67 protein-coding genes (2 of these 67 only partly in view) are annotated in these 53,764 nt (G+C 58.4%); 25 read left to right on the top strand and 42 right to left on the bottom strand.

Features of this window, described 5'->3' with window-relative positions; genetic code table 11:
* From nfrB to JLC71_RS06615, 3 genes are all read right to left on the bottom strand, one after another.
* Positions 1 to 1,291: the 5' portion of a cyclic di-3',5'-guanylate-activated glycosyltransferase NfrB gene (nfrB, locus tag JLC71_RS06605; RefSeq protein ID WP_200917956.1), read on the bottom strand. 944 nt of this gene lie to the left of the window's left edge; only the first 1,291 of its 2,235 coding nucleotides appear in the window; the start codon lies at positions 1,289 to 1,291; the stop codon falls past the left edge of the window.
* Positions 1,292 to 1,303: 12 nt separating this feature from the next.
* Positions 1,304 to 2,422, bottom strand: a complete 1,119-nt coding sequence (gene wecB / locus JLC71_RS06610) for a non-hydrolyzing UDP-N-acetylglucosamine 2-epimerase (RefSeq protein ID WP_200917957.1) — start codon at positions 2,420 to 2,422, stop codon at positions 1,304 to 1,306.
* Between the two features lie 396 nt (positions 2,423 to 2,818).
* Positions 2,819 to 3,451 carry an Ivy family c-type lysozyme inhibitor gene (locus JLC71_RS06615; RefSeq protein ID WP_200917958.1) on the bottom strand — a complete coding sequence of 211 codons (633 nt, stop codon included), beginning with the start codon at positions 3,449 to 3,451 and terminating at the stop codon, positions 2,819 to 2,821.
* A gap of 339 nt (positions 3,452 to 3,790) precedes the next feature.
* On the opposite strand from JLC71_RS06615, the gene JLC71_RS06620 reads away from it, so the two are divergent.
* The 3 genes from JLC71_RS06620 to JLC71_RS06630 all read left to right on the top strand — a co-directional run bounded on the left by JLC71_RS06620 (position 3,791) and on the right by JLC71_RS06630 (position 4,883).
* Positions 3,791 to 4,000, top strand: a complete 210-nt coding sequence (locus tag JLC71_RS06620) for a DUF1059 domain-containing protein (RefSeq protein WP_200917959.1) — start codon at positions 3,791 to 3,793, stop codon at positions 3,998 to 4,000.
* Positions 4,001 to 4,202: 202 nt separating this feature from the next.
* On the top strand, positions 4,203 to 4,595 hold the full coding sequence (locus JLC71_RS06625) for a hypothetical protein (protein WP_200917960.1): 393 nt from the start codon (positions 4,203 to 4,205) through the stop codon (positions 4,593 to 4,595).
* 57 nt (positions 4,596 to 4,652) lie between these two features.
* On the top strand, positions 4,653 to 4,883 hold the full coding sequence (locus tag JLC71_RS06630) for a DUF2789 domain-containing protein (protein ID WP_200917961.1): 231 nt from the start codon (positions 4,653 to 4,655) through the stop codon (positions 4,881 to 4,883).
* A gap of 10 nt (positions 4,884 to 4,893) precedes the next feature.
* Here the strand turns inward: JLC71_RS06630 and ypfJ are convergent, their stop codons facing one another.
* The 5 genes from ypfJ to infA all read right to left on the bottom strand — a co-directional run bounded on the left by ypfJ (position 4,894) and on the right by infA (position 8,469).
* Positions 4,894 to 5,751 (bottom strand): KPN_02809 family neutral zinc metallopeptidase, encoded by an 858-nt coding sequence (gene ypfJ, locus JLC71_RS06635; RefSeq protein ID WP_200917962.1) that lies wholly within the window; start codon positions 5,749 to 5,751, stop codon positions 4,894 to 4,896.
* 76 nt (positions 5,752 to 5,827) lie between these two features.
* Positions 5,828 to 7,156 (bottom strand): MATE family efflux transporter, encoded by a 1,329-nt coding sequence (locus tag JLC71_RS06640; protein WP_200917963.1) that lies wholly within the window; start codon positions 7,154 to 7,156, stop codon positions 5,828 to 5,830.
* Between the two features lie 76 nt (positions 7,157 to 7,232).
* The gene (locus tag JLC71_RS06645; protein ID WP_200917964.1) at positions 7,233 to 7,655 is read right to left on the bottom strand and encodes a hypothetical protein; all 423 of its coding nucleotides are present in this window, start codon (positions 7,653 to 7,655) and stop codon (positions 7,233 to 7,235) included.
* Positions 7,656 to 7,792: 137 nt separating this feature from the next.
* Positions 7,793 to 8,182, bottom strand: a complete 390-nt coding sequence (locus tag JLC71_RS06650) for an NUDIX hydrolase (RefSeq protein ID WP_236251012.1) — start codon at positions 8,180 to 8,182, stop codon at positions 7,793 to 7,795.
* 29 nt (positions 8,183 to 8,211) lie between these two features.
* Positions 8,212 to 8,469, bottom strand: coding sequence for a translation initiation factor IF-1 (infA, locus tag JLC71_RS06655; protein ID WP_200917965.1), 258 nt, complete (start codon positions 8,467 to 8,469; stop codon positions 8,212 to 8,214).
* A gap of 487 nt (positions 8,470 to 8,956) precedes the next feature.
* On the opposite strand from infA, the gene JLC71_RS06660 reads away from it, so the two are divergent.
* Together JLC71_RS06660 and JLC71_RS06665 are read left to right on the top strand one after the other, a co-directional pair.
* Complete coding sequence (locus JLC71_RS06660) at positions 8,957 to 9,160, top strand: cold-shock protein (protein ID WP_200917966.1); 204 nt, start codon at positions 8,957 to 8,959, stop codon at positions 9,158 to 9,160.
* A gap of 145 nt (positions 9,161 to 9,305) precedes the next feature.
* On the top strand, positions 9,306 to 9,515 hold the full coding sequence (locus tag JLC71_RS06665; RefSeq protein WP_200917967.1) for a dodecin: 210 nt from the start codon (positions 9,306 to 9,308) through the stop codon (positions 9,513 to 9,515).
* A gap of 47 nt (positions 9,516 to 9,562) precedes the next feature.
* Here JLC71_RS06665 and arfB read toward each other — a convergent pair whose 3' ends face one another.
* Entirely contained in the window at positions 9,563 to 9,964 is a 402-nt protein-coding gene (gene arfB, locus JLC71_RS06670; protein ID WP_200917968.1) for an alternative ribosome rescue aminoacyl-tRNA hydrolase ArfB, read from the bottom strand.
* Positions 9,965 to 9,997: 33 nt separating this feature from the next.
* Entirely contained in the window at positions 9,998 to 10,333 is a 336-nt protein-coding gene (locus JLC71_RS06675; RefSeq protein ID WP_200917969.1) for a DUF2185 domain-containing protein, read from the bottom strand.
* Between the two features lie 163 nt (positions 10,334 to 10,496).
* Here JLC71_RS06675 and rarD point away from each other — a divergent pair, with 163 nt between their 5' ends.
* Positions 10,497 to 11,432 carry an EamA family transporter RarD gene (gene rarD / locus JLC71_RS06680; RefSeq protein WP_200917970.1) on the top strand — a complete coding sequence of 312 codons (936 nt, stop codon included), beginning with the start codon at positions 10,497 to 10,499 and terminating at the stop codon, positions 11,430 to 11,432.
* Here the strand turns inward: rarD and JLC71_RS06685 are convergent.
* Entirely contained in the window at positions 11,401 to 11,874 is a 474-nt protein-coding gene (locus tag JLC71_RS06685; RefSeq protein ID WP_200917971.1) for a hotdog fold domain-containing protein, read from the bottom strand. The genes rarD and JLC71_RS06685 overlap by 32 nt on opposite strands.
* A 177-nt stretch (positions 11,875 to 12,051) precedes the next feature.
* Between JLC71_RS06685 and JLC71_RS06690 the strand changes: the two genes are divergently transcribed.
* The gene (locus JLC71_RS06690; RefSeq protein ID WP_200917972.1) at positions 12,052 to 12,786 is read left to right on the top strand and encodes an NAD-dependent protein deacylase; all 735 of its coding nucleotides are present in this window, start codon (positions 12,052 to 12,054) and stop codon (positions 12,784 to 12,786) included.
* 185 nt (positions 12,787 to 12,971) lie between these two features.
* Positions 12,972 to 14,702 carry a tetratricopeptide repeat protein gene (locus JLC71_RS06695; RefSeq protein ID WP_200917973.1) on the top strand — a complete coding sequence of 577 codons (1,731 nt, stop codon included), beginning with the start codon at positions 12,972 to 12,974 and terminating at the stop codon, positions 14,700 to 14,702.
* A gap of 181 nt (positions 14,703 to 14,883) precedes the next feature.
* Here JLC71_RS06695 and JLC71_RS06700 read toward each other — a convergent pair whose 3' ends face one another.
* On the bottom strand, positions 14,884 to 15,342 hold the full coding sequence (locus JLC71_RS06700; RefSeq protein WP_200917974.1) for an RrF2 family transcriptional regulator: 459 nt from the start codon (positions 15,340 to 15,342) through the stop codon (positions 14,884 to 14,886).
* Between the two features lie 83 nt (positions 15,343 to 15,425).
* Between JLC71_RS06700 and JLC71_RS06705 the strand changes: the two genes are divergently transcribed.
* From JLC71_RS06705 to norW, 4 genes are all read left to right on the top strand, one after another.
* Positions 15,426 to 15,740 (top strand): metal-sulfur cluster assembly factor, encoded by a 315-nt coding sequence (locus tag JLC71_RS06705; RefSeq protein ID WP_200917975.1) that lies wholly within the window; start codon positions 15,426 to 15,428, stop codon positions 15,738 to 15,740.
* A complete protein-coding gene (locus tag JLC71_RS06710) occupies positions 15,737 to 16,771 on the top strand; it encodes a DUF8744 domain-containing protein (protein WP_200917976.1) in 1,035 nt (344 codons plus the stop codon). The genes JLC71_RS06705 and JLC71_RS06710 overlap by 4 nt, the downstream gene beginning before the upstream one ends.
* Positions 16,772 to 16,871: 100 nt before the next feature.
* Positions 16,872 to 18,263, top strand: a complete 1,392-nt coding sequence (norV, locus tag JLC71_RS06715) for an anaerobic nitric oxide reductase flavorubredoxin (protein ID WP_200917977.1) — start codon at positions 16,872 to 16,874, stop codon at positions 18,261 to 18,263.
* 60 nt (positions 18,264 to 18,323) lie between these two features.
* Positions 18,324 to 19,457, top strand: coding sequence for an NADH:flavorubredoxin reductase NorW (gene norW / locus JLC71_RS06720; RefSeq protein ID WP_200917978.1), 1,134 nt, complete (start codon positions 18,324 to 18,326; stop codon positions 19,455 to 19,457).
* On the opposite strand, the gene JLC71_RS06725 is transcribed toward norW, so the two are convergent.
* Both JLC71_RS06725 and JLC71_RS06730 read right to left on the bottom strand, forming a co-directional pair.
* Positions 19,441 to 19,833: a PaaI family thioesterase gene (locus JLC71_RS06725; RefSeq protein WP_200917979.1), complete on the bottom strand. Its 393-nt coding sequence runs from the start codon at positions 19,831 to 19,833 to the stop codon at positions 19,441 to 19,443. The genes norW and JLC71_RS06725 overlap by 17 nt on opposite strands.
* The gene (locus JLC71_RS06730; RefSeq protein WP_200917980.1) at positions 19,833 to 20,462 is read right to left on the bottom strand and encodes a LysE family translocator; all 630 of its coding nucleotides are present in this window, start codon (positions 20,460 to 20,462) and stop codon (positions 19,833 to 19,835) included. Before JLC71_RS06730 ends, JLC71_RS06725 begins: the two co-directional genes overlap by 1 nt.
* A 235-nt stretch (positions 20,463 to 20,697) precedes the next feature.
* Here JLC71_RS06730 and JLC71_RS06735 point away from each other — a divergent pair, with 235 nt between their 5' ends.
* On the top strand, positions 20,698 to 20,994 hold the full coding sequence (locus tag JLC71_RS06735; protein ID WP_200917981.1) for a DUF3303 domain-containing protein: 297 nt from the start codon (positions 20,698 to 20,700) through the stop codon (positions 20,992 to 20,994).
* Positions 20,995 to 21,111: 117 nt separating this feature from the next.
* Positions 21,112 to 21,657, top strand: a complete 546-nt coding sequence (locus JLC71_RS06740) for a hypothetical protein (protein WP_200917982.1) — start codon at positions 21,112 to 21,114, stop codon at positions 21,655 to 21,657.
* A 102-nt stretch (positions 21,658 to 21,759) separates the two neighbouring features.
* Here the strand turns inward: JLC71_RS06740 and JLC71_RS06745 are convergent, their stop codons facing one another.
* The 3 genes from JLC71_RS06745 to JLC71_RS06755 all read right to left on the bottom strand — a co-directional run bounded on the left by JLC71_RS06745 (position 21,760) and on the right by JLC71_RS06755 (position 24,265).
* On the bottom strand, positions 21,760 to 22,815 hold the full coding sequence (locus JLC71_RS06745; protein ID WP_200917983.1) for a serine endopeptidase: 1,056 nt from the start codon (positions 22,813 to 22,815) through the stop codon (positions 21,760 to 21,762).
* 15 nt (positions 22,816 to 22,830) lie between these two features.
* Positions 22,831 to 23,199, bottom strand: coding sequence for a hypothetical protein (locus JLC71_RS06750; RefSeq protein ID WP_200917984.1), 369 nt, complete (start codon positions 23,197 to 23,199; stop codon positions 22,831 to 22,833).
* 91 nt (positions 23,200 to 23,290) lie between these two features.
* Entirely contained in the window at positions 23,291 to 24,265 is a 975-nt protein-coding gene (locus JLC71_RS06755; RefSeq protein WP_200917985.1) for an autotransporter domain-containing protein, read from the bottom strand.
* Positions 24,266 to 24,444: 179 nt separating this feature from the next.
* On the opposite strand from JLC71_RS06755, the gene JLC71_RS06760 reads away from it, so the two are divergent.
* Genes JLC71_RS06760 through rsgA form a run of 3 tightly spaced genes read left to right on the top strand, consistent with a single transcriptional unit; the run spans position 24,445 to position 26,947 of the window.
* Positions 24,445 to 25,692, top strand: coding sequence for a M48 family metallopeptidase (locus JLC71_RS06760; protein WP_200917986.1), 1,248 nt, complete (start codon positions 24,445 to 24,447; stop codon positions 25,690 to 25,692).
* Between the two features lie 47 nt (positions 25,693 to 25,739).
* Positions 25,740 to 26,072, top strand: a complete 333-nt coding sequence (locus JLC71_RS06765; RefSeq protein ID WP_200917987.1) for a 4a-hydroxytetrahydrobiopterin dehydratase — start codon at positions 25,740 to 25,742, stop codon at positions 26,070 to 26,072.
* Positions 26,069 to 26,947, top strand: coding sequence for a ribosome small subunit-dependent GTPase A (gene rsgA / locus JLC71_RS06770; RefSeq protein ID WP_200917988.1), 879 nt, complete (start codon positions 26,069 to 26,071; stop codon positions 26,945 to 26,947). Before JLC71_RS06765 ends, rsgA begins: the two co-directional genes overlap by 4 nt.
* Before the next feature lie 20 nt (positions 26,948 to 26,967).
* On the opposite strand, the gene JLC71_RS06775 is transcribed toward rsgA, so the two are convergent.
* Positions 26,968 to 27,927 carry a hypothetical protein gene (locus JLC71_RS06775; RefSeq protein ID WP_200917989.1) on the bottom strand — a complete coding sequence of 320 codons (960 nt, stop codon included), beginning with the start codon at positions 27,925 to 27,927 and terminating at the stop codon, positions 26,968 to 26,970.
* Between the two features lie 108 nt (positions 27,928 to 28,035).
* Positions 28,036 to 28,530, bottom strand: coding sequence for a DUF2062 domain-containing protein (locus JLC71_RS06780; RefSeq protein WP_200917990.1), 495 nt, complete (start codon positions 28,528 to 28,530; stop codon positions 28,036 to 28,038).
* A gap of 264 nt (positions 28,531 to 28,794) precedes the next feature.
* Here JLC71_RS06780 and JLC71_RS06785 point away from each other — a divergent pair, with 264 nt between their 5' ends.
* Both JLC71_RS06785 and JLC71_RS06790 read left to right on the top strand, forming a co-directional pair.
* Entirely contained in the window at positions 28,795 to 31,002 is a 2,208-nt protein-coding gene (locus JLC71_RS06785; protein ID WP_200917991.1) for a RelA/SpoT family protein, read from the top strand.
* A gap of 246 nt (positions 31,003 to 31,248) precedes the next feature.
* Entirely contained in the window at positions 31,249 to 33,132 is a 1,884-nt protein-coding gene (locus JLC71_RS06790; protein ID WP_200917992.1) for a methyl-accepting chemotaxis protein, read from the top strand.
* Positions 33,133 to 33,418: 286 nt separating this feature from the next.
* Here the strand turns inward: JLC71_RS06790 and pyk are convergent, their stop codons facing one another.
* Together pyk and JLC71_RS06800 are read right to left on the bottom strand one after the other, a co-directional pair.
* A complete protein-coding gene (gene pyk, locus JLC71_RS06795; RefSeq protein ID WP_200917993.1) occupies positions 33,419 to 34,855 on the bottom strand; it encodes a pyruvate kinase in 1,437 nt (478 codons plus the stop codon).
* Positions 34,856 to 35,074: 219 nt separating this feature from the next.
* Positions 35,075 to 35,803, bottom strand: coding sequence for a 6-phosphogluconolactonase (locus tag JLC71_RS06800; protein ID WP_200917994.1), 729 nt, complete (start codon positions 35,801 to 35,803; stop codon positions 35,075 to 35,077).
* 238 nt (positions 35,804 to 36,041) lie between these two features.
* Here JLC71_RS06800 and agaB point away from each other — a divergent pair, with 238 nt between their 5' ends.
* The 5 genes from agaB to JLC71_RS06825 are packed head-to-tail and all read left to right on the top strand — an operon-like array spanning position 36,042 to position 38,988.
* Positions 36,042 to 36,515 carry a PTS galactosamine transporter subunit IIB gene (agaB, locus tag JLC71_RS06805; protein WP_200917995.1) on the top strand — a complete coding sequence of 158 codons (474 nt, stop codon included), beginning with the start codon at positions 36,042 to 36,044 and terminating at the stop codon, positions 36,513 to 36,515.
* 11 nt (positions 36,516 to 36,526) lie between these two features.
* Positions 36,527 to 37,321: a PTS galactosamine transporter subunit IIC gene (gene agaC / locus JLC71_RS06810; RefSeq protein WP_200917996.1), complete on the top strand. Its 795-nt coding sequence runs from the start codon at positions 36,527 to 36,529 to the stop codon at positions 37,319 to 37,321.
* A complete protein-coding gene (locus tag JLC71_RS06815; RefSeq protein ID WP_200917997.1) occupies positions 37,311 to 37,835 on the top strand; it encodes a PTS system mannose/fructose/sorbose family transporter subunit IID in 525 nt (174 codons plus the stop codon). The genes agaC and JLC71_RS06815 overlap by 11 nt, the downstream gene beginning before the upstream one ends.
* The gene (locus tag JLC71_RS06820; protein ID WP_200914865.1) at positions 37,832 to 38,125 is read left to right on the top strand and encodes a transposase; all 294 of its coding nucleotides are present in this window, start codon (positions 37,832 to 37,834) and stop codon (positions 38,123 to 38,125) included. Before JLC71_RS06815 ends, JLC71_RS06820 begins: the two co-directional genes overlap by 4 nt.
* On the top strand, positions 38,122 to 38,988 hold the full coding sequence (locus JLC71_RS06825) for an IS3 family transposase (protein WP_200914866.1): 867 nt from the start codon (positions 38,122 to 38,124) through the stop codon (positions 38,986 to 38,988). The genes JLC71_RS06820 and JLC71_RS06825 overlap by 4 nt, the downstream gene beginning before the upstream one ends.
* Here the strand turns inward: JLC71_RS06825 and JLC71_RS06830 are convergent.
* The 8 genes from JLC71_RS06830 to JLC71_RS06865 form a co-directional block, all read right to left on the bottom strand.
* Positions 38,978 to 39,484, bottom strand: a complete 507-nt coding sequence (locus tag JLC71_RS06830) for a cupin domain-containing protein (protein ID WP_200917998.1) — start codon at positions 39,482 to 39,484, stop codon at positions 38,978 to 38,980. The two genes, JLC71_RS06825 and JLC71_RS06830, sit on opposite strands and share 11 nt — an antisense overlap.
* A 6-nt stretch (positions 39,485 to 39,490) precedes the next feature.
* Positions 39,491 to 40,006 carry a GFA family protein gene (locus JLC71_RS06835; protein WP_374757620.1) on the bottom strand — a complete coding sequence of 172 codons (516 nt, stop codon included), beginning with the start codon at positions 40,004 to 40,006 and terminating at the stop codon, positions 39,491 to 39,493.
* Positions 39,954 to 40,502 carry a cysteine hydrolase family protein gene (locus JLC71_RS06840; protein WP_200918000.1) on the bottom strand — a complete coding sequence of 183 codons (549 nt, stop codon included), beginning with the start codon at positions 40,500 to 40,502 and terminating at the stop codon, positions 39,954 to 39,956. The genes JLC71_RS06835 and JLC71_RS06840 overlap by 53 nt, the downstream gene beginning before the upstream one ends.
* Before the next feature lie 24 nt (positions 40,503 to 40,526).
* Positions 40,527 to 41,129: a hypothetical protein gene (locus tag JLC71_RS06845; protein ID WP_200918001.1), complete on the bottom strand. Its 603-nt coding sequence runs from the start codon at positions 41,127 to 41,129 to the stop codon at positions 40,527 to 40,529.
* 74 nt (positions 41,130 to 41,203) lie between these two features.
* Entirely contained in the window at positions 41,204 to 41,740 is a 537-nt protein-coding gene (locus JLC71_RS06850) for an NADPH-dependent FMN reductase (RefSeq protein WP_200918002.1), read from the bottom strand.
* 93 nt (positions 41,741 to 41,833) lie between these two features.
* Positions 41,834 to 42,136: an antibiotic biosynthesis monooxygenase family protein gene (locus JLC71_RS06855; RefSeq protein ID WP_200918003.1), complete on the bottom strand. Its 303-nt coding sequence runs from the start codon at positions 42,134 to 42,136 to the stop codon at positions 41,834 to 41,836.
* A gap of 143 nt (positions 42,137 to 42,279) precedes the next feature.
* Positions 42,280 to 42,834, bottom strand: coding sequence for a YdeI/OmpD-associated family protein (locus JLC71_RS06860; protein WP_200918004.1), 555 nt, complete (start codon positions 42,832 to 42,834; stop codon positions 42,280 to 42,282).
* Between the two features lie 75 nt (positions 42,835 to 42,909).
* Entirely contained in the window at positions 42,910 to 43,344 is a 435-nt protein-coding gene (locus tag JLC71_RS06865) for a YybH family protein (protein ID WP_200918005.1), read from the bottom strand.
* Between the two features lie 135 nt (positions 43,345 to 43,479).
* Between JLC71_RS06865 and JLC71_RS06870 the strand changes: the two genes are divergently transcribed.
* Positions 43,480 to 44,499, top strand: a complete 1,020-nt coding sequence (locus tag JLC71_RS06870; protein ID WP_200918006.1) for an IS110 family RNA-guided transposase — start codon at positions 43,480 to 43,482, stop codon at positions 44,497 to 44,499.
* Positions 44,500 to 44,870: 371 nt separating this feature from the next.
* Here JLC71_RS06870 and JLC71_RS06875 read toward each other — a convergent pair whose 3' ends face one another.
* The 13 genes from JLC71_RS06875 to JLC71_RS06935 all read right to left on the bottom strand — a co-directional run.
* Complete coding sequence (locus tag JLC71_RS06875; RefSeq protein ID WP_200918007.1) at positions 44,871 to 45,695, bottom strand: hypothetical protein; 825 nt, start codon at positions 45,693 to 45,695, stop codon at positions 44,871 to 44,873.
* A 57-nt stretch (positions 45,696 to 45,752) separates the two neighbouring features.
* Positions 45,753 to 46,271 (bottom strand): hypothetical protein, encoded by a 519-nt coding sequence (locus tag JLC71_RS06880; RefSeq protein ID WP_200918008.1) that lies wholly within the window; start codon positions 46,269 to 46,271, stop codon positions 45,753 to 45,755.
* Positions 46,272 to 46,390: 119 nt separating this feature from the next.
* Positions 46,391 to 46,996 carry a hypothetical protein gene (locus tag JLC71_RS06885; RefSeq protein ID WP_200918009.1) on the bottom strand — a complete coding sequence of 202 codons (606 nt, stop codon included), beginning with the start codon at positions 46,994 to 46,996 and terminating at the stop codon, positions 46,391 to 46,393.
* A 138-nt stretch (positions 46,997 to 47,134) separates the two neighbouring features.
* Positions 47,135 to 47,734, bottom strand: coding sequence for a GNAT family N-acetyltransferase (locus JLC71_RS06890; protein ID WP_200918010.1), 600 nt, complete (start codon positions 47,732 to 47,734; stop codon positions 47,135 to 47,137).
* A 437-nt stretch (positions 47,735 to 48,171) separates the two neighbouring features.
* Positions 48,172 to 48,543: a hypothetical protein gene (locus JLC71_RS06895; protein ID WP_200918011.1), complete on the bottom strand. Its 372-nt coding sequence runs from the start codon at positions 48,541 to 48,543 to the stop codon at positions 48,172 to 48,174.
* 65 nt (positions 48,544 to 48,608) lie between these two features.
* Positions 48,609 to 49,148 carry a hypothetical protein gene (locus JLC71_RS06900; RefSeq protein ID WP_200918012.1) on the bottom strand — a complete coding sequence of 180 codons (540 nt, stop codon included), beginning with the start codon at positions 49,146 to 49,148 and terminating at the stop codon, positions 48,609 to 48,611.
* Between the two features lie 17 nt (positions 49,149 to 49,165).
* Positions 49,166 to 49,597, bottom strand: coding sequence for a DUF4260 domain-containing protein (locus JLC71_RS06905; RefSeq protein WP_374757621.1), 432 nt, complete (start codon positions 49,595 to 49,597; stop codon positions 49,166 to 49,168).
* Positions 49,598 to 49,663: 66 nt separating this feature from the next.
* A complete protein-coding gene (locus JLC71_RS06910; RefSeq protein ID WP_200918014.1) occupies positions 49,664 to 50,059 on the bottom strand; it encodes a GIY-YIG nuclease family protein in 396 nt (131 codons plus the stop codon).
* 78 nt (positions 50,060 to 50,137) lie between these two features.
* The gene (locus tag JLC71_RS06915; protein WP_200918015.1) at positions 50,138 to 50,527 is read right to left on the bottom strand and encodes a hypothetical protein; all 390 of its coding nucleotides are present in this window, start codon (positions 50,525 to 50,527) and stop codon (positions 50,138 to 50,140) included.
* 641 nt (positions 50,528 to 51,168) lie between these two features.
* Positions 51,169 to 52,035 (bottom strand): IS3 family transposase, encoded by an 867-nt coding sequence (locus JLC71_RS06920; RefSeq protein ID WP_200914866.1) that lies wholly within the window; start codon positions 52,033 to 52,035, stop codon positions 51,169 to 51,171.
* A complete protein-coding gene (locus tag JLC71_RS06925; RefSeq protein WP_200914865.1) occupies positions 52,032 to 52,325 on the bottom strand; it encodes a transposase in 294 nt (97 codons plus the stop codon). The genes JLC71_RS06920 and JLC71_RS06925 overlap by 4 nt, the downstream gene beginning before the upstream one ends.
* 202 nt (positions 52,326 to 52,527) lie before the next feature.
* On the bottom strand, positions 52,528 to 52,728 hold the full coding sequence (locus JLC71_RS06930; RefSeq protein ID WP_200918016.1) for a helix-turn-helix transcriptional regulator: 201 nt from the start codon (positions 52,726 to 52,728) through the stop codon (positions 52,528 to 52,530).
* 233 nt (positions 52,729 to 52,961) lie between these two features.
* Positions 52,962 to 53,764, bottom strand: the 3' portion of a protein-coding gene (locus JLC71_RS06935; protein ID WP_200918017.1) for a tyrosine-type recombinase/integrase. The gene runs 511 nt beyond the window's last position; the window shows 803 of its 1,314 coding nt (coding positions 512–1,314); the start codon falls outside the window, past its right edge; its stop codon occupies positions 52,962 to 52,964.

A 53,764-nucleotide genomic window follows, 5' to 3' on the forward strand; every position in this document is an offset into this window, starting at 1 on the left:
CGTAATAGCCCGACACGAAGATGATCCGCTGCAGCATGCGGTTGCTCATCAACAGGAAGTTGATCCACAACAGCGTCACCAGCCAGACATCGCCCTCGAAAATCGACAGGAAGTGGTAGGCATCGGGCCACAGCCGCTGATACAGCCACAGCGACAGCAGCTGCACGAGGATCAGCGAGGCAATAAAGCTGACGAAGTTGCTGATCGCGCCCTTGCGGTCACGCCAGAGGAAGTAGTTCAGGGTCCAGTCGCTGGTCCAGCGATGGGTTTTGAAGCCCTGATACACGATGCCGATGATCCAGCGCGATTTCTGCCGCACCGCCGTATGCAGGGTATCCGGGAAGTATTCGCGAACGCAGATCACGTTCGAGTCACGCTCGTTCTGCCCCAGCAGCAATTTGCTCAGCCCGACGCGATTCGGCTCGCGGATCACCGGGAAGCGCACGAAGATTTCCTTCATGCCCTTGGCCTTGAGCCGGAAGCCGATGTCGTAGTCTTCGGTCAGACTCTGGACATCGAAGGCGATGCCGTCACCGTCGGCCAGCAGCGCCATGACCGCGCGGCGGCTGAAGCAGGTGCCGACCCCGGCACTGGGCACCTGCCCGGCCAGCGCTTCGCGCACCGGCACATCCTTGCCGTGCAGTTCGGCAAACTCGTCGAGATAAGACAGGCTGGTGAAGTTGGTCCATTCGCGCTCGAACGGATACACCGGGATCTGGATCAGATCCTTGCGCTCGACCAGATAGTTGTAAAGCCGCAGCTCCATATCCGAGATCACATCCTCGGCATCGTGGAGGATGAAACCGACGAATTCGAAGTTGGCGCTGCGTTCGAACTGCAGGATGGCATCGAGCACATTGTTAAGGCAATCGGCCTTGCTGGTCGGCCCCGGGCGGGCGCAGACCACTTTGTGCACATTGGGAAAACGCGCGCAGACCTCGTCGACGTCGCGCTGAGTATCCGGATCATTCGGATAAGTGCCGACGAAGATGTGGTAGTTCTCGTAATCGAAGGTCGTCGCGGCAAACTCGGCCATCTTGCCGATCACGCCGGTTTCCTGCCACGCAGGCACCATGATCGCCAGCGGCTTTTCGGCAGGCTCGTACAGTGCCTTGTAGTCGAGCCGGTCGTGGCTGTTGTAGACGGTGAGCTTGCGCCAGAGGCGGCGGCACCAGTACACGACGTCGATGAACAGATCATCGACGCCGCTGACCAGCATCATGATCGCCACGGTGATGGCAAGCAGCTTCAGGCCGTACAGATAAGTCGAGAAAAAATCCAGAAACGACATATTGCGTTCCCGTTAAGCGAAATCGGGTGCTTGTTCGGCCGTTTTGCGCGCCAACCCCTTCTTCAAGGTGGCAACAATCCGCTCGCACGCCTTGCCGTCGCCAAACGGGTTCCCGGCTTGCTGCATCGCGTGGTAGGCATCGCTGTCAGACCAGAGCGCTTCGACTTGCTCGACGATGGTATCGCGACGCGTGCCAATCAAGCGGGCGCAGCCGGCTTCGACCGCCTCCGGGCGCTCGGTTTCTTCACGCAGCACCAAGAGCGGCACGCCAAAGGTCGGCGCCTCCTCCTGCAAACCGCCGGAATCGGTCAGCACCAGCCAGGAATCGACCAAGGCCTGCTGCATCTGCAGATAATCAAGTGGCGCGGTCAGCTTTACATTCGGTAGCTGCCCCAGGATGGCGTGCACCGGCTGCTGGATCACCGGGTTCAGATGCACCGGGAACAGCACGTCGAGTTCGGGATGGCGCCCGGCGATATCGGCAATCGCGTGGCAAATCTCTGCGACATCATCCCCCCAGTTCTCGCGACGATGCACCGTCACCAGCAGATGACCACGCCCGGGAACGCTGCGCTGGAGACCGTGACGCGACATCACCCACTGCTGCGCATCGACGACGGTATTGCCGCTCAGATCAATATGCGACGCGGCGATGTTCTCGCGCAGCAAGGCATCGCGGGCGCGTTCGGTCGGGGCAAAGTGAAAACGCGCCACCCGGCCGATCATTTGCCGCAGACCTTCTTCCGGGAACGGCCGATCGGGGTTGTAGGTCCGCAGCCCCGCCTCGACGTGGGCCACCGGGACGCGGTGGTAAAAGCCCGCCAGCGCGCCGAGAAAAGCGCTTTCGGTATCGCCCTGCACCACAACCAGCGACCACTTGCGATCAAGCATCACCGCTTCGAGCTGCTCACGGCAGCCGATGCTGAACTCGGCCAGGCTGCTGCCACGACGCTCAAGCGCGATATCCGGGACAATGTCAAAACACGCCATGATCTGCTGCGCCATCTCGCCGTGCTGACCGGTATGCAACCATTGGACCCGCGCCCACGGCTGGGCACGCAGTGCGTGATGCAGCGGAGCGATCTTGATGATTTCGGGGCGGGTACCGGAAACGAGCAGAATGTCGTGCATGAAAGCTCCTGTAATCGCCGCCCGGACACCGTCGCCGGATTAGCAGCGTGCATCATCTCCTGGCCGCTTCAGCGGTACAAGGAGACGGTAAGTTATGGGCCATGTGCATAAGGTGCGAGTGGCACATCATGCCTTTTACCTTAGTAAGATTTCTTCGCCAAGCGCCGGGAAATATTGCGCGCAGCCTGTACTGCCATTAATCACTGCCAGCCAGCTGCATAATTTGGTTGCAAAACCCAACAAGTATGTCAACCAGTTTGACATTTTTACTCCGTAAGCAACAAGTAACTAATTACCGCGATATGCCGAATGACTGCGCATCAGCCAAGCCGATAAATGCAAACGGCCGCGCTGATCAGCGCGGCCGGACACATTGCGACGACAAAAATCCCCGCCCTAGCGGTTAGCCATGTTCTGGATGATGGTTTCGACGTCTTTGGGCTTGTAGATCGCCTCGCCGCCGCTGGCGTAGACCACCAGTTTGCCCTTGGACATCATGCCAACCTCGAGCTTGCGATTGGCGGTATCGATCAACAGATAGGCACTCCCATCGCCCGCGGCATGCGCCTTGTTGCCGGTGGTATACAACACGCCCTTCTCTTTCTGCAGCGGCCCTTGCGTACCCATCCACTCCTTGAAGGTATCGAAGCGATTGCCCAGCAAACGCTTGAGTTCGGGCGAGATCGGGCTGAGATCGGTATACAAGCCGATATCGCGCGGGTACTTGCCGCTGTATTGATCCAGCGTATGCCAATCGCCCGTGGTCAGCGTCGCCGCCTCTTTCTTGAGCGCGATCCGGGCTTTTTCCTTGAGCGAATCCATCGCGGCACTGGCATCGACGCCCATGCTCGACAGCGTGGTGTTCACATCACTCTTGGCTTTGTCGATCACATCTTGCGCCTGGCCACCTGCCTGCTTCAGCGTTTCTGCCACCACGGCCGATGCGGCCTGCTGCGCGATCGGGGCCGCCTGATCGCAGGCGGCAAGCCCCAAGGCCAGTGGGAGCAGCAGAAAATAGCGAGCGCGCATATCTAGTTCCTTTCTGAATCAAGCAAATGGCTTAGGCGAGCGGCCGATACACAAGTTCCCGGCCGCATGAGTGGCGCGTGCCGCAGAAAAAGCCAGGTAGCCGCCCGTGAATCACGCACGGCCGCGCGATCGGCATTCAATGCCTTTAGCCTGGCCTGGAGATGCCAGTACATCCGCTTGGCCGATCCAGCCCCCCACCCGCTTGTCCACAACAATGGATGAACGGCCAGATGCTCGGGCGTCAAACCATGGCTGGGGCTGGTCATACCGGTATATAAGTAGCAGCCGGACAAAACTCGGGGAGGAAGGCGTTCTTGCCTGCAACCTGGAGTCAAGATCATGACCAGAAAATATATAGATTGCCGCGATTATCCGGGCAGTAGCTGTACGGTAAGAATCTCTGCCGACAGCGAGGCGGAGCTCATCGAAGCCATCGTTGAGCATGCCGTGAAAGTACACGGCCATAAAGATTCGCCCGAACTGCGCGCGCAGTTCATCGCGGAATTCAAAGATGAACCGGGTAAGGCCGATATGCGCTTGGCGGCATGAACCGCCCCCATCGTTCATCTGGATGAGGTAGCCGGATACCGGCTACCTCTTTTCATTAAATTTAATGATAAACAATCAGTTACCCCCATTGTGAGGGCGCTCACAAGCCTTTTTGCACAGCCTGCGTATGCTGGCATCCACGATACCAGACAAGACGCAGCAGCCCGCCAGAATGCCGGCTGAACGCAGAAAGGAGATCCCCATGAAACATCGCAGCTTACTGATCCGCTCGGCCGCCGCCCTGCTGATTGCCGGCAGCCTGCTGGCTGCGCCGGCACAAGCCCGCACCAATGTCGACATCGGCATTGGCATCGGCATACCCGGCCCGGTGATTGTGCAGCCGGCGCCGGTCATCATTGCCCCGCCACCACCCCGTTCCGGCTATCGCTGGGTCGAAGGTGGCTGGATTCAGGCACCCCGCCCTTACTGGCGCGATGGCTACTGGCGTCGCGCTGAATATCGTCCGGGCCGGCCGCCGTGGGCTTACGAACGCGAGCGTTATTACGATGGCTATCGGGATGGCTATCGCCGCGGTCGCGACGATGATGACGATCATCGCGACCGTCGCCGCCATCGCAGAGATCGGGACGACTGAGCCAGCAGTCGCCAAACAGGGCGCTAGAATGGAATGTTGCCTGCCGGAGCGCCCTTCATGGATACCACCCCCCACACGCTAGCGGTGCTGTTCAAACAACTCGGCCTGCCCGACGATGCCCACAGCATCCGCCAGTTCATCGCCAGCCATCGTCTTGCAGCTGGCGTTGAACTGGCGAAGGCACCGTTCTGGACACCGTCGCAGGCTGATTTTCTCGCCGAAGCACTCGAAGAAGACGCGGACTGGGCCGAAATGGCGGATGAGCTGGCTGCGCTGCTCAGCGATTAAAACGCCGCGTTTATGCCTTGCCACCAAAGGTATTGCATTCCTGCATTTTCCCGGACTGGAAACCGCGCTGCAGCCATTGCATGCGCTCGGCAGATGAACCGTGAGTAAACGAATCCGGCGCTACGCTACGGCCGGCGTTGCGTTGCATGGTATCGTCGCCAATGGCTTGTGCCGCCGTCAGCGCGGCCTCCAGATCACCGGCCTCGAGCAAGCCGCGTGACTGCGCGTAATGTCCCCACACGCCGGCCAGGCAATCGGCCTGCAGTTCCTGCTTCACCGACAATGCATTCACCGCCGCTTCGCCCTTGCCGCTTTGCAGCCGATGTACCTTGTCGGAAACACCGGTCAGATTCTGGATGTGATGGCCGACCTCATGCGCGATCACATAAGCTTGGGCGAACTCGCCCTTGGCGCCGTAGCGCTGGCTCAGTTCATCGAAAAAGCCGAGATCGAGATACACCTGATTGTCACCAGGGCAATAAAACGGCCCCACCGCCGAACTCGCCTGCCCGCACGCCGACGACACCGCATTGCGAAACAGCACCAGTTTGGGCGGCTGATAGGTCATGCCGTTTTCGCTGAACAGCTTGGCCCAAGTGTCTTCGGTATCACCGAGCACCTTGGCCGCGAAGAGCTTACTGCGATCGTTGTCGCTCTGCGCGGCCGGCTGCTGTTGCGTAACCTGGCCACCACCGGTGAACTGCGACACCAGTCCAAGCATCTCCAGCGGATTTTTTCCGAGCAACAAGCTGATCACCACAACGGCAATGATGCCGCCGATTCCCAGTTTGAAGCCGCCGCGCCGGCCGCCACCCTGACCACGCCTGTCCTCGACATTGCCACTCTCGCGCATATCGTTCCAACGCATACCGTTCTCCCCGCCGGTGCCCGGCACCGGTCTCATTCAAAATAGTGCGCCAAACGCCCTGATCCGCCGCAGCCTGCTACCCGGTCGTGCGCAACAGCGCCGGCAAGGCCAGCGCCAGGGTGATTCCACGCAAGGTCATCAATACCATGAAAGCCAGCCATAAGCCGTGATTGCCGAAGATTGATGGCAAGGTCGACACGGCCACGGCAAAGCCCCCCAGCGACCACACCATGCTGCGCATCAACGCACCGGTGCGTGTGGCGCCGATAAAGATGCCATCGAACAGAAAGCCCCACGCCGACAGCAAGGGCGCGGCGATCATCCATGGTAGGTAAAGCAGCGCGGCTTCGCGCACCGTGGCCTGGTCGGTCAACAAACCGATGATCGCCGGCCCCAAGGCCCAGTAAAGCAGCGAGAACAGCGCGGCAATACCAAGCGACCAGATCAGCGTCACCCTGATCGTCTGGCGCAACGCTTGCTGCTGACGTGCACCGACCGCGGTGCCAGCCAGCGCCTCGGCGGCATGGGCGAAACCATCAAGCCCGTAGGCCATGAAAGTCTGAAAATTGAGCAGCAAGGCGTTGGCGGCTAGAATCGCATCGCCTTGCGCGGCGCCAGCGCGGGCAAACCAGGCAAAGCCAAGTAACAGGCAAATCGTGCGAATGAAAATATCCCGATTGATCGCCACCAGCCGCCACAGCGCTTTGCGCTCGCCAATCACGCCCCAGCCCGGCAGGGCACCGCGCACGCTGCGAGACAGCACCAGCGCCCCAGCGACAAAGCCCAAGGCATCGGCGGTCGCCGTCGCCGCGCCGATACCGGCCACGCCGGCATCCAGCCCATACACATAGGCGAACACCGCTACGGCGTTCACAATGTTGATCCAGATTTGCAGCGCCAGTGCCATACGCACGCGCTGGGTGCCCAGCAGAAAACCCAGCACCACATAATTGGCCAACGCCAGCGGCGCAGACCAGATCCGCGCACCGGCATACTCGGCGGCATGCAATTGCACCTCGGCACTGCCACCCAGCAGCCCCAGTCCGACGCCAAGCAACAGCGGCTTGAGCAGTAGCAGCGCAACACCAAGGCCAAAGGCCATCAGTAGTGCCCGCAGCAAGGTTGCCCGCAATGCCGCGCCATCACCGGCACCGTGCGCCTGCGCGACCAGACCGGTCGTGCCCATGCGCAGGAAACCAAAACCCCAAAACACAAAGTTGAGCAGCAGGCCACCAAGCGCAACGCCGCCAAGGAAGGCCGGCTCGGCTAAATGACCGGCAACGGCCGTATCGACCGCCGACATCAGCGGCTGGGTCAGATTGGCCAACACGACCGGCACTGCCAGGTGCAGAACACGGCGATGCCAGCCGGCAGCATCGGTAGCGGAAGGGAGCGTAGCAGGCATGAAAAAGGCGGGGCGACGTTGGCGTAATGCCAAATTGTCGATGCCCCGCCCGGATGCGGCAAGCCTGCCGCGCGCTTTACCAGCTGAAATGAACGTTGCGACTACCCTGCTTGTTCACTTGCAGCATCCGCTGCTGCGGACGCCCGTCCACCGTCGCCACCAATTGGTAGCGACCCGGCTTGAGCTTCACATAGAAATAAGGGCCATCGGCCACGGCATCCACAACCAGCTTGCCTTTGACATCCAGCAACTGCACCTGGGCGTTCGCCAGCTCCTGCCCCTGCTTGCCGGTCATCAAGAGGCGCATATTGTAATCATCGGCTGCAGCACGAATGGCACTGGCTTCTTCGTCCCCCACGCCACCACTGAGGTAGGCAATGCCTTGCGCCGAATACCGGACATCGGGCAACGGCTCGGAGAAGCTGGCAACAGCGACAACGGGTGTAGCAAGGGAAACAACGAGCGCAGTCTGGATCAACTGGCGTGGCATGCGCGTCATGGGCAGTCCTCCGAAGTAAGCCTTCGCAAAGTGGAAGGCCTTGCCTGAGGTGTGTCCATCCGGAGTGCCAGTCGGTTCCGTGAATGTGCAGATTTAAAACTGAGAACACCGATCGGATTGCGATCTGCGCAAAGAAACTAGGAGGCAGGTGCGGTCATGCGGCGTAGCGCCGGCAAGACCTGCGTTACCAGAAGCGGCGCCAGCAACACCGGAGATGTCTTGTCGAGATCAAGCCAGTGCAGCGCCTCGATTTCGGCGGCCAGCGATATATCGCCCGACAGCTCGCCCAAGTGGACACGGGCAAGCACGTCCCTGCCCGGCTCGTTTGCCGCCGAAGCCGCAAACTCGCCCAGCAGCACGAGCGAGGCGGACTCAAGCGCGCAGCTGAGTTCCTCGGCAATTTCGCGGATCAGGCCATCGCTATCGGCCTCCCCCGCTTCGGGCTTGCCACCCGGCAGCATGAAATGCTGCGTACCGCGTTTGCGTACCGTTAGCAGCCGGCCCTCGCGCACCAGCGCAAGAGTCACTACACGGATCGGATCGGCGGCGATCGAAATCAACGGCGACGGAACGACGATGCCGCGGGCGCGTTGACGTCCTTGTGGCGGAAGCTCACCCGGCCCTTGGTCAGGTCATACGGCGACATTTCCACAGTAACGCGGTCGCCGGCGAGAATACGGATGTGGTGCTTGCGCATCTTGCCCGAGGCATATGCGGAAATCTGCACGCCGTTGCTCAGCTCAACGCGGAAACGCGTATCCGGCAGCACTTCGAGTACGACACCTTCAAATTCGATCGAGTCTTCCTTGGCCATGTGTGATCCTTATATATATAGGGTTGAAACCCAATCGCTGCCGATCAATGGATGCGCTGTACCGCGACAACAAGCGCGCAGTTAAAACCCAAGACCGAGACTGGCGAACGGGAAAATCCGGGCCGGCTCAAACCCAATGCATGGGTCGGCCCGAAAGATGGTTATCTTTTCATTATACCTGACACATGGCGGCCAAGCCTTGATCATGTTAAAGAGGTCGACAAGAGGGTTGGTCAGCGATGCCAACCGACCACTCGCCCCACCCTGTAACCGCGGCTCGTCCAGCATCTCATCCGCGCAATGGCGAAAATATTTCTTGCACAGCTCGGAAAAAACGCGTAAAACAACAGTCGCAGGATTTTCAAGCAGTGACGTTGTCGGTATCCGTAGTGCCTCTGGCAGTACCTCGTATCTCCCCACATCCCTTGATTGTCGTGCGCTCGGGCTTTGCCCAATTTTTCAAAAACCTGATTCAAGGGATATTCTCATGTCTAACGGTACCGTTAAGTGGTTCAACGACTCCAAGGGCTTCGGCTTCATCACTCCTGACGAAGGCGGCGACGACCTGTTCGCGCACTTCTCGCAAATTATGTCGAATGGTTTCAAGACGCTGGCCGAAGGCCAACGCGTGACCTTCGATGTCACCACCGGCCCGAAGGGCAAGCAAGCTTCGAACATCAAGCCTGCTTAAGTCCATCGCGACTTCCGTCGTGATTCAAAAAAGCCCGGCTCTGCCGGGCTTTTTTTCGTCCATCCTTCCCGCATTCGACTCCGTCATTCAGAGCCAATGAGCAAGGGCTATGCTGAAAACTGCCATACGGGCGGAGGACAGCATCATGAGCGAACACGTTTACAAACTGGTCGAGCTGGTCGGCTCATCCACACAAAGCAGTGACGATGCGGTACGCAACGCGATCGCCAAGGCCGCCGAATCGATCAAGCATATGGATTGGTTCGAAATCGTTGAAACGCGCGGCCATATTGTCGATGGCAAGCTAGGCCACTGGCAGGTCACGCTGAAGGTCGGTTTCCGCGTCGACGGCTAGGCGCCCAGCCGGCAACACGCATGGCAAGCACCGCAAACGGGACGCGGCTAATCGGATACCTTGCCGCGCAGCGCCTTGATCGAGCCATGCCGGGTTTTCTTTTCCAGCCGCCGTTTTTGCGAACCATAGGTCGGCTTGGTCGCCCTTCTCGCTTTTGCGGTGACGGCGACGCTGTCGATCAACGCTTGCAAACGCAGCAGCGCATCGGCGCGGTTCTGCTCCTGGCTGCGTGTCTGCTGCGCCTTGATCACCACCACGCCATCCTTGCTGATGCGCGAATCGCTCAGGGCCAGCAAGCGCTGCTTGATGTGTTCGGGCAAGGATGAGCTGGCAATGTCGAAGCGCAGGTGAACCGCGCTCGACACCTTGTTGACGTTCTGCCCGCCAGCGCCTTGCGCGCGAATCGCGCTGAATTCGACTTCGTCCTCGCGAACCGCAATCGTACTCATCGTTGCGCCAAACCCAGCACAGTCACGCCGCGCTTAGTCCTCGTTGGCATCAAGGAAGGTCACGCCGTCCTCGGCCTTGTCGAACTCGGCGCCAACCGGCGAGCCCAGCAAGGGAATGATCGCGGCGTCGTAGTTGGCGACGATATTGACGTCGATCACGGCAAAATTCTTGCTGTTGTCGATATAGGTATCGGATTCGAAACCCGACAGGAAACGCCAGCCGCTATCGGCATCGTCCTCGGGTTCTTCGCGGTACATGAAACCCACCGGGTAGCCTTCAACCGTAATCATGTCGCTGACGACACAAAGGCCATGACCCGTGGCGAGCTCCTGAATTTGGGTCTTGTCGAGTTTGAACTGTTTTTGCATGCTGATTCCCCTTGAGTTGCCTTTGCCTGCAAGGATACCTGCCGGCGCCGGGCGCGTCATGAACGAACACCGTCGTTCAGGGCCGACCATAGGGAGAAGCCGCAAGCCCACTGCTTCGCGGCGATGCTAACATCGAGCCGATAACGATAAAGATTTGAATCATATGACGAGCAATACGCTGTCCGGCCAGGGTGTCCTGCTGTCGGTCATTGCCTCGGTGGTGTTCGGCGTTCTGGGCTGGTTCAGCACGCTGCTGATCCCGCTCACCGGCCTGGAAATCTTCGCCTGGCGAATTGTCTGGACGGTGCCGGGGATGATCGTCGTGGTGTCGCTGCTGCGGCACTGGCCCAAGTTCACCGCGACCCTGGCACGCTTCAAGCGCGAACCCGTGCTGTGGCTGGCGCTACCGGTCAGCGGCTTCCTGCTCGGCGTACAGCAGTGGCTGTTCATGTGGGCGCCGCTGGAAGGCCGGTTGCTGGAAGTCACGCTCGGCTATTTCCTGCTGCCGCTGGTGATGGTGCTGGTCGGCTATGTGTTCTATCGAGAGCGCCCGAGCAAGCTGCAGTGGCTGGCAGTCGCGTTTGCCTGCGCCGGCGTGCTGCACGAGTTGTGGCTGACGCAAGCGTTCTCCTGGGTCACGCTGGTGACCGCGCTCGGCTATCCGCCCTATCTGATGCTGCGCCGCGCGGTGCGGCTCGATCCGGTCAGCGGCTTCCTACTTGAAACGCTGGTGATCGTGCCGTTCGCGATCTGGCTGATCATCAGCCATCCGTTGGCGACCGACGCGCTGCTGACCACGCCTATCCTGTGGCTGCTGCTGCCCTGCCTTGGCGCGATGACGGCGATCGCGTTCGCCTGCTATCTCGGCGCCAGCAAACTGCTGCCGATCAGCCTGCTCGGGATACTCGGCTATGTCGAACCGGTGCTGTTGTTCATCATTTCGCTGCTTTTCCTTGCCGAGCCATTCAGCGCCGCCGGGCTGGGCACCTATGTGCCGATCTGGATCGCCGTACTGCTGACCTGCAGCCACAGCGCGGCAACCCTGGCAAGGCAGCGCCGTGCGGGACTCAACGCTTCTTCGCCGACACCCACATCGTGATCGTCGCGCGCACCACAACCTGACCGGCACGGTCGAGCACGTCGACATTCACCGGCAGATCGGCGCCATCGTCCCAGGCCGCTGGCGGCGTCACCGTGGCGATCGCGCGCAAGTCGGTGTCGGCCTTTTTCAGATATTCGACGCTCATGCCCTTGGGTATCCAGCGGTGCGTGGCCGGGATGGTCACGTCGGTCATGGTGCCGGCGGCGAGCTCGGCCATATTGCACATCGCAATCGCGTGCACGGTACCGATGTGATTGAGTACCTTGCGGCGCTTGGCGATCGACAACTCGCAGCGACCCGGTTCAAGTACGGTGAAGCGCGGCGAGATCGAACCGAAGTACGGCGCCTTGAAGCACACCAGTCTCGAAAACAGCCAGCGCCCGGCCGGCAAACCGGTGCAGCGTTGCCAGAGGCGAAGGATTGCACTGCTGCGAGCCATGAGTTTTCCTTGTTATGGTGAAGTGGGCCAAGCATTGCACGGCACTTGGCCAGCGCCGATGCGGGCCGGCATTAATACGTTTGTTTTAAACGATGCCGGCGCAAGCGCACAAGCCGCGTTGCCAGCGGCGATGCGGCGCGGCACACTCCGCACATTCCCCGTACCGAATTCAATCCCATGCCCGCCATCGACCACCTCGCCGACCATATCCGTCACGCCCACCATATCGCCGTACTATCCGGCGCCGGCATGAGCACCGAATCGGGGATTCCGGATTTCCGCTCGGCGAACGGCCTGTTCACCGGCAACCGCAGCTTTGCCGACGTGGTGTCGATCGATTACTTCATGGACGATGCCGCCGGCTTCTGGGCTGCATTTCGGGAGATTTTCAAGATCAAGCTCGCCGGCGGCTATCAACCCAACGCCGGGCACGCTTTTCTGGCCGATCTGGAAAAAAACCACGGCAAACGCGTATCGGTACTGACGCAGAATATCGACGGCCTGCACCACAAGGCCGGCAGCGACGAGGTGCTGGAGATGCACGGCTCGCTGATGGGTGCGACTTGCCTGTTCTGCCACACCGGCCACGATCTGGCCTGGGTACAGCAGCACGACGTGCCGCGCTGCCGCGGCTGCGGCATGGTGATCAAGCCCGATGTGGTGCTCTACGGCGAGGCGGTGCCGCTGATCGAACCGGCGTTCGAGCTGGCCACGCAGGCCGATCTGCTGATCGTGATGGGCTCGTCGCTCGAAGTCGGCCCGGTAAACATGATTCCGCTCGAAGCCCGCCGCGCCGGCGTGCCGACCGCGCTGGTCAATCTGTCGGAAACCCGCTTCGATCACGCTTTCGACGTGCGCATCGAAGCCGGTATCGGCGAAACCTGCCGCCGGCTTGCCGATCTGGTCTCTTAGAGCCTGATCCCTAGCTCTTCATCGCCTTGATCCAGCGCTTCACACGCTGCATCGCAAGGCGATGAAACTACGCTGGATAATTTCGAGCCAGCTTCTAAGATCAACCCCAAGACGAGGCCCGCACTCCGCTAATCTACGCTGCGTAGATGTACCGAATGTTCTGACGACGGACAGGGGAGAAATACATGGGACGGGCATTGAAGCTGGCTGTAGCGATGCTGTCGATGGGCCTGAGCGCTCCAGTCTTTTCGGCCCAGCAAACGGAAAGCGTTCGGCCGGTGGACGTCGAGATCAACAAGCTCGACTGGGAAGGAGATCGCCTGAAGAAAGCCGGGCAATATGACGCAGCGATCGCCGTCACACACAAAGCATTGCAGCTGGCGGAGGGGGCGGATGGCGCAAACTCGGAACGGGTCGGCCACTTCCTCACCCGAATCGGTTCGCTCTCGCTCTCCAAGGGCGACCGCATCAGTGCCCAGGCCGCCTATAAGCGCGCGTTCGCGATCTTTGAGCAGAAATACGGCCAGCGTCTGCCGGCATGGAGCTGCTACATTCCCGCGTTGCTTGCCAGCCTGTCCGATAGCCTCCCCGAACTCGATGCCAAGATCGCCTATTACGAGCGCGGGGTCGCCTGTTACGAAGCGACGCCCAAGCCCGGCAACGCCAATGCGGTCGAGGCCGCGTACCAGCTTGCCTATTATTATCGCTACCGGACGGAACGCACCGATCTGATGGCCAAGGCCGCTCCGCTTCTCGATCGCTGGATCCTGATCGCCGTGCGCGACCTGGGGCCGGATCGGTACGAGGTCGCCCGGCTGCTGCGTGGGCGCTCCGCGATCTATGCCGCGGGCGGCGATACCACCAACGCGCGGGCACTCCGCCTGCGCGCGCTTGACGTCCTGTCGAGAGGGCCGGGACCAGCAAAGGGCGACAAGACCAAGCTGAAAGAGGAAGGACAGGTATTGCTGTCGCTAATGGACATGTATCGCGGGAGCAATTTCGATGAAGCCTATGTCGGCTATCAGGCACGCTATGCGGCGGTGCTGGAGCAGACCGAAGGGCCGGCGAGCAGGCTGACGATCTCGGCACGCGAGCAACTGGCTTATCTGCGAGAACAATTCCCCAACTGGCGCCCGCCGTCCGAGGCTGCGCCTGCGCCGACTCCCGCGCCCGTTCGCCAGGCCGCCGTACCGGCGCCGGTCAAGCCATCCCCGGAACCGGCCGGAACACCACAGGCGCGGAGGCTGACGCCAAAGGACGCGGTGCTCAAGGCGCCGAAGGGCTATGAGCATATCAAGCCGGCACAGATGTATTCGATCAGCATCGACGCGCTTGGCGATCCGCGATGGATCGTGGCGGGCTCGAAAGCCGAAGCGATGCAGATCGGGAACCGGATGTACGGCTTCTATGATCGCTTCAACGGCTGCATGAGTCATTGCCCGGACACGATCGCGCTCGAATTCGGCTGGGTCGCGATCATCCAGGCGTTCCGGCCGGGAAACCCGAATCTGCGAGGCGATACGCGCAAGTTCGGCGTCTATGTCGCCTATGGCGCCACGTCGCGGCAGACCGCCATCGACGGCGCGCTGGCCGAATATCGCGCGAAACGCGGAAGCGACGGACCGATCGCGCAGTCGATCCGCGTCGGTTTGGTGTCGGCACTCGACTGGCCGGCAATCGAAGCGAAATTCAACCGGACAGCGAAGGTCGGCAGCATCCCCAATATGGATGAGCTGAACTACAGGACCTTTTGCGACTGGGGGAATGTCCGGGAGCCCGACGGCAGGATAGGCCCCAACATGAACGCCGAGCCGACGACGGGCAATCTGGATCAGGATCCGGCCTGCCGAAACGATTACCGGCCCGGCGAGAAGCTTCCGTCGCTGGTGCTGACAACGGCTCGCCCGGCCCGCTGATGCCGAAGATCACACTGCTTTCAGTGCCTCCTCGACATCGGGCGATCAGGTCCTCGACGCCGATCGAAATGCGCACCAGCTCGTCGGTGATGCCGAGCGCCTTCCTGCGTGCATCGGGAGCCGAGAGCTGATTTCGAATCAGACTCTTAGAGCGCTAATGCCCCAAGGGCATTAACCGCTCCTAGTCGCGACGGGTGATGCTGGCGGGGTCGATGCCGAACACCTGCGCCAGCGGCGCCGGCTGCTGCAACAGGTCCGCCAGCGTATGGCGGCCGAGTTCGGCATAGAACGCTTCCTGCGCATCGCGCAACAGCCCGGTCAGCCGGCACACGCCGCCGATCCGGCATCGCGAGTGCGCGCGATCGAAACACTCGACCAGCACATCGTTGGTTTCGGTCAGCCGTACCAGTTCGCCCAGATTGATACCGGCCGGATCGCGCGCCAGCCGCATGCCGCCACCCTTGCCGCGTTGCGTCGCCAGATAGCCGTGCTGGCTAAGGAAATGCACCACTTTCATCAGATGGTTCGAGGAGATCGCGTAGGCATCGGCCAGCTCGGCAATCGTCACCAGGCGCTCGCGCGCCAAGCCGGTGTACATCAACACCCTGAGACTGTAGTCGGTAAATAGCGTGAGTTTCATAAGGTGTATTTTACATATTGATTTACAAAACGTCGCCGTGATAAATTTGATGCATCAAAAATACACCTTAAAGGTGAGCGGCGATGCAGCTATCCACCCAGCAGATCTTTGCCGCGCTTGCGAACGTCATTGATCCGGAAGTCGGCGAAGACATCGTCGCGATCGGGCTGATCTACGACGTTGCCGTGACCGCCAGCACCATCACGGTGGCGATGACCATGACCTCCCCCGCTTGCCCGATGGGCGAATTGATCCTCGATGAAGTCCGGCATGCGCTGGGGGAAATCGCCCCCGCCGGCATGACGATCAACGTCGATCTGGTCTGGGAGCCGGTGTGGACGCCGGCCCGGATGTCTCCGGCGCTGCGGCAGCGTTTCGGCTGGAAGGATGGCGAATGAAACGGCCGCTCATATTGCTTGCGCTGCCACCGTTGCTGTATCTGGCGGTGAGTGGTGGCCTGCTGCGGCTCGGCGCAACGCTGCCGACCAGCATCGGTGCAATCGCCTGGCATGGTTTCGTGATGATAGGCGGCGTATTCGGCGGGCTGATCGCGCTGGAACGCGCGGTGGCCTTCAAGCAGGCGTGGGCGTGGCTGGCTCCGCTGGCAGCCTTTGCCGGTGGCGTGCTCTTGCTATGCAATCGCCTTGAAGGCGCATGGGCGATAACGCTCGCCAGCGCCTTGCTCACGGTGGTGACGCTACTGATCTGGCGCAAGCAACCGCAGCACTTCACCCTGTTACTTGGCATTGCCGCGGCCTGTTGGCTGATCGGCAATCTGCTGTGGCTTGCCGCCTTTGAGGTCAACACCGTGCTCGGCTGGTGGACGGCGTTTCTGGTTTTGACCATCGCCGCCGAGCGACTCGAACTCTCCCGCCTGACGCCACGGCCGCGCGGGGCCGAGGCCGCCTTTACCCTGCTGACCATCGCGCTGCTGTGCGGGCTGGCGCTGGTGCAGGCCTGGCTGATTGCGCTAGCGCAGTTGCTGCTGGCGGCCTGGCTGGCCCGCTTCGATGTTGCCCGCCATACCGTCAAGGCACGCGGCTTACCGCGCTACATCGCAGTCTGCCTGCTCTCGGGCTATGGCTGGCTCGCACTCGGCGCCGTGACCTTGTGGATCAACGGCGGTTATCTCGGTGGCGGCTACGACGATATCGCGCTGCACGCGGTGCTGGTCGGCTTTGTGATGGCCATGGTGTTCGGCCATGCGCCCATCATCCTGCCGGCGGTGACCGGGCTGCGGGTTCGCTATCAGCCGGTGTTTTACTTGCCGCTACTGCTGCTGCAGCTGGGACTGCTGGCCCGCGTTATCGGCAGCATGGTCAGCCATCCATCACTACTGCTGCATGGCGGCTACCTCAACGCGCTGGCGCTACTCGGCTTCGTGCTCACACTCGCCATGTGTATTCAGCGCGGTCGCAGCACACGCTGATTTTTCGACATGAACGCCGACGGGGCGCGGTCTCATGTCTTTTACTCGCCCTTAAAGATGTATTTTTTATACATTAATAATGTATCAGAGAGGCTTTACGATGGGATTCCAGGTCAAAAACAACATTCGCTGGGTGGGCAAACAGGATTGGGAACTGCGTGAATTTCACGGCAGCGAATACAGCACCCACCGCGGTTCGAGCTACAACAGCTATCTGATCCAGGAAGAAAAGGTCGCGCTGATCGATACCGTCTGGGCGCCGTATGCCGACGAGTTCGTCGCCAATCTGGCCAAGGAGATCGACCTCGACAAGATCGACTACATCATCGCCAACCACGGCGAGATCGACCACAGCGGCGCGCTGCCGGCGCTGATGGCGCGCATTCCGGGCACGCCGATCTACTGCACCGAGAACGGCGTCAAATCGCTCAAGGGCCATTACCACCAGGACTGGAACTTCAAGGTGGTGAAAACCGGTGATTCGCTTGATCTGGGCAACGGCAAGCAGCTGGTCTTCGTCGAAATGCCGATGCTGCACTGGCCGGACAGCATGGCCACCTACATGACCGGCGACGCGGTGCTGTTCAGCAACGACGCCTTCGGCCAGCACTACGCCAGCGCGCAGATGTTCAACGACCTGTGCGACCAGAACGAGCTGTACGAGGAGTGCATCAAGTACTACGCCAACATCCTCACGCCGTTCAGCCCGCTGGTGACGCGCAAGATCGAGGAAGTACTGTCGCTGAAGCTGCCGATCGACATGATCGCCACCAGCCACGGCATCATCTGGCGCGACAATCCGACGCAGATCGTCGAACAGTATTTGAAGTGGGCCGACAACTATCAGGAAGACCAGATCACGCTGATCTACGACACCATGTGGAACGGCACGCGGATGATGGCCGACGCGATCGCCGAGGGCATCCGCGCCGTTGATGCCAATGTGGTGATCAAGCTGTTCAATCTGTCGAATACCGACAAGAACGATGTACTGACCCACGTATTCAAGTCCAAGGCCATCCTCGTCGGCAGCCCGACGATCAACAACGTGATGCTGCCGCACGTCGCCGCGCTGCTTGAGGACATGGAAGGCCTGCGCTTTCGCGGCAAGACCGCTGCAGCATTCGGCACCCACGGCTGGAGCGGCGGCGCGGTCGCGCGGATCGCCAAGCGCCTTGGCGAGGCCGGCTTCAAGGTCATCAACGACGGCATCACCGCCGAATGGCGCCCGACCGATGACGCCCTTGCCGACGCGGTCGAGTTCGGCAAGCGTTTTGCCGCCACGCTGGCTGCGCCCGAGGTCGAAGCCAGCAGCGACTGTGGCTGCCAGAGCAGCGGCAAGATGCGCTGCAAAACCTGCTCGTGGATCTACGACCCGGCCTTGGGCGACGCCAATCAGGGCGTCGCCGCCGGTACCACCTGGGCCGACGTGCCGGACAGCTTCCTGTGCCCGACCTGCTTCATGGGCAAGAGCGACTTCATCCCGGCCTGAACGCCCTGCCTGACCCGAAGGGCCGGTACGCCGGCCCGATCACCGAACAGAGGAAACACGATGAACCGCCCCATCGTCATCATCGGCAGCGGTCATGCCGGCTATACGCTGGCTCGCGCCTACCGCCGGCTGAACCAGACCCGGCCCGTCGTCATCGTCACCGAAGACGATGGCGCCGATTACCCCAAACCGCAGCTCAGCCACGGCTTCGGCAATGGCGCCAGTGCCGAGCGGCTGATCCGCCAGAGTGCGGCCGGCATCGCAGCCGAGCTCAAGGTGATGATCTGCGCTCATACCACGGTGCTGGGCATCGATTTCGACGCGCAGCTGGTCCGCCTCGAGCAGCGCAGCATTCCCTATGGCGAGCTGGTGTTCGCCGTGGGCGCGCAGGCCTACATCCCGCCGATGGCCGGCAACGCACTCGATCAGATGCTGACCCTCAACACACTGCAGGACTACCGACGCTACCGCGAACAGCTGGAACACAGCCGGCATGTGCTGGTGATCGGCGGCGGACTGATCGGCACCGAAGTCGCCCACGACATCGCCCGCCACAAGCGCGTGAGTCTGGTCGATGTGAACGACCGCCTGCTGTCGAAACTGGTGCCTCCCATCGTCAGCACGCAACTGCAGGCCGAACTGGCCGATGTGGATTTCCATTTCAATACCTCGGTCAAGGCGATCAACCGGGTCGATGGCCACTTGCGCGCAACGCTGGCCAATGGTGACATCCTCACGGTGGATACCGTCGTTTGCGCCGCCGGGCTGCGCCCCCGACTGGAACTGGCGCAAGCGCTGGACACCAGGACGGGCATCGTCGTCGACGATCACCTGCGTACCTCGCAAGCCCATGTCCATGCGCTGGGCGACTGTGCCGAGATCGACGGCAAGGTCTTGCCCTATCTGCAGCCGATCACCCTGTCGGCCAACGCGCTGGCGCAGACCCTGGCCGGCACGCCCACTCCGGTGCGCTTCGGCCCCATGCCGGTGGCGGTGAAAACACCGCGCTACCCGATTCAGCTGGGCGGCGTGACGTGCGGTGAGCTGGAATGGGAGATCAATGAGGATGAAACGGGGCTCACCGCCAAAGCCACGCAGCAAGGCGAGATGGTCGGCTATGTGACCGGCGGCACGCACAACGGCTTCCGGCTGTTGTCGCAGCTGCCGCGCGGCGAGGTCAGGCGCGGTATTTGAACGCGCCTTGCGCCGTGGCGATCAGCGTACCGGCTTCATCGATCACCTCGGCCTGCGTGTAATAGATCGTCCGGCCGCCACCGGTGCGCCTGGCCGTGACGGTCAGACGCCCTTCGCGCGCGGCGGCGACGTAGTTGATCGCCAGCGATAGCGTCACCGCGTGCCGTGGCGGCGCATCCGGCGGCACGTGAAGTCCGGCGTAGCCCGACGCCACGTCGAGCAAGGTCGCAAGTACGCCGCCATGCACCATCGCCTGCCGGTTCAGGTGATCCGGCCGTACGGTCATGCAAAACTCGGCATAATCCAGCGACCAAGCAATCAGTTCGATGCCGAGCAGCGCAATGAACGGATTATCGACGTTGTCGTGGGCTTCCATCAGCGGCTCACGATCAGCCGCAGCCCGAGCGCGATAAAGATCGTCCCGGCGATCCGATCGAGCCACAAGCCGGCGCAAGGCCAGCGGTTCAGCCACTGGCCGACGGCACCGGAGAAATAGCCAAGCAGCCCGAACAGCAACGCCGCCTGTACGGTAAACAGCAACCCCAGCTGCGCGGTCTGCCATCCGACGCCGCCACGTGCGACCACAACAAACTGCGGCAGGAAGGCGAGAAAAAACAGCACCACCTTGGGGTTGATCACATTGGCGAGCAAGCCTTTGCAGAACAAGCGCCGCAAGGACTCCGCCGGCGCCTGCCGGCCATCAACGCGCGCGTTGCCACGGCTGCGCAGCGCCTGAATCCCCAGCCAGACCAGATAAAGCCCGCCACAGATTTTCAGTGCCATGAAGGCCGGCGCCGAAGCGGCAATCAGCGCGCTGATTCCGAGCGCGGCCAGCAGCGTATGGCTGAGACAACCGAGCGCACATCCCAAGCCGAACACCATGCCCTGCCTGCGCCCGCGCGAAATACCGGTGCCCAGCACCATCAGATTGTCCGGTCCTGGCGATGCGGTAATCAGCATCGCGGCAGCGAGAAAACCAAGGAACTGTTCAGGGGAAAGCAGCACGGGCAGCTCCGCTCTGTGCATCAGAACCGCGATGATAAGCCGCTTGCCAAGGATACGCACCCGCAAACGGGCATGGCCGTACGTCGCCGAATAGGCTAGTTCAGCCTAGCCGGATTGGGATCGCCAACCAAGATACAAGACAAAGAGACATACGCATTAGCCCAGAACGGGATCAGAAACCCTGCATTGGGCGCATCAGAATCAGATGGTTTTATATTCACCCGCGGGAGGCATCATGCTATTTGCAGTCAACTACCCGTTCCGCGCGAATGTCACGGAGGAGTCTCACAAACGTGTGCTCGCTCTTTTTGCAAATTGGCAACCACCAGCGGCTTATGTTTTCAAAGCCCATTACACCAACGCGGATGGAAGTGGCGGCTTGGCTTTGATCGAAACGGACTCCGCCATCGCGGCGCTGGAAGTTCATAACGCCTGGGCGCCATTTTTTGAATTCAGAGTGGTACCTATCGTTGAAACTGACAAGGCAGTTCAAATCGGCCTCAACAATATCAAGTGGCGAGAATCCATATAAGCCCGCCATTCATGGACGAGCCGTCGATTCCGCCCCGTATCATTTCAGTTCAGCAGATACCGAGGGCAATGATCGAACCGGGCATTGCTCATTGAGCCTCACAAGGAAAAGATTGCGATGAGAAGCACCACAGGAGAAACCTACGGCTTTCTTTCCCAAATTTTCCAGCTTTACCTGATGGTGATCGATCGCCTGCTCCAGACTCCCGAGCTTTCGGCGGAGCTTCGCTATGTACTTATTCTGGTTTATTCCTGCGTGTTCGTGGTCTTCCTGTCCTTGTTTTTCTGGTTTGCCAAGTTTCTCCTGTCCTTGATTGCCAAGGGCTTTGCGGCCATTTTCTTGTACTTGACCGCGTCGCTGGATAATCCCCGCAGCCTTCCATACGTCTCCATTCTGGCGCTGGTTCAATCCATTCCCTGGTATTTCAGTCTGCTCGTCCTCATCCTGGGCTTCTGTGGTTTGGCCGCGCTGATCACAGACAACCCCGTCTGGAGCGAATCCTTCAAATACATCATGGGGGCGACGGTAGGCTCGCTCATTGGGGTCGTGCAGAAGAAAGAACAGGTAGAAGTGGAAACTCGCCTGTATGGCTTACTCGAACGTGAGACAACGCAATCGCTCGACGCGAGCCCCGATGAATCGACGCAACGCGCCGACAAGTAACAGAGAGATGCCCGCCACTTGAGTCAATGGTTTGATGAGCTGCGCTTACCGGCACTCAGGATCAACTGCATCCGCGATCAACATCTAAAGATCGTGAACCACTCAGGCCGGTGCTTGCCCCGCATCGCCGGCCGGCGTGCCACAACCTTGGCAGAAATGGCCGAATGCGCTTTTGCGCGTTTTGCACTGCACGCAATCATTGAACAGGCAGATACCGCAATGCACACAGTAATTGCGGCCGCCGTCTTTCAAATCCACCGGTCGCTCGCAACCGGGGCAGATTTGCTTGGCGAGCCGGGCTTGTGCCAGATCGTAGCTGAGCGCCTGGCGTCTTAATGCATCGGGTTTCTGTTCGGCCAGCCTTTGCTGTGCCAGATATCGCTGCAAGGCGCCAATGACGTAATGGCCGATCAGCCCGGTGAGTACGATGCCGACGATATAGCGGACGTAACCGCCGTAATTGGGCAGATACGGCACCAGCTCGACGAAAAAGGCAAACAGCGCGAAGAAGATGAAGCCCCAGACAAAGGGCCAGTGCGTGCTTTTGCGCTTTTTGACGAACAGCCACGCGGCGATCAGCAACAGCGGCAGGGTGACGGCAAGGCGGAACAGGAAGACGCGCAGCTCCTGTGCCCTTGCGGCGACCTCGTAGGCCTGCTGGCCGCCTTCCTGCAATTTGGACAGCGCCTGCCGGTGACGTTCGGCTTCGCGCTGTAGTGTCAGATTTTGCTGCTGCAAACGCTCGACCGCCTGTTGCGCGCTGCGCTCATGCGCCTTGAGCGCATCCAGCGCGCGCGTTCGCGCGATCAGCTCCTGATCCTGCTCGGGCAGGGCAGTCGCCTTGCGCGTCGCCAGCCAGTTGGCAAAGGTTTCACGCGCGCTGGTGGTGGCGTTGCGGGCGGCGGTAAAGCTCAGCTCGGCTTGCTCGCTGGCGTCGAGCGCATCCTTGCGTTGCGCCTCATTGGCATCGATCGCGGCGCGCACTTTGGCCAGCTGCGCCGGATCGATGAACTGTTCGGGCGTAATGCTGCGTTCAACCTTGGGCAGATCGCCAACGATCAAGCCCCCCAGGCCAATCAGAAAACCGGCAAAGATCAGTGCAATCAGCCAGAGACCGCGCTGAAACCATTTTTCCGAAAACCGCAGTCCCTTGCTCATTACACCTCTCCTGAATCAGGCCCTTTGCCAGATTTCCTCGATCTGCATACCGTCTTCGTCGCCATCGATATGCCAGTAATCTTCGCCGACACGATAGCGAAAAGCGTAGCTTCTGCCGAGCATGGCCGCCGTCGAGGTATGGGTCAGCAGCTCCTGATATTTCCCGCCTTCCGCCCGCCACGTCCCGGCACCGGCGGCGTAAAAGCTGCCGTCCTCCAGATGAGTGATGTAGGAAAAATGCGCGCCAGAGATCAGCTTGATCGAGCGCAATTTTGCCGCGTCGAACTCCTGCACCGTACCGTCGGCGCTGGTGTAACGCGCGGATTTCAGTACCCAGCTACCGGTCAGCGCCGGATCGCTCGTCAGTTTGGAATTGCCAGTCATACCCACCTCGTTGTCATGCTATGTGAAGGGATAATGAAAGCATAAACCGTCAAAGTACGAGTTTGCCCGAATTGCGCCATTGATCCAGCGCTTAAAAGCTGACCGCCAACCCGACCGAGACACCAGAAACGTTATTGCCGAACACATAGCGCGTCACTAGGCGAGTACGCGTAACGATGACGTTGTACTTGCTCGAATCAAGTTCGATCCCCACGCCCAGCGAGGTCAGATAATTGAAGCCAAGCGCGCCGCGCAGGTCGCCCATGAACTGGGTCTGGGCAAATTCGAGCACATAGCGAAACGGCCGGTCGAGCAACGTCCAGTCATCGATGGGTGCGCGATACCGCGCCCACAGACTGGCACTTTCGGCATTGGCGTGACCTTGCACCGCCTCGGCGCTACCGCCGAAGCTGGTCAGGCGGATATTGCTGTAGCGCAGCTCAACGTCGATATCGCGCTCGGCCTGGTAGTCCTCGTAATCGAGCATCAGCGAACCGCCGACGCCGTAGGCACTGAGCGAGCCATTGTCGAGAAAGCCGAACTCGCGGCCGACCTTGTACTCGACGAACCACTTGGCGCCGGTCAGATCGCTGGCCACTTCGCCCACGGCGATATTCACGATCGGTCGCAGCACCAGATTCTCGACGATCGGAAAATCCCAGCCAACGCCACCGCTAACCGCCAGGGTATTCCATTTCAGCGGCAGCTCGCGTTCGTTCTTGCCGTCGGATGCCACAAAGGTTGGATCGTAGCGGCTGTAGGACAGCGCGCCTTCCAGATAGATCGGCACCGATTTGCTCAGCGTGGCACCGCCGCCAAGCTGGGTTTGCATCAGTCCAGGATCACCGGTGCTGGCGCTGTTGATCGCCAGCGAACTGGTCGTCACGTCGGGCACGATCGAATAGCCCATCAGCGCCAACACCCCGTTGGCGCTCTTTTGTACATTGCCACCGACAATGGTGAACTCCCGATCGGACGCAAACCCGGGCTGGGTGAATCCGGCCAGCAGCAGGCCGAACACGGCAAGGTGTTTCGCTTTGGGGCCGGGAGTGAGGAAAACAGGCATTCGATATCGCAAGCGTTTATGGAAACCCGCCCATTGTCGACAATGTCCATGACGGCTACAAACGCCCGTGCGAGAACGCACCGCTACCGCAACACCCCGGCAACCGCCGACAGCAAGCCGAACAGCCGCGTTTGCCGCTGGCCGGTATGCGATAATCGAATGTCTTCCTGGAGTTGCCGATGACCGCACACGCGTTCACTCCCCTGTTCGTTTTCGCGCTGACCGCCAGCGTGCTGCTGCAAATGTGGCTGGCGCAGCGCCACATCAACCACGTGCGCCGTCACCGCAGCGCCGTGCCGGCCGAATTTGCCGGCGAGATCAGCCTGTCCTCGCACCAGCGCGCGGCCGATTACACCGTCGCCAAGACGCATTTCGGCATGGTCACGACCATCTGGGACGCGATCCTGCTGGCGGCGTTCACCCTCGGCGGCGGCATCCAGTGGCTCTCCGGCCTCACCGCCGGGTGGTTCGATTCGGCGATTTTGGCTGGCGTGGCGATGATCGCCCTGCTGGCGATCGCCAATACCCTGCTGACACTGCCGTTTTCGTGGATCAGTACCTTCCGGATCGAAAGCGCTTTCGGCTTCAATCAGACCACGCCGGCAACCTTCTTTACCGATCTGCTCAAAACCACCTTGATCGCCGCCGCAATCGGCCTGCCTCTGGTTGCAGTGGTGCTGTGGCTGATGGATGCGATGGGCAGCAACTGGTGGTTGTGGGTCTGGGCAACGTGGGTCGGCTTCTCGTTGCTGCTGATGTGGATTTTTCCGGCCTGGATCGCCCCGTTGTTCAACAAATTCGAACCGCTACCCGACGAAAGCCTGCGCGCACGCATCGAAGCCCTGCTCACCCGCTGCGGCTTTCGCGCCGGCGGCATCTTCATGATGGATGGCAGCAAGCGCTCCAGCCACGGCAACGCCTACTTCACCGGCCTCGGTGCCAAGAAGCGCATCGTCTTTTTCGACACGCTGCTCAAGCAATTGAACGGCGACGAAATCGAAGCGGTGCTGGCGCACGAGCTGGGACATTTCAAGCGTCGGCACATCGTCAAACGCTTGGCATGGACCTTCGTGCTGATGCTGGGCATGCTCTGGCTTTTGGGCCAGCTCAAGACCCAACCGTGGTTCTATGAAGGGCTGGGCGTACACACGCCGAGCACCGCCGCTGCGCTGGTGCTGTTCTTTCTGGTACTGCCGGTATTCACCTTTCTGTTCGGGCCGATCGCTTCGATGATGTCGCGCCAGCACGAATACGAAGCCGACGCCTATGCCGCCGAACAGGCGTCGAGCAGCGATCTGATCCGCGCGCTGGTGAAACTGTATCGCGACAACGCCGCCACGCTGACACCGGACCCGCTGCACAGCCTGTTCTATGACAGCCATCCACCGGCCAGCCTGCGAATTGCCGCTTTGAAGCGACTGGGCTGACGGTGGCAGCTAAAAAGGAAGCTGGTGTCCGTACTCAGGAGCACGCCATGAGCCTCGCTACCGAATATTGCATTCCCAACGCGCCGGCGATGCCGGCCGAAGACACGGTCAAACTGGCCGCCGGCCAGCTTGACCGCTGGCAGGTGCTGGGCACGCAGCTCGAAAAAAACTTCCAGTTCGCCAATTACTACGAAACGATGGCCTTCGTGAATGCGGTCGCCTGGATTGCCAACAGCCAGGATCATCATCCCGATCTGGCCGTTGGCTACAATCATTGCCGGGTGATCTGGACGACCCATTCAGCCGGTGGCCTGACCCGCAACGACTTCATCTGCGCTGCGCGCGTCGATGCCCTTTTCCCTGAATACGGCCCCGAATGACCAACACCGCCCAGATTATCGCCAGCCACGGCAGATCCTATATCGTCGAATTACCCGACGGCAGCACTCGCATCGCCAGTACCCGCGGCAAAAAAACCGATTACGCCTGCGGTGATCGCGTCGCGTTCAAGGAGATCAACGCCGAACAGGCGGTGATCGAGAAAGCGCTTGAGCGCGAAACGCTGCTGTACCGCTCCGATGCCTGGCGCGAAAAGCTGATTGCCGCCAACGTCACCCAGATCATCATCGTGGTCGCGCCGGTACCGAGCTTTTTCGACGAGTTGATCGGCCGTTGCCTAGTCGCCGCCGAAGACGCCGGCATCCGGCCGCTGATCCTGCTCAACAAGTGTGACCTGCCCGAAGCCGAGGCCGCGCGCGGCCGGCTGAGCTATTACCGCGAACTGGGCTACGGCGTGGTTGAGCTGGCCGCCACCGAGGATATCTCGCCGCTGAACGGCTGGCTCGCCGGGCATGTCTCGGTGCTGGTCGGCCAGTCGGGCATGGGCAAATCGACGATTACCAATGCGCTGATCCCCGAGGCGCGCGCCCGCGTCAACGATATTTCGGTCGCGCTCGATTCGGGCAAGCACACCACGACCAACGCGACGCTTTATCACCTCGAGCCCGGCGCCGATCTGATCGATTCGCCGGGGTTGCAATCGTTCGGCCTCGCCCACGTCAGCGCCGAAAACCTGCCGCGGCTGATGCCGGAATTCCGCGAACGCCTCGGTCAATGCCGCTTCCACAATTGCCGGCACCGGCACGAACCGGGTTGCGCCATTCTCGGGGCGGTCAAGGACGGCGCGATTCCGCAAAGCCGGCTGCAACTGCTGTACCGCCTGCAGGACGAGCTGGCAGCCGCACCGTCATACTGACCCCGGCCGCACTGTCTTATTCAGACGGTCACTTGTCGCTCGCAGACGAAGCGCTGGTCGGGCACGAAGGGATAGATCACACCGCATACCCGTCCCTCGTCGTCCCGGATGAACTCGACTTCCAGCGGCCGTCCGATGATGGCAAAGCGGTCCCGGGCCAGCGGCGCCAGCCGGAAGTTACGCATGAACCCCATATGCAGGCGCAGCCCGTCGCCGACCGGCTCCACCTGGAACGGCTGGCGATAGGCATCGGGAAACCCGTTCGGGGGCTGATAGATCCCGGCGTATTGCGACAGGTTGTCCTCGAACGGTGCCGGTTCATTCGGCCGTACGCCCAGGGCGGCACACAAGACCGCCTGATAGCCGGCCCAGTCGCGTGAGGTGGTATCGATGTCCAGCCGCGCAAACGGATACCCGGTCGCGATCATCGCCAGCTGCAGCTGGCTTTCGACAAAGAACGCGATCAACCCACTCTCCCCCGTCTGCTGCAAAGCGCGCTGTACCGGGTAAGCGGCCACATCGGCAGCAACCAGCGCGGCCCAAGCGTGGCCACGCTCCACGATCGTTGCCCGCAGTATCCGTTCCACATCGCACACGAGATGGATCAGGCAGGGCTGGAACCGGGTGAGGAGCGGGTACAACGCATGCAGGTATGCATCGATACCGGATCGGGGGACGTCATGCGCGAGCAGTACTTTGATCGTTGAATGAAAGAAAGCACCGTCAAGACAGAAGAGACCCGCCGACTGATCGATCCGGGCCAGCAGGTTTCGCCAGCATGCCAGCAGGCTGGCGATTGCCGCATCCGGGTCGCGCCCGATTTGCGCCAGAAACGGGGCGAACACCGACTCATTGAGCGTATGCTCCTCCAGCCAGAGCACGCACCGGCCGGCCTCCTCCAGCTGTCGGGCAAGATGCTGCGACAGGCAGGACTTACCGGCGCCAGGGGCTCCTTCGAAAAACAGAATGCGTGCATCCATGGTTGTGGTCACGTCGTATCATCGAAAGGCCCGAGTATATGAAGATGCCGGGGCGTATGGCCGACCGGTTCAACACACAGCAAGCACGGCCAAATTGCCTTCCCCGACCTAGCGCCGGTGACGGCGTCCGGCCCGCTTGCGCAACGCCAGCCAGATATGGATCCGCCAGATGCCATGCACGGCAAAGAACCCGGTGATGGCCAGCAGGGCTGCCAGCGTCGGCAGACCGATCAGCAAGGGCGTGCCGAGCGACAGCATCCACTGCCACATGGCCTGCGACCATTCGAGCAAGCTCAGCCCGGACCAGTCCGGCATCAGCGGGACATGGGTGCCGCCACCAAGACCCGTGATGAAACCGCCCAGCTTGACCGCAACCCAGTACAGGGGCCCGATGGTCAGCGGATTGGTGTAGAAGGTCGCGAACACGGCCACCGGCAGATTCACGCGAAAACCCAGCGACAGCAGGCTCGCGGTGATCACCTGCAAGGGGCCGGGAATCAGGCCACCGATCATCCCTGCCGCCACGCCACCGGCCACCGAATGCCGGTTCAGATGCCATAAATTAGGGTGCGCGAACCAGTGGGCATAACGGCGCAGAAACATATTCTTTGTCAGCGTTGCATGATCCGGCAGATATCGGCGTAAAAAACGTCGGGGCATGAAAACCTTTGTAGGGATTGAAAACACAGCCGTTAAGCTGCAACAGTATATCGGGCCGAGCACGCCGCCCGGCTACAAGTCGCGTGAGCGATGATGGCCGGAGCCAAACCGGTGGGTGCTTTCGCCAGATTGCAATCCGATAATTCTTGGCTTCAACTGACCCGGTGATTGGGGCAGAATTCCAGACTAACCCGGAATTGTTGATTTATGGTCGCCGTTACCCGTCCCCTGGCTCAGTCGATCGCTGAAGCCGCCAACCCGCAAGGGTGGCTGGCACAGCTTGCCGACCGCTATTCGCCTGAAGCAATGAGCCGCCTCAAGGTCGCGCTCGAATGGGCGGCTGAATGCTACGGCGATGCGTGCCTGCCCATTATCGGCGAGCGCATTTTTCCGCATGCCGTCGCCAGCGCCTCCATCGTTGCAGACCTGCGGCTCGATGCCGATGCGGTCATCGCCGCACTGCTGTGCGCCCTGCCCGATCAGCAAACCAATGCGGCCGTAGAGATCGAAAAACGCTTCGGCAAAGATGTCGCGACACTGGTCGACGGCATCAACCGCGTGCGCAAGATCCGCATGCTCACCATGTCGGCGACCCCCAAGCCTGCGGAGGCCGCATCGCAGATCGAATCGATCCGCAAAATGCTGCTGGCGATGGTCGAGGACATGCGCGTGGTGCTGATCACGCTCGCCTGGCGTACCCAGACCATGCACGTACTCGGCCAGGCTCCGGAGGACGTACGCCGCCGCATTGCCGAAGAAACGCTCGATTTCTTCGCGCCGCTCGCCAACCGGCTGGGCGTGTGGCAGATCAAGTGGGAGCTCGAAGATCTCGGATTCCGCTATCAGCACCCCGATATCTACAAGAAGATCGCCAAGCTGCTAGACGAGCGACGAATCGATCGGCAAAACTTCATCGATGACGTGCTTTACAAGCTGCGCACCGAACTCACCGCTGCCGGGGTCGGGCATGCCAGCCTGACCGGGCGGCCCAAGCACATCTACAGCATCTACAAGAAGATGCAGAAGAAGAAGCTCGACTTCTCCGAGCTGTACGACATCCGCGCGGTGCGGGTGCTGGTCGATGACGTCAAGGATTGCTACACCGTGCTCGGCATCGTCCACAACCTGTGGCAGCCGATTCCGGGCGAGTTTGACGATTACATCGCCAACCCCAAGGGCAACTTCTATCGCAGCCTGCACACCGCGGTCATCGGCCCTAATGAGAAGGCACTTGAGGTGCAGATCCGCACCTTCGATATGCACGAGCACGCCGAATTCGGCGTTGCCGCGCACTGGCGTTACAAGGAAGGCGGCAAGGGCGACAGCAAGTACGAAGAGAAAATCGCCTGGCTGCGCCAGTTGCTCGACTGGAAGAGCGACGTCGTTGGCGAGGGCGAACTAGCCGACGCATTCAAGGCCGAGCTGTTCGACGACACCATCTATGTCCTGACGCCAGCCGGGCGCGTCATCGCCCTGCCCAAGAACAGCACACCGATCGACTTCGCCTATCACCTGCATACCGATCTGGGCCACCGCTGCCGCGGTGCCAAGGTCGACGGCGCCATCGTGCCCTTGTCGACGTCACTGAAGAACGGCCAGCGCGTCGAAATCCTCTCGGCCAAGGAAGGCGGCCCGAGCCTGGACTGGCTGCACCACGGTTACGTGAAAAGTCATCGTGCAGCGCAGAAGATCCGCTACTGGATCCGCCAGCAAAACCTCGACGTCGCGATCGAGGCCGGCCGCACGCTCTACGACAAGGAGGCCGCGCGCGTTGGACGCACCCAGGTCCGGCAGGACGATGTTGCCCACCGGCTTGATTTCAAGACCGTCGAGGAAATGCTTGCCGCGCTCGGCCAGGGCGAGCTGACGCTGCGAGCGCTGGCTGACTCGCTGACGTATGAAGAGAGGCCGCAAGCGCCTGAGGAACCCACCAATCCGGACGACGTGATCCGTCGCGCCCGCGCCGACCAGCGCGGTGAAGGCATCCTGATCGAGGGCGTCGACAAGCTGATGACCATGCTGGCCAAGTGCTGCAAACCGGTTCCACCGGATGCGGTCATGGGATTCGTCACCAAGGGGCGCGGCATTTCGATTCATCGCAGCGATTGCCTCACCCTCAAGCGCCTCGCCACCGCGGCGCCGGAGCGGCTGATCAGGGCCGACTGGGGCACACAAGGTAGCGGCATCTTTTCGACCGATATGCTGATCGAGGCACACGATCGCCCCAGCCTGCTACGCGATCTGTCTGACGTCATGTCGCGTGAAAAAATCAACGTCACGGCGGTGAACACGCTCTCGCGCAACAGCCTGGCAAGCATGCGTTTCACCGTTGAGGTTCAGCGCGTTGACGATCTGCCACGCATCTTCGCCCGGCTGAACGAAGTTCCCGGCGTGTTGCGCATCATCCGGCTCTGAAGACCAGCGCCGCACCCGAAAAACCGGCCCTTCGCGGCCGGTTTTTTCATGTCCGGCAAACACGTCCCCGGCCTGTCAGCAAGCGAGCCGGCATCAAATCCACACTTTCAATGCCGCACGTCGGCTTACAGGCTGCGCGCTGGTTCCACCTTATTGGCGGCATCACCCGGATGACATATGGTCGCGCCTCAAAGCCATAACATCGAAGTCTGATACAGGACTCGACCTTTCGCCCCGGGAGATGCAATGCAATCACTACGCACCAAACTCGTCGTCTTCGTCGCCGCGCTGTCGGCGCTGATCACCATCCTGCTGTCGGTCGCCGCCTATACCAGCCAGCGCGCGCAGATCCTCGGTTCGCTGGCCAGCGAAATCCACAGCACCGCCATCGGCTACAACGTCGCGCTGACCAACTGGGTCGAAGGCAAGCAGCACATTCTTGCCGGCACCGCGCACGCGCTCGGCAACGCTGCCGAGCTGCACGGACCGCTGGTGCAGGCGGCCAAGAGCGCCAAATTCGACAGCACCTATATCGGTACCGTCGACAAGCAGATGCAGCAGGATCACCCGATCCCGCTGCCCAAGGACTACGATCCGACCTCGCGCCCCTGGTACAAGCAGGCCGTCGCCGCCGGCCAGGCCATCGTCACCGCCCCGTATGTCGACGCGTCGACCAAGCAGCTGGTGCTGACCTTCGCCGCGCCGGTCAAGGACGCCGCCGGCAATCTCAAGGGCGTTGCCGCGGCCGACATCTATCTCGACGGCGTGGTCAAGGACGTGCTGAACATCAAGCTGCCGGGCAACGGCTACGCCTTCCTCGCCGGCAAGGACGGCAAGGTGCTGGCGCACACCGACGGCAACAAGGTGCTCAAGCCGGTCAGCGATTTTGCGCCCGAGATGAGCGCCGACAGGATGGCCGCCATCGCCGGCGACAGCGCACTGAGCGAAGTCGTCGTCGACGGCTCGGCCAAATTCGTCGACATCCAGCCTATCGACGGCACCGAGTTCGAACTGGTGCTGGTCGTCGACAAGGCCGTTGCGCTGGCGCCGCTCAACCGGCTGCTGTGGCTGAGCATCGCCGCGCTGGTCATGATGCTCGCCGTCATCGTGCCGCTGTCGGGCGTACTGGTTCGCCGCATGCTCGCCGGGCTGGTGCGCGTCCGCGACGCGATGAGCGAAATCGCCAAGGGCGGTGGCGATCTGACCCGCAAGATCGACGTTACCGGCAACGATGAAATCGCCGAAACCGCGCAGGCGTTCAACCGCTTCACCGAGCAGCTGCGAACGATGTTTGTCGAGCTGCAGCGCGAAAACGAGCAGTTGACGCACGGCGTGGCCGATATCGACCAGCTGGTGAAGCAGCTCTCGCATGATTCGCAGGCGCTGTCAGACCTGTCGGCGTCGAATGCGGCGACGATCGAGGAAATCACCGTCAGCATCAGCCACATCGCCGACAACGCCCGCGAAGCCGACCACCTCGTCAACGCCACCGGCGCGCTGTCGGGCGAATCCGCCGCAACGGTCAAGGCCGTCGCCGACGAGGTCGGCAAGTCGGCCGAGGCGGTCAGCGAACTGGCCAGCCTGCTTGACGGCCTCAACCAGCGCGCGCAGGACATCAGCGGCATCATCCGCGTGATCAGCGATATCGCCGACCAGACCAATCTGCTGGCGCTGAACGCCGCGATCGAGGCCGCCCGCGCCGGCGAAACCGGCCGCGGCTTTGCCGTGGTTGCCGATGAAGTCCGCAAGCTGGCCGAGCGCACCGGCAAGGCCACGCTGGAAATCACCGGCATGATCGACGGCGTCCGTGCCGAGACCGCGGCTGCGGTCAGCAATATGGAACGTACTCACGCGGCAGTACAAAACGGTGTATCGCTATCGAACGCCGCGGCCGAAAAAATCGCCCATATTCGCGAAAACATGGACGAAGTGATGCGCAGAATGAGCGAAATCGCGTTGTCGACCAGCGAGCAGCAGAATGCCACCACGGCCATGGCGCAAAGCGCCGAGCACATCACCACGCAGATGCACAAGTCCGACGCGGCCATGCAGCGCGCCACCAGCACCGTGCATCATCTGAACGAGCTGGCGACCTTCCTTCGCGACATGTTCGGCAAATTCCGGCTCTGATTCGGCTGGCGCAGGCAGCCGGCGGCAGACTTGCTGCGACCCGAAATGATCAAAATGTAAATTTTCATCAAATCAAACGTAATTCGTTCCGCTGTGCAACTGCCAAGCGCGGCATATGATGGTTTCAGGAATTCCGGTTCCTAAATACGAGAGATTCCAGCCCGCAGCCATGCGGGCTTTTTTTTGCCCGACGCCTTCATCCATCACTTTTGCCGGTCCCCATACAAAACGGGCCACAGCATAGGCTGCGGCCCGTTCCTTGCTAGCGCTTATATCGCCATGCCGATCAGGCGGCGCGATGATCGCCGATTTTGACGATCTTCATGCTGTTGGTACCGCCGCCCTGGCCGACGACTTCGCCATAGGTGAACACCACCAGATCACCCTGCTGCACCACGCCCTGACGCAACATCTCGATCTCGGCGCGAATCAGCAGACTATCGCGATCGGTGTTTTCCTGCGAAATCATCATCGGCAATACATCGCGGAACAGCGCCAGACGCTGATAGGTTTCCACTTCCGGCGTCAGCGCATAAATAGGCACACCCGATACGGAGCGCGACAGCCACAGCGCCGACGATCCTGATTGCGTCAGTGCGGCAATCGCCTTCACCTGCAAGTGCGCCGAGGCAAACAGCGCCGCCATCGAAATGCTTTGGTCAATGCGCGAGAATTCGCCCGGAGCGAGGATGTCATCGCTGATCTTGCGACCAATCGACTTTTCCGCTTCCAGACACACGCGCGCCATCGATTCGACCGTTTCCACCGGGAACTGGCCGGCGGCCGATTCGGCCGACAGCATCACCGCATCGGTGCCATCGAGCACGGCATTGGCGACGTCCGAAACCTCGGCGCGCGTCGGCACCGGACTGGTGATCATCGATTCCATCATCTGCGTGGCGGTGATCGACAGTTTGTTCTGTCGCCGCGCGACTTTGATCATGCGCTTTTGCAGCGCCGGCACCGCCGCATCACCCACTTCGACCGCGAGGTCGCCACGGGCCACCATGATGCCGTCCGAGGCTTCGACGATTTCTTCCAGATTGGTGATCGCCTCTGTGCGCTCGATCTTGGCGATCAGTTGCGCCTTGCTGCCGGCCGCGCGCAACAGCGTGCGCGCCATATACATGTCGGCGCCCGATTTCGGAAACGATACCGCGACGTAGTCCGCACCCAGTTGGGCCGCGGTCTTGATGTCTTCCATGTCCTTGGCGGTCAGCGCCGGCGCGGTCAGGCCGCCGCCCTTGCGGTTGATGCCCTTGTTGTTCGACAACGGGCCGCCAACCAGCACCGTGGTGTAGACCTCCGGGCCGCGCACTTCGAGCACTTCAAGCTGCACCTTGCCGTCGTCGAGCAAGAGGATCGCGCCGGGTTCGACATCGTTCGGCAGTTCCTTGTAATCCAGGCCGACGCGCTCCTGATTACCCAGCTCGCATGCCGCGTCGAGAATGAAACGCTCGCCCTTCTTCAGGACGATCTTGTTCTTTTCGAACTTGCCAACGCGAATTTTCGGGCCTTGCAAATCGGCCATGATCGCCAGCGACTGGTTCGCGCGCGCCGCACAGCCACGCACCATCGCAGCGCGGTCGATATGATCCTGAGCGGTGCCGTGCGAGAAATTCAAGCGGACCATGTTGACGCCGGCGGCGAGCAAACGCTCCAGCGTGTCCTGATCGCTGGATGCGGGGCCAAGTGTGGCGACGATCTTGGTGCTGCGAAACATGTTTCTTCCTTTGCCTGAGTCTGTTGTTTGGATTGTTATCGCTGACGCCTGTTCGTCACGGCGTCATCTCGGCGCAGATTATAAGCCACTGCTCATGTCATGGTTAAACCGCGCTAATACGACACGTCGTCACACAACAAGCCGGAATATCCCGAACAGACCGTTCGCCCCCGCCGGGACAGGCGCCACGGCGCCGAACAGCCCCGGCAGGCCGCCCGCCTAGCCCAGCCGGCTGGCCGCAGCGGTGTCCAGCATGGTGATCGCATGCCGGTGCCGTCGCAGCAGGCTGGCCGGTACGCCGTTGCCGACCGCCAGTTGCAGCGCCTGACGCACGGTTTCGGCCTTTTTCTCGCCGCTGACCATCAGCACCGCGCAGTGCGCCTGCATGATGCTGGCTATCCCCAGCGTGATGCCCTGCTTCAGCACCGGTTGCTGCGTGCCGAAATATTTCTGCCCGACACTGACCGTGACCGGATCGAGCTCGGTGACGATGCTGCCGCTGTCGACCAAGCAGCCTGGCTCGTTCATGCCCAGATGGCCGTTCATGCCCATGCCGAGCAGCACCAGATCCAGCGGACCGTGTTCGGCGAGGAAAGCGTCGACCCGGCGACACTCGGCCTGCAGGTCGTCCGCCATCGCGTCGTAGAACACGATGCGCTCGGGCGGCACGTTCAGCGGGCCGAATACGGTCTCCTGCATGAAGGCACGACAGCTACCCGGATAGTCGGCCGGCAGGCCGACCCATTCGTCGAGGCCGACGTACACCACCTGCGACAGGTCGACCTCGCCGGCGCGCTGCATTGCAAGCAGCCGTGCATACGCGGCGCGCGGTGTATCGCCGCCGGCCAGGCACAGCACGGCTTGCGGTTTGGCGCGCACGCAGTCGGCAATCAGCGTGGCGACGGCATCGGCCAGCTCGGTCGGGTTGGCAAGGATGCGGGTTTGCATGGGGGACTCCTGTGCGTGATCGATGTCCGTCAGGCTAGCGCGCATGCCGCGCGGACTCGGTATCAAATCCCGCCGGTTCTGCAATCTTTGGCCTGCTTTGTTTCGGTTCTGAAACATTTCCCGGTCTGCATTACAGCGGCGAGACAAATGCTCAACGAGACGTAGCCTTCGCGGCGAGGCGGTTTTTTAGACTGAACTCCAGTCCCCACCGAGGGACGGCGACCAGAAGGAGTCCAAGATGACCGCACCCAATATCCTGCTCACCCGCATCGACAACCGGCTGGTTCACGGCCAGGTCGGCGTGACGTGGACCACCGCGCTCGGCGCCAACCTGCTCGTCGTCGTCGACGACGTCACCGCCGCCGACGAGATGCAGCAGAAGCTGATGGCCATCACCGCCGATCAGGTCGGCGTCGGCATCCGTTTCTTCACGGTCGAGAAGACCATCGCCGTGATCCACAAGGCCGCGCCGGCGCAGCAGATCTTCCTGATCTGCCGCAGCCCGGCGACGGTGCGCCAGCTGGTCGACGGCGGCGTGCCGATCCGCGATGTCAATGTCGGCAACATGCACTTTTCCGACGGCAAGCGGCCGCTCTCCAAGAAGGTCTACGTCGACGACGCCGACCTCGCCGACCTGCGCGCACTCAAGGCGGGCGGCATCAACGTGTTCATCCAGGACACGCCCGGGGACACCAAGGACACCATCCAGTAAGGGAGACGGTCATGCATGAAATCACACTGATGCAGGGGCTGATGCTGGCGGGGGTCGCCTTCATTTTCGGCATCGACTTCTGGCTCGAAGCGCTGTTCCTGTTCCGGCCTATCATCGTCTGCACCGTCACCGGCGCCATTCTCGGCGACCTGCAGATCGGCCTGATCACCGGCGGCCTGACCGAGCTGGCCTTCGCCGGGCTGACCCCGGCCGGCGGCGTGCAGCCGCCGAACCCTATCCTCGCCGGGATCATGACCACGGTGATCGCGCACAGCGCCGGTGTCGACCCGAAGACCGCGATCGGCCTTGGCCTGCCGTTCAGCCTGCTGATGCAGTACATCATCCTGTTCTACTACTCGGCGTTCTCGATGTTCATGCCCAAGGTCGAACGCTACGCGCGCGAGAACAACACCGCCGGTCTCGGTCGGATGAGCCTCTTGATGACGCTGATCGTCGCCTGCACCTATGCGCTGGTGGTGTTCCTGTGTGCGTACTCGGCGCAGGGCGCGATGCAGGCGCTGGTGAAGTCGATGCCGAGCTGGCTGAGCCACGGTTTCGAAGTCGCCGGCGGCATCCTGCCTGCGGTCGGTTTCGGCCTGCTGCTGCGGGTGATGCTGAAGATGCAGTACGTCCCTTACCTGCTCGCCGGCTTCCTGTTCGTCTGCTACGTGCAGATCCAGAACCTGCTGCCGGTCGCGGTGATGGGCGCAGCCTTCGCCCTGTTCGTCTACTTCAACAGCAAGCCGGAATCCGCACCGGCACCCGCCACCGAAGCGCCCAAGGAGGACTACAGCAATGGCATCTGAACACACCACCACGCCTGAAGCCGAAATCACCAAGGGCGACATCACCAAGCTCGCGTTCCGCTCGTCGATGCTGCAGGCCGGCTTCAACTATGAACGGATGCAGTCGGTCGGCTTCACCACGGCGATGCAGCCGCTGCTGAAGAAGATCTATCGCGATGATCCGGAAGGGCTGAAGGCCGCCAACAAGGACAGCCTCGAGTTCATCAACACCCACCCGAACCTGGTCGGTTTCCTGATGGGGCTGCTGATCTCGCTCGAGCAGAAGAAGGAAGACCGCGCGCTGATCAAGGGCCTGAAGGTGGCGCTGTTCGGGCCGATTGCCGGCATCGGCGATGCGATCTTCTGGTTCACGCTGCTGCCCATCGTTGCCGGTGTCTGCGCGTCGTTCGCGATCCAGGGCAATGTGCTCGGACCGCTGATCTTCTTCGGGGTCTACCTTGCGGTGTTCTGGTCTGTCCCTATACGGAAGGACACTAACTTAAGGTGGATAATCGCCACCAAGGAGTGTTCATGACCCAAATCCGCCGTACCTTTCCCGAGTCCTTCAAGCGGGAAGCTGTTGAGCAAATCCTGGCTGGCACGCCGCTACGTCACGTGGCGCAGGCCTTCGGCATCACCGAAGGCCTGCTGGGCAAATGGAAACGCCAGTTTCTGCTCAAGGGCATGGATGCCTTTCCTGGTCATGGCAAGCAACTGGGCGAAGCAGCCGAACTCAAGCGTCTGCGCGATGATCTAGCACGCGTCACCATGGAGCGTGACGTCCTAAAAAAAGCGCTCGCCATCTTCTCGCAGCCCACGAAGTGAAGTACCGCGCCATTCAGGCGCTTGCTGAGCGTTATCCTGTTGCCGTCATGTGCCAGTTGTTCCGCGTCTCACGGAGCAGCTACTACGCTTGGCGCAACCGGCCGCCTTCGATGCGAGAGATGGCTAATCGCGTGCTGTTACGGGAAATCCGTCTGGTCCATGCCGAAGTCAACGGCATCTATGGGCATCGTCGGATACATGCGGAACTGGTCGCACAAGGCTTCGCCTGTGGCCGCCACCGTGTTGGCCGCCTGATGCGCCAAGGCGGGCTGAAGGTACGTTCCCGTAAACGGTGGCGACCTGTCCCGGTCAGCCAACACCTGCTTCCGGTGGCACCAAATCGGCTGGAACGGCAATTCGACGCATCCGGGATGAATCAACGCTGGGTGTCGGACATGACTTACATCCGTACTGACGAGGGCTGGCTGTATCTGGCTGTGGTGCTGGACTTGTATTCCCGCGCCGTGGTCGGCTGGGCAATGCACCATCGAATGCAGCAAGAACTGGTGCATGCTGCGTTGACGATGGCCGTTGCCAGACGGAAACCGGTGCGGGAGGTGCTACTGCATTCGGACCGAGGCAGCCAGTATTGTGCGTTTGATTACCAGATGTTGCTGAAACGGCACGGCATGGTGCCGAGCCATTCACGAGCGGGCAATTGCTGGGACAACGCTGCGATGGAAAGCTTCTTCCGGTCGTTGAAGGCGGAGCGGGTTTACTTGACCCGCTACCGGAGTCACGACGAGGCCCGCGCGGATATATTCGACTACATCCGATTTTACAATCATCGCCGCCGCCATTCGACGCTGGATTACCTGGCACCGGTCGAGTTTGAACGGCAGCATTCAGCGCTTAGCGCTTAATCCTCTGTCCTTCTGCATGGGGACAGACCAGCTCATCTTGGTTCTTGCACAAATAAAAGGCCTGAAACGTGGAGTCAACACTATCCGCATTATCGAATCTGGTGATTCGTGTGTTGGCCGGCTCGTAGAAAGCGGAGCCGGTTGTCAACGTTTGGGCGGGTTGCCCATCGATTTGATACACGATTTTACCGCGAGTGACGGTGCCAACTACTGGGCATGGATGCGAGTGTGGAGGTGCCCTAAGTGAAGGAGAGAGGGTGATTTCCTGAATGGTCACTCTACCGACCTGTCCTTGTGGATGAATATCCACAGCTAAAAGTTCTTTCCTCGAAACCTGAGGAGCGCTAACCACTGTCGTAGAAAGCGAGAATGCTGTGAGCGCGATGAGTAGTTTTAAATGCGGCATTAAAGTTCCTATGAGGCCTAACGTTGAAACTAAACGGACGGACAAGGCATAGCTTTGGCCGGTTCGCTTGAGTGAAGTGTTGGGCGTCATGATGGACTACAGCGAGCGACCGTCGAAGTGCCTTACGGGAAAGGACGACAATTTTACACCTTCAAGGCAACGGGCATTGACTACCACCATTGAATTCCCAGAGAGAATGCCTTCGGCAAACGTATGAATGCCGCACTTTGGGCAGAACCGATGTTTAATGATTTGGGCGTCGAAAGTGTAAGTGGCCATCTGTTCCGGAGAGGTCAGCAAGCGAAATCTATCGGGCTGAAAACCCCAAAGAAGCGCACCCTTCCGCGAACAAATTGAGCAGTTGCACTCAGTAACTTGGGTGAGTTCACCCTCGATCTCGAAAGCCACTTGCCCGCAGTGACAGCTACCTTTGTATTTCATTTGTTGGGTTCTTCGGTTGTGGCAAGACTGTGTAGCAAAGGGAAAATTGGCAGTTGGGATGACGACGCCCAACGTTAAAACTAAGCGGAGGCCGAAGGCCGCCCGCTTGATTGAAATGTTAGAGGTCGTTTGCGACTTCTTCGGTGGATTTGACCTGAGCGAACAACCCATTCAGGCCTGCCAGATATGCAAGTTGCACATCTTCGGCTGCGACCAACGAGCCATTAAAAGAGAGTTCCTTTGTGGCACAAGCATCATGAGCGAGGACGCAAGAAAATCCCAAATCTGCGGCAGCGCGAGTTGTGGTGTCGATACACATATGCGTCATCATGCCGGCGATGACCAACGTTGTAATTTTGCTTTCCTTGAGGTGTTCGAGTAGCGGGGTGCCGCGAAAACTATTGGGGAAGTTTTTTTGGAAAAAAACTTCCCCCGCGGCAGGTGCTACGCATGGATGTATTTCTGCGCCGTATGTATCGGGCAAGAAGAACGTTGCGCCGGGATGCATTGAAATGTGCTGAATATGTATGATTGGAAGGTTGCTTTTACGGAATTTTTCCAATAATTTCGTAGCGTTGTTTCCTGCCTCGACAGGGGACACTAATTCCATAGCGCCATTCGGGAAGTAATCATTTTGAATATCAATTAACAACAGAGCGGTAACCATTAGTATTGACCTCTAACGTTTGAATTAACGGGCGGGCTTTAGCCCGTCCCGATTGAATGAAGTGTTAGCCGACAAGGCTGCGATACACGCCTCACGTGTGGCCCACGCGTCGGCGGTGGTAATTCCGGCTGATGCGGCCCAGTGAGCAACGGCTCGTTTGTGGAGTTCAATCTTTGCATCCGATAACTCGGCGGGCAAAACAACATGCTCTTCGATCAGGGCCTCAAAGGGGCTGGCGCTGCCTTTGGGCAAGCCCGTGAAGTCATAGCGTTTGCTACCGACAGCCAGATAGCAATGCGCCTCCGGAATATAAGACAGATGCGCAGCGCGAAGAATGCTCCCCACTCCGGGGGTGTTTTCCTCCGACATCTTGAAGAGCCCCACCGTCAGTTGAACTTCCATATGACCGCACTCATGTGCCAGCGCCGCCAGCAATTTGTGCTTAGAACTACAAGTGCCACAGTTTTCGGTGATAACAGAGAGCGGATCGTCATTGGCGGCGGTTCTTCCATATGGCAACGCTTGTACGAAGGCAGCAAGCTGCTCGAAGCTGGAAAACCCCAAAGCGGCAACCGCTTTGGACAATGGACCAGAAACAGAAAAGGGAAAACACGGTGGGCTGGGCATGTTCTAGCAAATGGCGGCTGATATTTGAAAAAAGCAAAGGCCGAAGGCTATCCGCTTGATTGAAGTGCAGGGCGTTATACGGCTGCCTTGTGCAATGCCGCTGCGTCGCACAGCGCTGCGAGCGCCATACGCAATGAAACAGCAATTTGTGGATGATGGACGATGCAATCTTCAGTTAATTTCGAGCCGAGGATTGGTACGGTAATGGAAGCCGCTTCAATGATATGGGCTGACATAACCGAGATGGTTTCGTGCAACGCCGCTTGAGCATGAACGGCACGAGGGGATGCATTCAGCAGCGCTACCGGCTTGCGAACAAAGGCCTCACACCCCACCATCCAATCAAGCGCATTTTTCATCACACCCGTAACCCCATGAGCATATTCCGGACTGGCAATAAGCAGCGCATCAGAAGCGATGATGTGCGAACGCAGCTTTCTCACAGGCAATGGATCACTTGTTTCCAGATCTGGATTAAACAGTGGCAGATCACCAAGCCCTTGATAAACACTAATTTCGACGCCTGGCGGTGCGAGGCGAGTCATTGCACGTAGTAATGCTGAATTGTGAGAAGCGGCCCGAAGACTACCTGAGATAGCGAGTATTTTCATGGGGCCCAACGTTGGAGGTAACGTGCGGCCGGAGCCGCGTAGCGGTGGAGGGAACCCAAAGCGCAGCTTTGGGTCGTCACGTTGACCGAAAGATTATGTTCTATTTTCAAGAACCAACTCATAATGCTCAACCGTTGGAAATGGGTCATAAAAGTGATGGAGCAATTGCCGCCACTCTTGGTATTGAGCAGAACCACGGAAGCCAACGGTGTGATCTTCAAGTTTTTCCCAATTTACCAACAAAACATACTGCGATGAATTTTCTAGACAACGTTGCAATTGATGAGAAATGTAACCTGGCATTGAAGATATTATGGCGGAAGCGATTTTGAAAGCGGACTCAAATTCACCTTCTTTTCCAGAAAGAACATTCAGAACGGCGACTTCTAGAATCATATTTCTTCCTGTGTCCTGTGAGTGGCTGCAAAGAACCTAACGATTAAGCTAACAGACGAATAAAAGCGTAGTCTTTGTGAGTCCAGTGAGCGAAGCGAGCGGTGTTGAGCGCCTTGTTAGGCGTATTCAACGGAATATTCCATTTAAAAATTTTCTGCTTCGGGCGCACGGAAGGCCTTACTGTAGTAGCCAGACTGGTCGAAACAGCAAACCTGCTTCTTGCCGGATGCAAGCATATCGCAGGCATCACCAATTCGTTTTGCGCGCGTCTTAAGTTCCTTGGCTGAAGTAATCCAGTGTATCCAGTCTACTCGTGCGATGGTCGTCGTATTGTTCCAAACTTTACGAGCCTCAGGAGTGGCTGCCAGTGCCTCCTGAAAATCTGGTGGGATGTCGGGCTCGGGTTCCTTCTTCACAGGGGTTAGCTCTAGCGTAACAATATCTCCCACGGCCGCCCCTGCGGCTTCGTGTAACTCTCTGCTTACCTGCAGCCAATGGCTCAGCTGACCATCCGGTTCAAGGGTTGCCTGGAAATGGTGCCCATTAATTGTGCCTTCAACTGTCGTCCTTCCTCGCCTCGGAAGCTGTTCACTCGTGTCTCTTGGCAGTACTACGAACGCCCACGATGTATCATTACCAGGCTTTGCCGGACGAAGAAGCTTTGCTGCGAATCGGGATTTCACATCGATTGTTGTCATTGCAATTCCTCTAACTAATACGCCTAGCGCCTGAATTAAGCCAAGCCGCGAAGCGGCTTCGGCTTGAATGAATTGTTAGTCGTCACTGCGATGCAGGATGGCCTGTTGCGACTGGTGGTCAATTGGTGCTGATGTGTGCTCATGGATGATCTTCCAGGAACCTCCAGTCTTGCGCAGAGCCATGGTTACACGGTTGCTGAGAGATCGGAGTTTTGTGCCATCCGGCGCAATCTCGGTGTAAGTGAGAACGGCATGGCCTATGGCCAAGGCTCCGGCTACAGCTGAACTTTCATCGTCGGAAGTGACAACAACACATTCATCTCCGAGTGATGAGAACCAACCTGCAGCCATATCTCGCCACGCCGCCAAGCCGCGAAGCGACCACGTGCCCCACATGTCAAAAACATGGATGTCTTGGTCATAGAGCGCGGTGAATGCGTCAACGTCCTTGACGCGAACGGCATCGCTATAAGCGGCCAGGACACGGAGGAATAGATTACTTTCATCCATACGCGTGAACCTTCCTTTGACGGCTAACGAATAAAAGGGACTTCCCCATCCTAAGGCTGCGGCGGAAGCCGCAGGCAGCCTGCGCTGCCATGATGAAGTTTCCACACCCATCATCGCTTACAGGAGGGGAAATCCATGTCCATTATCACTGTCGGTATCGATCTCGCCAAGAATGTCTTTGCCGTTCATGGCGTCGATGAAACGGGCAAGCCGATGCTGGTCAAACCCAAGGTGCCGCGCGCAGCATTGCTCGAGCTGATCGCCCAACTGCCGCCGTGCCTGATCGGCATGGAAGCCTGTTCCGGTGCGCATCACTGGGCGCGGCAGTTTCAGCCCTTCGGCCATACGGTCAGGCTGATGGCGCCCAAGCTGGTCGTGCCGTATCGCATGGCCGGCAAGCGCGGCAAGAACGACGCCGCCGATGCCGCGGCGATTTGCGAGGCGGTCACCCGGCCACAGATGCGCTTCGTGCCGATTAAGGATCAGGAGCAGCAAGCCGTACTGTGCTTGCACCGTACCCGCCAGGGCTGGGTCGAGGAACGCACCGCGACCTATAACCGCATCCGCGGGCTGCTGGCCGAATTCGGCATCGTCCTGCCGCAGAAGGTCGAACGACTGCGGCGCGAGATCGGGGCTCATCTGGAAGACCTGCCCGGCTGGGCCAACCGCTGCATCGGCGATCTATTGCAGCATGCCAGCCAACTGGACGAACGCATCAACGCCTACAGCCGGATCATCGAACAACTGGCGCACCAGGATCAGCGCGCCCGCCGGCTGCAAACCCAGCCCGGCATCGGCCCGACCACCGCCAGCGCGCTGCTGGCGAGCATCGGCAGCGGCCATGACTTCGCCAGCGGCCGGCAACTGGCCGCCTGGCTCGGGCTGGTGCCGGGGCAGTACAGCAGTGGCGGCAAAGCCCGGCTGGGGCGGATCACCAAGGCCGGCGACGGCTACTTGTGCAGCCTGCTGGTGATGGGCGCCCGCGCGGTACTGGCCGGGCTGGGCGACAAACAGGACCGCTACAGCCGCTGGGTGCGCAGCCTGCAAGAACGACGCGGTTACTGGAAAACCATAGTGGCGATCGCCGCCAAGAACGCCCGCATGGCGTGGGCGATCCTGCATTACGGCGACGACTTCAGCGTGTTGGTGGATTGAATTCCGGCCAATCCAATGACTCAACCCGGGTCAGCAAGCAAGGAATATGGCATGGCGAAATGAATCGAACGCGAACTGCTGGCATTGATGCAGAAAAGGTTGGACCTGCGTGGGGCATGCCTGGTTAATTCAATGGGGCCAATATCCCCGGCTAACGATGGAGGCCCCCGCGCGCGTCTTGTATCAGGGTCCGGACTAAACCAGTCCAACATGACCGTTTGTAGTGTTGCAGTCCTTCACCTTCTCACGCATTCAACCGGTGGTGCCGCCATTCGCCGAAATGAAAACGTCCTTTGCATTGCAAGGGATGGGGAAGCCCTTGTAGTTTGAAGTAACGGGCCGGCTTTAGCCGGTCCCGGTTGACTGAAGTGTTAGCGGTCATTGAGGGCATTTCGCATTTTAACAAAGTCTTCATCGTTGACGTCTTGTTCGGGGTAATCATCATAATCCGCGATCTGCCAGGGAAATGCACTAACTACGGTATGTCTATATCCTACATATGCGCAGTTTGGAAAATAGACTAGCTGCACGAAGGGTGAAGTTTCCCATTCTTTTTTAATGTAACACTCTCCCGGTGTGGGCAGTAGCCACGGCAGCATTCCAAAGGATGAAAATTGATTTTTAATTATTTCTTCGAAATTTCTTATCGCTTCTAACGCTAACTCGCGATCATCGACGTCAACTTCTGGGTTGAAGTGGAGTGCGTAGTTTCGCTTCTCATTCAAGCTGTAGAATGAAATTTCTGCTGCTTGGGTTAAAACGCCCCACTGAGAAAGCGCATCAATGGCTAACGGCCAATAATCAAATGATTTTTTGCGATATACTTTCTTGTAAAGCTCGTGGCTTTTGTAATGGTCGCGCAGGTTAATTACTAAATGATTTAGTACTCTCTCTCCGAGGGCGCAGACTCCCGTTAGGGCGGGATAGTATTGGCCATGCGAAAATGATTCTCGGACTTGAGATAGAAATTTATTGTGAAATGCAACAATCGAGAATGGCTTTGGACCAAGGTCGATAAAGTTCTTTATTTTTTCATCAAAATTGGCTTCACCATATTGCAATTTCAGCCTAGAAATTGTGCGCTGCTGATTGGCGCGCGCTTGTTCTTTTGTTGCCTCTTCCCACTCTTCTCTGATCGGCTCCAGAGCAATGGAACGACTATCAAAGTCAAAGCTGAAAATGCGATATCGTTTCATGAGCGCTAACGTTGAAATTAACCGGCGGGCGTTAGCCCGTCCGGGTTGAATGAAGTGTTAGGAGCCTTGGGGGCAGATGGCATGAATACTCGACCAGTTGTTTAAATGGCTGGTAAGGGATCTTGATGGATCATTGTATGTGCCGTTGGCTATGGATATTTGTTCTTTTTTTCCAAGCCCTCTAGTTTCCCAGCATTGAGCTGATTTGGTGACCCATATGTAGCTATTTATGCGCTCTCTGTTTCCAAGTGAGTCATACAAATCAACCAGCTCTGATGGTTTTATGAAAATGAAATCAAAATCTCGACTATGGAAGCTATACGTAACCAAAATCCAATAATCTGCTGGAGAGGTTTCTATTTTTTCTCGATTAAACGTCCACCATCCGCCGGATTTGATTCCTTGTGCTATTTCTGGTTTAACATTATTGCCAAGATAATCTTTCGAGAATTTAACTTGCAAGGAAATAGATTTGCTGTGCTCTCTGTTTGTAACAAGCAAATCTATTCCGTCATCTTTTGATGGGACCCATACTCTTGCATCAGGAAAATTTTCTTCGATTTTGGTGGCAACCAAATACTCTCCGGCATGAATCGTAAATATTGGGCGCAATGTTTATAGCTCCTAACGTTCAGGTTAAGGGGCCGGCTTTAGCCGGTCCCGAGTGAGCGAAGCGAACGGCCTTGAACCGCATGTTAGGCATTGCAAATTTCCCCGCCTTGTTTTAGCTCTAAGCTCAAGCCGTTTAAAATGGAGCGAAGAAATTTGTCAAAGATCATGAAGGCAACTTCTTGAGCAAGTTTTGCTGTGGCACTATCTGCTAGCTCTGCCCTGTGCACAACAGCATTTCTCGCGCCCTGTAGTTGTGTGATTTCTTCCCAAATTGTTTTTGAGTGGCCTTCTATTTTGGGAGAATTAAAGTCAATGCTTCCGTACTCCTTTAGCACGCGAGCAAGCAAAGGCTTAAACCTGTCAAAGCCGTTATGTTTGACGGCGAGGTCGGAGATAAGGTCTGCGACGGATTCGTTATGAACCAAGCCATAGATAACAGGCTTGAGAAGAGTGACCTTTAAACCAACTTCAATTGAGGTGGTGAAAAGCACTAATGCTGACGATGGTGAAACTTCAAGAAGTTTTCGGGCTTCATGAAATATAGAAATAGCACTCACGGCCAAGGTGCGATTGCTTACATAGTAAGAGCGGAGACGCTCAAATGTAAACTCGTCAATCGCCTGCCCGGATATTTCATCCACCAGCGTTGAATACCATTCATCGCGGGCGTCTTCGTCAGGTGTATTCATATCGACTCCAGGCTTTGCCTAACGTTTGAATTAACGGGCGGGCTTTAGCCCGTCCCGGTTGAATGAAGTGTTAGGCGTACTTGGTCCAATATTTGTTTTCTCTGTTATCGCCTAGCGTTCGTATTGGTCTGGACTTCTTTAACGTGTGCCTATCCAATCTTTTTTATCGAGCTCGTAATGATTGTATTTTTCGTTGTCAATCTCAATAATGCTCTGAAAGCTAAAGCCACATTTTTGTATTACCCTATTCGACGGCGTGTTATTTAATAGAGCAATGGCACTAAGCACCTTGATGTTCGTGCTTTCAAATAAATAATTAATCATTCCTTGTGAGGCTTGGGTTGTGAATCCTTTGCCTCTATGATTCTTGGAAATTGCGTACATAATTTCTCGGTTTGGTGGTGGCAATTCGTCTTTAATTCCTGAACAGCACCAGCCGATAAATTTTCCTGTCTCTTTCAAGATAATTCCTAATCGAAGACGGAGTTCGCCAATGTCTTTACTTTTTGATGCAGTGTTTAAAAACTGTTTGTTTTCTGGAATTTCATAGTTGGTAAACCAATCTTCTCTTTGCTCTTTCGATACGTTCCAGCCTGGCAAAAATTCATGTATTTCAGGTTGCCAAGTGAGTGAATGAAAATCATCTAAATCAGTAACTAAAAATTCTCGTAGGATTACATCCTTGCATTCAATCGTAAAAATGCTTTTTTCGAAATCGGAGCGAGCATTAGTGCTCATAATGCATCCCTCGGCGGACGGGCCGCCTAACGTTGAAACTAAGCGGAGGCCGAAGGCCGTCCGCTTGAGTGAAGTGTTAGGGCGATTTTGGTTTCGTTATCCGCGAACGCCCGCTTTGTTTTTGAAGCATACCGCACCGAATCAACGAGATGCAAAGCTAAACCGGCTTGCACCACGCCACCCTAAAGAAAAGCAACAAGCACCACAGTAAAGAAAAATAATCTGGTTAGTTTTTTATTTGGATAAGCCGTTGGTGCGAGGTGCAAACGGAAGCTGGCTTTCGCCTGTGAACCGTTGTTTCAAATTGCCGATGAAACCTAAACCAATGTGAGCGGGCATGCCGAGCAGTGCCTTCACCCTAACGTAGAGCTAACCGGCTCGCCAAAGCGTAGCTTTGGCGAGTCCAGCGACCGAAGGGAGCGAGGTTGAGCGCCATGTTATGCATGGACGAACACCTTATGTTCTTTGCCTCGATCATCGGTAGTGGAGACAATGATTTCGTGTCCCATTTTTACCAGCCTGTAGCGGACATGAATATCTGATAGGCGTTCTGCTTCAAGTCGGTGGTTGGCAATGTGCTTTGGTAACCAATCTTTCCAGTAGGCAATAGACTTGTGGAGAACTTCCGGGTACTTGCCAGTAGGAGAAACCTGCCCGTTGGCAAAATTGATATCAATTTCGTAACCAGGGGAATGGCGGGCAAGCTCAGGCAGAACATCCAGAATATATTGGTCATCTACGTAGTTCATCAGGCTCACGAATGAGTGGCCGAAATTGTGAAGCATGGCGTCAATGTGCTTGTATTTCATAGTGCATAACGTTTGAATTAACCGGCTGGCTTTAGCCAGTCCGGGTTGAATGAAGTGTTATGCATCTATTTCAGGATTGTCGTCTTTCTAGCCAGCGTCTCGACGACACCTTTCATGAGCTGCGCTAACTGGTGAAGTTCCGCGATATTCAGGCTACGAAGAGGGTCGCTATCTTCGTATACATACCTTACCGCCACAAATACGTTGTCATGCCGCAGTAGGAGATCGCGAAGGGTTTTGCCATTTTGATATAACGTAGATGTTGAGTACTCCGATTCGAGTTCGGTTCTTACCCAATCATCGGCCGTATCATATAGTTGACTGAGCTTATGGGTCGATTTCTCTGGTTGGGCAGTGACTACACCACCTCTTACACCGTTTCCGTAGTCCTCTAGATCTTTGATGATGGAATAGGACGAAACCGATTTGAGGTACAGTTCTAGCGCGAGAACGGAATTGATAATTTCAGGGAGTAGCACTCCTGATCCAGGGGGTTGTGCCCTTAAAAGGTCAGCAGCGGTCCAAAACTGGTCAGCCGCATCCTTGACCTGTGGATCAGGTATCTGCTTCTTCACGTAACCGTATTTCTGAGTGATATCGTTCATGATGCATAACGTTTGAACTAACGGGCCGGCTTTAGCCGGTCCCGGTTGAGTGAAGTGTTAGATGCCTTTCGCTTGAGGCGGCCAATGAGCCCCAAATGCGTAAACGAAAATCCTTTTGAATATTTGAGTCCATAGCCGAGCGCACGATCAAACCCGATATGAGCGCCCCAGATAAAACCAGCGCTAACAAGGACCGGGACGGAAGCAACCGCACCCACGAAAAGACAGGCCAATGCGCCAATGTAGGAGTGCGCCATGTTGTATGCGATGGCTCCAGTGCTGGAGCCAGCAACATAACCAAGAAAGGATAGATCTGGGATGAGGAAGCAGGCAGCAAACAAGCCCCAGCCTGAACCGAATTTTGAGTAGCAGATGAGTGCCATTGCAAAAACGCTCAGGCCTTCTAGCCTCAGTACGATTCGTACATTTCCGTTTGCGGCGCCAGGCATATGCCTCCCTTGGCATCTAACGTTGGAGTTCAGCCGCCCCGGCACGGGGTCGGCTGGGACGACTTGTTAGGCCGGTAACATTTCATGGATATTTCGCGCCGCCGGCTTGGAGTTGTATTCAGAAGAAAGTGCAAGTATCAAGAGCATTTCTATCACGAGCTGATCCGTTTGATTTTCAGTATTCACAAAACGGAGGAGCGTCCAATGATCCCACCAGGGTGCTTCGTAATGGCAGGATGTTCTAAGGTTTGCGCGCTCTTTAAGAGTTTGTGTGGTTTGGCCAACATAGAGGCACTGGCCAGTATCTCCGAAAAAAGCATATATGGCGCCAATGCCCTGATCCTGCAACGAATTGTGCCGGCTCCAATCGTTTGGAGTTTTCTCAATAGCTCGCTCAAAAAACCAATCTCTAGCAGTCAAAGCGCATGCACCAACGGACTTTCTAAGAGTTTCTGTTTCCATGCGGATTCTCTAAGGCCTAACGTTTGAATTAACGGGCGGGCGTTAGCCCGTCCCGGTTGAATGAAGTGTTAGGCGTTTTTAGCACAACTCGACAGCCAACTCACCATCAATTGGCCGAGTAGGCCATGGAGAGTTTGTGCACGATACAACTCTCCCGTTCTCGGTCCTGTACTCATAATACATAAGCGTTTCAGGGCTCTTTATCTCTCCATAAAGATACCATGACCACTTAACTATGGATGCCTCGGGTATTTTTAGAGTGGTTCCATCAACAATAAGCTCAAATGGATTGGTTATCTCAAGTATCTCACCATTTTCAAAAACAACCTTGAGAACCTCACCATCAAATGATGCACTTTTGGAAATATGGCAGTTATCCATTGGCCGCCCGAACCAACACCCAAAAATACAAAGTGATCCACTTCGAATTTTTTCATCAAGCGACATAAGCTGAGCTGCGATATTCATCGAATTACGCCTAACGTTTGAAATAAGCGGAGGCCGAAGGCCGTCCGCTTGATTGAAATGTTAGGGTTGCGGCCTTTGATTTATTTGCGCCGCACGCAACCCCGAAACTTGAATACAACCATAGCAACGCCAAAAAGAGCAACATCGCACACCGCATTGTTGGAAAAAAGCACCCTGGCAACGAAGAACTACCAACGAACCCAGCCTCAAATAAACTGCCAAGCTTTTTTGGGCTAATCATGAGCGCTGCATTCCGTTGCTAATCTGCCGCACTAAATAAAAGCGAGGGTTGAAACCTGAAAAGAAGATTTACGACGGTAAAAAGATATTGCAACTGAGTCACGATAATTAGACAGCTAAACCACAACAAAACGGGCAACGAGACTGCGAAGCCAAAGCAGGGCGAAACCCTTTGAAAACAACTGACTTGAAAGAGCCGATCAGGAATGCGCCTGATCCCTAACAGTTAATAGACTGACCTACGTGTCAGTACATTATTAATGATACGGACGCCCAGATAAGCACATACACCACTGATTTCATGGCGTTTTTTACCCACCCCGTCCGTCTATTCATACCAATGATACGGACACAGCGCACCTTACGCAGTATGGTCTGTCCCCATGCAGAAGGACAGAGGATTAAGCGCTAAGCGCTGAATGCTGCCGTTCAAACTCGACCGGTGCCAGGTAATCCAGCGTCGAATGGCGGCGGCGATGATTGTAAAATCGGATGTAGTCGAATATATCCGCGCGGGCCTCGTCGTGACTCCGGTAGCGGGTCAAGTAAACCCGCTCCGCCTTCAACGACCGGAAGAAGCTTTCCATCGCAGCGTTGTCCCAGCAATTGCCCGCTCGTGAATGGCTCGGCACCATGCCGTGCCGTTTCAGCAACATCTGGTAATCAAACGCACAATACTGGCTGCCTCGGTCCGAATGCAGTAGCACCTCCCGCACCGGTTTCCGTCTGGCAACGGCCATCGTCAACGCAGCATGCACCAGTTCTTGCTGCATTCGATGGTGCATTGCCCAGCCGACCACGGCGCGGGAATACAAGTCCAGCACCACAGCCAGATACAGCCAGCCCTCGTCAGTACGGATGTAAGTCATGTCCGACACCCAGCGTTGATTCATCCCGGATGCGTCGAATTGCCGTTCCAGCCGATTTGGTGCCACCGGAAGCAGGTGTTGGCTGACCGGGACAGGTCGCCACCGTTTACGGGAACGTACCTTCAGCCCGCCTTGGCGCATCAGGCGGCCAACACGGTGGCGGCCACAGGCGAAGCCTTGTGCGACCAGTTCCGCATGTATCCGACGATGCCCATAGATGCCGTTGACTTCGGCATGGACCAGACGGATTTCCCGTAACAGCACGCGATTAGCCATCTCTCGCATCGAAGGCGGCCGGTTGCGCCAAGCGTAGTAGCTGCTCCGTGAGACGCGGAACAACTGGCACATGACGGCAACAGGATAACGCTCAGCAAGCGCCTGAATGGCGCGGTACTTCACTTCGTGGGCTGCGAGAAGATGGCGAGCGCTTTTTTTAGGACGTCACGCTCCATGGTGACGCGTGCTAGATCATCGCGCAGACGCTTGAGTTCGGCTGCTTCGCCCAGTTGCTTGCCATGACCAGGAAAGGCATCCATGCCCTTGAGCAGAAACTGGCGTTTCCATTTGCCCAGCAGGCCTTCGGTGATGCCGAAGGCCTGCGCCACGTGACGTAGCGGCGTGCCAGCCAGGATTTGCTCAACAGCTTCCCGCTTGAAGGACTCGGGAAAGGTACGGCGGATTTGGGTCATGAACACTCCTTGGTGGCGATTATCCACCTTAAGTTAGTGTCCTTCCGTATAGGGACAGACCACAGGGTGCATACGCTTCGACAAGCGCAGTAAGGGCGGCAGATGCCATGGCACGCTCCCAAAAGGGCGTGCCGCATGCAGCAAATAATAGTGTCCTCAGATTGCCAATATGCCCTCGCGCTGCAGTGCGGCGCGGGGTTAGTTAGTGATTACTGCTGGAATTGGCACCAAACGATGCGACGAGGCGGTCGATGTCGCTACGCCGCCAAGCGGCCACGCGCGGCCCCAACTTCACTTGGGCAGGGAATCGGCCTTTTTTGATACCTTCGTACCAAGTGGCACGGGAAACAGGAATGATGCTCAGCACTTCAGGCAAGCGCAGAAAAGAATCAGATGTAGTCATTACGCATTTCCAACCCCCTAAGGGTGAATCGGGAAATGTGTCCTCATGTGCAAACTAAATATTCCTCTACTGGCGAAGGGGGCTCGACCAGCGTCCGATGTCATCAATAGATGTACATATAGAATATAGGCAACCTTGATGCACATGAATCAAATAACTATGCACATTGCAGTGCGCCGGCCTGTTCCAACGCCACCGCCCTTTTCCAGAAGTCCGTCCAAATGGTCATTGGGTCATGCAGCTTTACCGGCACGTAGCGACACAACGTTCCCAACCTTTCCAGCAAACTCATGTGGCGGTATGAATTGCCCGTGGTTGGCATCGAGCCAGTCAGCCCACCATTGCATCATCAGCCTGCGTTGCTCCAAAAATTCAACTTTGTGTGTGTAGGCGACACGGACACTGTTGCGCTCCTTGTGACTCATCTGGCGTTCAACAACATCCCTGTCCCATAACCCCGCTTCGGTCAGTGCAGTGCAGGCCATCGCCCGGAAGCCATGCCCGCATACTTCGGTCTTGGTATCGTAACCCATGCGGCGCAGCGCAGCATTGACCGTGTTTTCGCTCATCGGCTTGGCAGCATCGTGATCACCAGCGAATACCAAATCAAAGCGCCCTGTCAGGGGGCGAATCGCTTCGAGTACGGTCAACGCCTGGCGCGATAGCGGCACGATATGCTGCTCTTTCATCTTGGCACCACGATGCGAGTGCGCCACGCCTTCGATGAGCTCGCGGCTGGCCGGTATCGTCCAAGTGGCGCGGTCGGCGTCGATCTCGTTCCAGCACATAAAACGTAGCTCGCTGGAACGGACGAAGGTTAGCAATGTGAAGCGCAGCGCCAATGCGGTCAGAATACGCCCCCGGTAGGCGTCGAGCCGCTGCATGAGCTCAGGAACTCGCTCCAATGGCAGGGATGCACGATGTACGAGTATCGGCGCTTCTAGCGCCCCGGAAAGGTCGCCAGCCGGATTGCTATCAATCAGACCGGTCTGCACGGCATAGCGCATGACGCCGCTGATGTGTTGCCGCACCCGCC

Source organism: Jeongeupia sp. HS-3 (genome assembly GCF_015140455.1).
GTDB lineage: Bacteria > Pseudomonadota > Gammaproteobacteria > Burkholderiales > Chitinibacteraceae > Jeongeupia.

Coding starts and splice junctions, on each gene's coding strand:
- JLC71_RS06850 (WP_200918002.1), bottom strand. CDS start 41,740: ATGAAAATACTCGCTATCTCAGGTAGTCTTCGGGCCGCTTCTCACAAT.
- JLC71_RS06775 (WP_200917989.1), bottom strand. CDS start 27,927: ATGGATGCACGCATTCTGTTTTTCGAAGGAGCCCCTGGCGCCGGTAAG.
- JLC71_RS06930 (WP_200918016.1), bottom strand. CDS start 52,728: ATGACTACATCTGATTCTTTTCTGCGCTTGCCTGAAGTGCTGAGCATC.
- JLC71_RS06820 (WP_200914865.1), top strand. CDS start 37,832: ATGACCCAAATCCGCCGTACCTTTCCCGAGTCCTTCAAGCGGGAAGCT.
- JLC71_RS06685 (WP_200917971.1), bottom strand. CDS start 11,874: ATGGCTCGCAGCAGTGCAATCCTTCGCCTCTGGCAACGCTGCACCGGT.
- JLC71_RS06690 (WP_200917972.1), top strand. CDS start 12,052: ATGCCCGCCATCGACCACCTCGCCGACCATATCCGTCACGCCCACCAT.
- JLC71_RS06855 (WP_200918003.1), bottom strand. CDS start 42,136: ATGATTCTAGAAGTCGCCGTTCTGAATGTTCTTTCTGGAAAAGAAGGT.
- JLC71_RS06695 (WP_200917973.1), top strand. CDS start 12,972: ATGGGACGGGCATTGAAGCTGGCTGTAGCGATGCTGTCGATGGGCCTG.
- JLC71_RS06630 (WP_200917961.1), top strand. CDS start 4,653: ATGGATACCACCCCCCACACGCTAGCGGTGCTGTTCAAACAACTCGGC.
- JLC71_RS06865 (WP_200918005.1), bottom strand. CDS start 43,344: ATGGATGAAAGTAATCTATTCCTCCGTGTCCTGGCCGCTTATAGCGAT.
- JLC71_RS06860 (WP_200918004.1), bottom strand. CDS start 42,834: ATGACAACAATCGATGTGAAATCCCGATTCGCAGCAAAGCTTCTTCGT.
- JLC71_RS06890 (WP_200918010.1), bottom strand. CDS start 47,734: ATGAGCACTAATGCTCGCTCCGATTTCGAAAAAAGCATTTTTACGATT.
- JLC71_RS06785 (WP_200917991.1), top strand. CDS start 28,795: ATGGTCGCCGTTACCCGTCCCCTGGCTCAGTCGATCGCTGAAGCCGCC.
- JLC71_RS06725 (WP_200917979.1), bottom strand. CDS start 19,833: ATGGAAGCCCACGACAACGTCGATAATCCGTTCATTGCGCTGCTCGGC.
- agaC (WP_200917996.1), top strand. CDS start 36,527: ATGCATGAAATCACACTGATGCAGGGGCTGATGCTGGCGGGGGTCGCC.
- rsgA (WP_200917988.1), top strand. CDS start 26,069: ATGACCAACACCGCCCAGATTATCGCCAGCCACGGCAGATCCTATATC.
- JLC71_RS06760 (WP_200917986.1), top strand. CDS start 24,445: ATGACCGCACACGCGTTCACTCCCCTGTTCGTTTTCGCGCTGACCGCC.
- wecB (WP_200917957.1), bottom strand. CDS start 2,422: ATGCACGACATTCTGCTCGTTTCCGGTACCCGCCCCGAAATCATCAAG.
- ypfJ (WP_200917962.1), bottom strand. CDS start 5,751: ATGCGTTGGAACGATATGCGCGAGAGTGGCAATGTCGAGGACAGGCGT.
- JLC71_RS06750 (WP_200917984.1), bottom strand. CDS start 23,199: ATGACTGGCAATTCCAAACTGACGAGCGATCCGGCGCTGACCGGTAGC.
- JLC71_RS06910 (WP_200918014.1), bottom strand. CDS start 50,059: ATGGAAACAGAAACTCTTAGAAAGTCCGTTGGTGCATGCGCTTTGACT.
- JLC71_RS06840 (WP_200918000.1), bottom strand. CDS start 40,502: ATGGTTACCGCTCTGTTGTTAATTGATATTCAAAATGATTACTTCCCG.
- JLC71_RS06735 (WP_200917981.1), top strand. CDS start 20,698: ATGCTATTTGCAGTCAACTACCCGTTCCGCGCGAATGTCACGGAGGAG.
- JLC71_RS06625 (WP_200917960.1), top strand. CDS start 4,203: ATGAAACATCGCAGCTTACTGATCCGCTCGGCCGCCGCCCTGCTGATT.
- JLC71_RS06790 (WP_200917992.1), top strand. CDS start 31,249: ATGCAATCACTACGCACCAAACTCGTCGTCTTCGTCGCCGCGCTGTCG.
- JLC71_RS06660 (WP_200917966.1), top strand. CDS start 8,957: ATGTCTAACGGTACCGTTAAGTGGTTCAACGACTCCAAGGGCTTCGGC.
- JLC71_RS06665 (WP_200917967.1), top strand. CDS start 9,306: ATGAGCGAACACGTTTACAAACTGGTCGAGCTGGTCGGCTCATCCACA.
- JLC71_RS06875 (WP_200918007.1), bottom strand. CDS start 45,695: ATGAAACGATATCGCATTTTCAGCTTTGACTTTGATAGTCGTTCCATT.
- JLC71_RS06645 (WP_200917964.1), bottom strand. CDS start 7,655: ATGACGCGCATGCCACGCCAGTTGATCCAGACTGCGCTCGTTGTTTCC.
- pyk (WP_200917993.1), bottom strand. CDS start 34,855: ATGTTTCGCAGCACCAAGATCGTCGCCACACTTGGCCCCGCATCCAGC.
- JLC71_RS06900 (WP_200918012.1), bottom strand. CDS start 49,148: ATGAACGATATCACTCAGAAATACGGTTACGTGAAGAAGCAGATACCT.
- JLC71_RS06675 (WP_200917969.1), bottom strand. CDS start 10,333: ATGCAAAAACAGTTCAAACTCGACAAGACCCAAATTCAGGAGCTCGCC.
- JLC71_RS06845 (WP_200918001.1), bottom strand. CDS start 41,129: ATGCCCAGCCCACCGTGTTTTCCCTTTTCTGTTTCTGGTCCATTGTCC.
- JLC71_RS06885 (WP_200918009.1), bottom strand. CDS start 46,996: ATGAATACACCTGACGAAGACGCCCGCGATGAATGGTATTCAACGCTG.
- JLC71_RS06700 (WP_200917974.1), bottom strand. CDS start 15,342: ATGAAACTCACGCTATTTACCGACTACAGTCTCAGGGTGTTGATGTAC.
- JLC71_RS06830 (WP_200917998.1), bottom strand. CDS start 39,484: ATGACGCCCAACACTTCACTCAAGCGAACCGGCCAAAGCTATGCCTTG.
- agaB (WP_200917995.1), top strand. CDS start 36,042: ATGACCGCACCCAATATCCTGCTCACCCGCATCGACAACCGGCTGGTT.
- JLC71_RS06710 (WP_200917976.1), top strand. CDS start 15,737: ATGAAACGGCCGCTCATATTGCTTGCGCTGCCACCGTTGCTGTATCTG.
- JLC71_RS06615 (WP_200917958.1), bottom strand. CDS start 3,451: ATGCGCGCTCGCTATTTTCTGCTGCTCCCACTGGCCTTGGGGCTTGCC.
- JLC71_RS06815 (WP_200917997.1), top strand. CDS start 37,311: ATGGCATCTGAACACACCACCACGCCTGAAGCCGAAATCACCAAGGGC.
- JLC71_RS06870 (WP_200918006.1), top strand. CDS start 43,480: ATGTCCATTATCACTGTCGGTATCGATCTCGCCAAGAATGTCTTTGCC.
- JLC71_RS06745 (WP_200917983.1), bottom strand. CDS start 22,815: ATGAGCAAGGGACTGCGGTTTTCGGAAAAATGGTTTCAGCGCGGTCTC.
- norW (WP_200917978.1), top strand. CDS start 18,324: ATGAACCGCCCCATCGTCATCATCGGCAGCGGTCATGCCGGCTATACG.
- JLC71_RS06905 (WP_374757621.1), bottom strand. CDS start 49,597: ATGCCTGGCGCCGCAAACGGAAATGTACGAATCGTACTGAGGCTAGAA.
- JLC71_RS06895 (WP_200918011.1), bottom strand. CDS start 48,543: ATGAAATACAAGCACATTGACGCCATGCTTCACAATTTCGGCCACTCA.
- JLC71_RS06705 (WP_200917975.1), top strand. CDS start 15,426: ATGCAGCTATCCACCCAGCAGATCTTTGCCGCGCTTGCGAACGTCATT.
- JLC71_RS06765 (WP_200917987.1), top strand. CDS start 25,740: ATGAGCCTCGCTACCGAATATTGCATTCCCAACGCGCCGGCGATGCCG.
- rarD (WP_200917970.1), top strand. CDS start 10,497: ATGACGAGCAATACGCTGTCCGGCCAGGGTGTCCTGCTGTCGGTCATT.
- arfB (WP_200917968.1), bottom strand. CDS start 9,964: ATGAGTACGATTGCGGTTCGCGAGGACGAAGTCGAATTCAGCGCGATT.
- JLC71_RS06740 (WP_200917982.1), top strand. CDS start 21,112: ATGAGAAGCACCACAGGAGAAACCTACGGCTTTCTTTCCCAAATTTTC.
- JLC71_RS06620 (WP_200917959.1), top strand. CDS start 3,791: ATGACCAGAAAATATATAGATTGCCGCGATTATCCGGGCAGTAGCTGT.
- JLC71_RS06925 (WP_200914865.1), bottom strand. CDS start 52,325: ATGACCCAAATCCGCCGTACCTTTCCCGAGTCCTTCAAGCGGGAAGCT.
- infA (WP_200917965.1), bottom strand. CDS start 8,469: ATGGCCAAGGAAGACTCGATCGAATTTGAAGGTGTCGTACTCGAAGTG.
- JLC71_RS06755 (WP_200917985.1), bottom strand. CDS start 24,265: ATGCCTGTTTTCCTCACTCCCGGCCCCAAAGCGAAACACCTTGCCGTG.
- JLC71_RS06800 (WP_200917994.1), bottom strand. CDS start 35,803: ATGCAAACCCGCATCCTTGCCAACCCGACCGAGCTGGCCGATGCCGTC.
- JLC71_RS06640 (WP_200917963.1), bottom strand. CDS start 7,156: ATGCCTGCTACGCTCCCTTCCGCTACCGATGCTGCCGGCTGGCATCGC.
- JLC71_RS06780 (WP_200917990.1), bottom strand. CDS start 28,530: ATGTTTCTGCGCCGTTATGCCCACTGGTTCGCGCACCCTAATTTATGG.
- JLC71_RS06835 (WP_374757620.1), bottom strand. CDS start 40,006: ATGGGTTGTTCGCTCAGGTCAAATCCACCGAAGAAGTCGCAAACGACC.
- JLC71_RS06915 (WP_200918015.1), bottom strand. CDS start 50,527: ATGAATATCGCAGCTCAGCTTATGTCGCTTGATGAAAAAATTCGAAGT.
- norV (WP_200917977.1), top strand. CDS start 16,872: ATGGGATTCCAGGTCAAAAACAACATTCGCTGGGTGGGCAAACAGGAT.